Annotated in this window: 53 protein-coding genes (1 of these 53 running past the window's edge); 18 read left to right on the top strand and 35 right to left on the bottom strand. The window is 45.0% G+C overall.

Going from position 1 to position 57671, the window contains the following annotated elements; genetic code table 11:
- Positions 1-120, top strand: the 3' portion of a protein-coding gene (locus RIC07_RS03605) for a hypothetical protein (protein WP_446393309.1). The gene continues 30 nt to the left of window position 1, outside the view; only the last 120 of its 150 coding nucleotides appear in the window; the start codon falls outside the window, past its left edge; the stop codon is at positions 118-120.
- A 51-nt stretch (positions 121-171) separates the two neighbouring features.
- On the opposite strand, the gene RIC07_RS03600 is transcribed toward RIC07_RS03605, so the two are convergent.
- Together RIC07_RS03600 and rimO are read right to left on the bottom strand one after the other, a co-directional pair.
- Entirely contained in the window at positions 172-1566 is a 1395-nt protein-coding gene (locus RIC07_RS03600; protein ID WP_446374853.1) for a DEAD/DEAH box helicase, read from the bottom strand.
- Between the two features lie 115 nt (positions 1567-1681).
- Entirely contained in the window at positions 1682-3019 is a 1338-nt protein-coding gene (rimO, locus tag RIC07_RS03595) for a 30S ribosomal protein S12 methylthiotransferase RimO (protein WP_446393356.1), read from the bottom strand.
- A gap of 537 nt (positions 3020-3556) precedes the next feature.
- Between rimO and btpA the strand changes: the two genes are divergently transcribed.
- Positions 3557-4408: a photosystem I biogenesis protein BtpA gene (gene btpA / locus RIC07_RS03590; RefSeq protein ID WP_006101966.1), complete on the top strand. Its 852-nt coding sequence runs from the start codon at positions 3557-3559 to the stop codon at positions 4406-4408.
- Positions 4409-4465: 57 nt separating this feature from the next.
- Positions 4466-5440 carry a vitamin K epoxide reductase family protein gene (locus RIC07_RS03585; protein WP_446393308.1) on the top strand — a complete coding sequence of 325 codons (975 nt, stop codon included), beginning with the start codon at positions 4466-4468 and terminating at the stop codon, positions 5438-5440.
- A gap of 37 nt (positions 5441-5477) precedes the next feature.
- Here RIC07_RS03585 and RIC07_RS03580 read toward each other — a convergent pair whose 3' ends face one another.
- The gene (locus RIC07_RS03580; RefSeq protein ID WP_446393307.1) at positions 5478-5903 is read right to left on the bottom strand and encodes a DUF1824 family protein; all 426 of its coding nucleotides are present in this window, start codon (positions 5901-5903) and stop codon (positions 5478-5480) included.
- A gap of 261 nt (positions 5904-6164) precedes the next feature.
- Here RIC07_RS03580 and RIC07_RS03575 point away from each other — a divergent pair, with 261 nt between their 5' ends.
- The 5 genes from RIC07_RS03575 to RIC07_RS03555 all read left to right on the top strand — a co-directional run bounded on the left by RIC07_RS03575 (position 6165) and on the right by RIC07_RS03555 (position 10171).
- Positions 6165-6359 (top strand): hypothetical protein, encoded by a 195-nt coding sequence (locus tag RIC07_RS03575; RefSeq protein WP_446393306.1) that lies wholly within the window; start codon positions 6165-6167, stop codon positions 6357-6359.
- Positions 6360-6466: 107 nt separating this feature from the next.
- Positions 6467-7354 (top strand): inositol monophosphatase family protein, encoded by an 888-nt coding sequence (locus RIC07_RS03570; protein ID WP_446393305.1) that lies wholly within the window; start codon positions 6467-6469, stop codon positions 7352-7354.
- A 207-nt stretch (positions 7355-7561) separates the two neighbouring features.
- Positions 7562-8923 (top strand): D-alanyl-D-alanine carboxypeptidase, encoded by a 1362-nt coding sequence (locus tag RIC07_RS03565; RefSeq protein WP_446393304.1) that lies wholly within the window; start codon positions 7562-7564, stop codon positions 8921-8923.
- 591 nt (positions 8924-9514) lie between these two features.
- Positions 9515-9727, top strand: coding sequence for a hypothetical protein (locus tag RIC07_RS03560; protein ID WP_446393303.1), 213 nt, complete (start codon positions 9515-9517; stop codon positions 9725-9727).
- A gap of 18 nt (positions 9728-9745) precedes the next feature.
- On the top strand, positions 9746-10171 hold the full coding sequence (locus RIC07_RS03555; protein WP_446393302.1) for a type II toxin-antitoxin system VapC family toxin: 426 nt from the start codon (positions 9746-9748) through the stop codon (positions 10169-10171).
- Positions 10172-10203: 32 nt separating this feature from the next.
- Here the strand turns inward: RIC07_RS03555 and RIC07_RS03550 are convergent, their stop codons facing one another.
- The 20 genes from RIC07_RS03550 to RIC07_RS03455 all read right to left on the bottom strand — a co-directional run bounded on the left by RIC07_RS03550 (position 10204) and on the right by RIC07_RS03455 (position 31203).
- Positions 10204-12519 (bottom strand): pentapeptide repeat-containing protein, encoded by a 2316-nt coding sequence (locus tag RIC07_RS03550; protein WP_446393301.1) that lies wholly within the window; start codon positions 12517-12519, stop codon positions 10204-10206.
- A 300-nt stretch (positions 12520-12819) separates the two neighbouring features.
- Positions 12820-14955 carry a pentapeptide repeat-containing protein gene (locus RIC07_RS03545; protein ID WP_446393300.1) on the bottom strand — a complete coding sequence of 712 codons (2136 nt, stop codon included), beginning with the start codon at positions 14953-14955 and terminating at the stop codon, positions 12820-12822.
- 356 nt (positions 14956-15311) lie between these two features.
- A complete protein-coding gene (locus RIC07_RS03540; RefSeq protein WP_006102094.1) occupies positions 15312-15959 on the bottom strand; it encodes a GTP-binding protein in 648 nt (215 codons plus the stop codon).
- Positions 15960-16116: 157 nt separating this feature from the next.
- Positions 16117-16671: a protoglobin domain-containing protein gene (locus RIC07_RS03535; RefSeq protein ID WP_446393299.1), complete on the bottom strand. Its 555-nt coding sequence runs from the start codon at positions 16669-16671 to the stop codon at positions 16117-16119.
- 454 nt (positions 16672-17125) lie between these two features.
- Positions 17126-19135: a tetratricopeptide repeat protein gene (locus RIC07_RS03530; protein WP_446393298.1), complete on the bottom strand. Its 2010-nt coding sequence runs from the start codon at positions 19133-19135 to the stop codon at positions 17126-17128.
- Positions 19136-19387: 252 nt separating this feature from the next.
- Positions 19388-19930, bottom strand: coding sequence for a GTP-binding protein (locus RIC07_RS03525; protein ID WP_446393297.1), 543 nt, complete (start codon positions 19928-19930; stop codon positions 19388-19390).
- Between the two features lie 283 nt (positions 19931-20213).
- Positions 20214-20879 (bottom strand): MIP family channel protein, encoded by a 666-nt coding sequence (locus RIC07_RS03520; RefSeq protein WP_446393296.1) that lies wholly within the window; start codon positions 20877-20879, stop codon positions 20214-20216.
- A gap of 354 nt (positions 20880-21233) precedes the next feature.
- Positions 21234-21605 (bottom strand): roadblock/LC7 domain-containing protein, encoded by a 372-nt coding sequence (locus tag RIC07_RS03515; protein WP_446393295.1) that lies wholly within the window; start codon positions 21603-21605, stop codon positions 21234-21236.
- A 1060-nt stretch (positions 21606-22665) separates the two neighbouring features.
- Complete coding sequence (locus tag RIC07_RS03510) at positions 22666-23049, bottom strand: hypothetical protein (RefSeq protein ID WP_446393294.1); 384 nt, start codon at positions 23047-23049, stop codon at positions 22666-22668.
- A 518-nt stretch (positions 23050-23567) separates the two neighbouring features.
- Positions 23568-23939, bottom strand: coding sequence for a roadblock/LC7 domain-containing protein (locus RIC07_RS03505; protein ID WP_446393293.1), 372 nt, complete (start codon positions 23937-23939; stop codon positions 23568-23570).
- An 84-nt stretch (positions 23940-24023) separates the two neighbouring features.
- Positions 24024-24545: a hypothetical protein gene (locus RIC07_RS03500; RefSeq protein ID WP_446393292.1), complete on the bottom strand. Its 522-nt coding sequence runs from the start codon at positions 24543-24545 to the stop codon at positions 24024-24026.
- Between the two features lie 685 nt (positions 24546-25230).
- A complete protein-coding gene (locus tag RIC07_RS03495) occupies positions 25231-25602 on the bottom strand; it encodes a roadblock/LC7 domain-containing protein (protein ID WP_446393291.1) in 372 nt (123 codons plus the stop codon).
- A 69-nt stretch (positions 25603-25671) separates the two neighbouring features.
- A complete protein-coding gene (locus RIC07_RS03490; RefSeq protein WP_446393290.1) occupies positions 25672-26169 on the bottom strand; it encodes a hypothetical protein in 498 nt (165 codons plus the stop codon).
- A 272-nt stretch (positions 26170-26441) separates the two neighbouring features.
- A complete protein-coding gene (locus RIC07_RS03485) occupies positions 26442-26813 on the bottom strand; it encodes a roadblock/LC7 domain-containing protein (protein ID WP_446393289.1) in 372 nt (123 codons plus the stop codon).
- Between the two features lie 167 nt (positions 26814-26980).
- Positions 26981-27478 (bottom strand): hypothetical protein, encoded by a 498-nt coding sequence (locus RIC07_RS03480; RefSeq protein WP_446393288.1) that lies wholly within the window; start codon positions 27476-27478, stop codon positions 26981-26983.
- A gap of 180 nt (positions 27479-27658) precedes the next feature.
- Positions 27659-28189: a GTP-binding protein gene (locus RIC07_RS03475; protein WP_446393287.1), complete on the bottom strand. Its 531-nt coding sequence runs from the start codon at positions 28187-28189 to the stop codon at positions 27659-27661.
- 274 nt (positions 28190-28463) lie between these two features.
- Positions 28464-28835 carry a roadblock/LC7 domain-containing protein gene (locus RIC07_RS03470; RefSeq protein WP_446374889.1) on the bottom strand — a complete coding sequence of 124 codons (372 nt, stop codon included), beginning with the start codon at positions 28833-28835 and terminating at the stop codon, positions 28464-28466.
- Positions 28836-28892: 57 nt separating this feature from the next.
- Complete coding sequence (locus RIC07_RS03465; RefSeq protein WP_446393286.1) at positions 28893-29447, bottom strand: protoglobin domain-containing protein; 555 nt, start codon at positions 29445-29447, stop codon at positions 28893-28895.
- A 696-nt stretch (positions 29448-30143) separates the two neighbouring features.
- Positions 30144-30515: a roadblock/LC7 domain-containing protein gene (locus RIC07_RS03460; RefSeq protein ID WP_446393285.1), complete on the bottom strand. Its 372-nt coding sequence runs from the start codon at positions 30513-30515 to the stop codon at positions 30144-30146.
- Between the two features lie 217 nt (positions 30516-30732).
- The gene (locus tag RIC07_RS03455) at positions 30733-31203 is read right to left on the bottom strand and encodes a hydrocarbon-binding protein (protein WP_446393284.1); all 471 of its coding nucleotides are present in this window, start codon (positions 31201-31203) and stop codon (positions 30733-30735) included.
- 1125 nt (positions 31204-32328) lie between these two features.
- Here RIC07_RS03455 and RIC07_RS03450 point away from each other — a divergent pair.
- The gene (locus RIC07_RS03450; RefSeq protein ID WP_446371683.1) at positions 32329-32607 is read left to right on the top strand and encodes a GNAT family N-acetyltransferase; all 279 of its coding nucleotides are present in this window, start codon (positions 32329-32331) and stop codon (positions 32605-32607) included.
- A gap of 362 nt (positions 32608-32969) precedes the next feature.
- Here the strand turns inward: RIC07_RS03450 and RIC07_RS03445 are convergent, their stop codons facing one another.
- Both RIC07_RS03445 and RIC07_RS03440 read right to left on the bottom strand, forming a co-directional pair.
- Entirely contained in the window at positions 32970-33440 is a 471-nt protein-coding gene (locus tag RIC07_RS03445; protein ID WP_446393283.1) for a hydrocarbon-binding protein, read from the bottom strand.
- Between the two features lie 341 nt (positions 33441-33781).
- Positions 33782-34894 (bottom strand): saccharopine dehydrogenase family protein, encoded by a 1113-nt coding sequence (locus RIC07_RS03440; protein WP_446393282.1) that lies wholly within the window; start codon positions 34892-34894, stop codon positions 33782-33784.
- 618 nt (positions 34895-35512) lie between these two features.
- Here RIC07_RS03440 and RIC07_RS03435 point away from each other — a divergent pair.
- Positions 35513-35839 carry an STAS domain-containing protein gene (locus RIC07_RS03435; RefSeq protein WP_006101943.1) on the top strand — a complete coding sequence of 109 codons (327 nt, stop codon included), beginning with the start codon at positions 35513-35515 and terminating at the stop codon, positions 35837-35839.
- A gap of 409 nt (positions 35840-36248) precedes the next feature.
- Here the strand turns inward: RIC07_RS03435 and RIC07_RS03430 are convergent, their stop codons facing one another.
- Positions 36249-37388: a PP2C family protein-serine/threonine phosphatase gene (locus tag RIC07_RS03430; RefSeq protein ID WP_446393355.1), complete on the bottom strand. Its 1140-nt coding sequence runs from the start codon at positions 37386-37388 to the stop codon at positions 36249-36251.
- 216 nt (positions 37389-37604) lie between these two features.
- Here RIC07_RS03430 and RIC07_RS03425 point away from each other — a divergent pair, with 216 nt between their 5' ends.
- The 4 genes from RIC07_RS03425 to RIC07_RS03410 all read left to right on the top strand — a co-directional run bounded on the left by RIC07_RS03425 (position 37605) and on the right by RIC07_RS03410 (position 47112).
- A complete protein-coding gene (locus RIC07_RS03425) occupies positions 37605-38048 on the top strand; it encodes an ATP-binding protein (protein ID WP_446393281.1) in 444 nt (147 codons plus the stop codon).
- A 667-nt stretch (positions 38049-38715) separates the two neighbouring features.
- Entirely contained in the window at positions 38716-41370 is a 2655-nt protein-coding gene (locus tag RIC07_RS03420; RefSeq protein WP_446393280.1) for a DEAD/DEAH box helicase, read from the top strand.
- 84 nt (positions 41371-41454) lie between these two features.
- Positions 41455-44109 carry a family 10 glycosylhydrolase gene (locus tag RIC07_RS03415; RefSeq protein ID WP_446393279.1) on the top strand — a complete coding sequence of 885 codons (2655 nt, stop codon included), beginning with the start codon at positions 41455-41457 and terminating at the stop codon, positions 44107-44109.
- 312 nt (positions 44110-44421) lie between these two features.
- Complete coding sequence (locus RIC07_RS03410) at positions 44422-47112, top strand: ShlB/FhaC/HecB family hemolysin secretion/activation protein (protein WP_446393278.1); 2691 nt, start codon at positions 44422-44424, stop codon at positions 47110-47112.
- Between the two features lie 91 nt (positions 47113-47203).
- On the opposite strand, the gene RIC07_RS03405 is transcribed toward RIC07_RS03410, so the two are convergent.
- The 3 genes from RIC07_RS03405 to RIC07_RS03395 all read right to left on the bottom strand — a co-directional run bounded on the left by RIC07_RS03405 (position 47204) and on the right by RIC07_RS03395 (position 49489).
- Positions 47204-47650, bottom strand: a complete 447-nt coding sequence (locus RIC07_RS03405) for a DUF29 domain-containing protein (protein ID WP_446393277.1) — start codon at positions 47648-47650, stop codon at positions 47204-47206.
- Positions 47651-47674: 24 nt separating this feature from the next.
- Entirely contained in the window at positions 47675-47827 is a 153-nt protein-coding gene (locus RIC07_RS03400; RefSeq protein WP_446393276.1) for a hypothetical protein, read from the bottom strand.
- Positions 47828-47917: 90 nt separating this feature from the next.
- Positions 47918-49489 (bottom strand): NAD(P)H-quinone oxidoreductase subunit N, encoded by a 1572-nt coding sequence (locus RIC07_RS03395; protein WP_446393275.1) that lies wholly within the window; start codon positions 49487-49489, stop codon positions 47918-47920.
- A gap of 224 nt (positions 49490-49713) precedes the next feature.
- Between RIC07_RS03395 and RIC07_RS03390 the strand changes: the two genes are divergently transcribed.
- Both RIC07_RS03390 and RIC07_RS03385 read left to right on the top strand, forming a co-directional pair.
- Positions 49714-50553, top strand: a complete 840-nt coding sequence (locus RIC07_RS03390) for a hypothetical protein (RefSeq protein ID WP_446393274.1) — start codon at positions 49714-49716, stop codon at positions 50551-50553.
- Positions 50546-51007 carry a hypothetical protein gene (locus RIC07_RS03385; RefSeq protein ID WP_446393273.1) on the top strand — a complete coding sequence of 154 codons (462 nt, stop codon included), beginning with the start codon at positions 50546-50548 and terminating at the stop codon, positions 51005-51007. Before RIC07_RS03390 ends, RIC07_RS03385 begins: the two co-directional genes overlap by 8 nt.
- 103 nt (positions 51008-51110) lie before the next feature.
- Here the strand turns inward: RIC07_RS03385 and RIC07_RS03380 are convergent, their stop codons facing one another.
- The 6 genes from RIC07_RS03380 to RIC07_RS03355 all read right to left on the bottom strand — a co-directional run bounded on the left by RIC07_RS03380 (position 51111) and on the right by RIC07_RS03355 (position 56190).
- Positions 51111-51950, bottom strand: coding sequence for a carbohydrate ABC transporter permease (locus RIC07_RS03380; protein ID WP_446393272.1), 840 nt, complete (start codon positions 51948-51950; stop codon positions 51111-51113).
- 61 nt (positions 51951-52011) lie between these two features.
- The gene (locus tag RIC07_RS03375) at positions 52012-52575 is read right to left on the bottom strand and encodes a 5-formyltetrahydrofolate cyclo-ligase (RefSeq protein WP_446393354.1); all 564 of its coding nucleotides are present in this window, start codon (positions 52573-52575) and stop codon (positions 52012-52014) included.
- 24 nt (positions 52576-52599) lie between these two features.
- Positions 52600-53973: an AtzE family amidohydrolase gene (locus RIC07_RS03370; RefSeq protein WP_446393271.1), complete on the bottom strand. Its 1374-nt coding sequence runs from the start codon at positions 53971-53973 to the stop codon at positions 52600-52602.
- Positions 53970-54158, bottom strand: a complete 189-nt coding sequence (locus RIC07_RS03365; RefSeq protein WP_446374925.1) for a DUF4089 domain-containing protein — start codon at positions 54156-54158, stop codon at positions 53970-53972. Before RIC07_RS03365 ends, RIC07_RS03370 begins: the two co-directional genes overlap by 4 nt.
- Before the next feature lie 99 nt (positions 54159-54257).
- Complete coding sequence (locus RIC07_RS03360; RefSeq protein ID WP_446393270.1) at positions 54258-55832, bottom strand: metallophosphoesterase; 1575 nt, start codon at positions 55830-55832, stop codon at positions 54258-54260.
- 94 nt (positions 55833-55926) lie between these two features.
- Entirely contained in the window at positions 55927-56190 is a 264-nt protein-coding gene (locus tag RIC07_RS03355; protein WP_006101951.1) for a hypothetical protein, read from the bottom strand.
- A 236-nt stretch (positions 56191-56426) separates the two neighbouring features.
- Between RIC07_RS03355 and RIC07_RS03350 the strand changes: the two genes are divergently transcribed.
- Positions 56427-57191 (top strand): PEP-CTERM sorting domain-containing protein, encoded by a 765-nt coding sequence (locus tag RIC07_RS03350; protein ID WP_446393269.1) that lies wholly within the window; start codon positions 56427-56429, stop codon positions 57189-57191.
- A 391-nt stretch (positions 57192-57582) separates the two neighbouring features.
- Positions 57583-57671 (top strand): helix-turn-helix domain-containing protein (locus RIC07_RS03345; RefSeq protein WP_446393353.1); only part of this gene is annotated, 89 nt, incomplete at its 3' end.

Raw genomic sequence — 57671 nt, 5'->3', positions numbered from 1 at the left:
GACCAGACATGCCACAGCACATCTGTAGGGGCGGGTTTAACTATTATCGCGGCTTGCCACCCAGATGTCACTAAACCCGCCCTAACTAAGTGCAAGAACTCTTGGACAAATGACGAATAACATAAGACAAATTCATCCCACGCTGATTAAACATGGGATGAACTCAATCAATTACCGAGAACGGTTATGAGTGACCGATTCTTTTGATTTGTTATTACGACGCTTCACCAGTTTCGGACGTTCTACTTTGTTATCCACCTCGATGGCGGCTAACTCCGGTTGCGTGTGATCATAGACCATTTGCAAGGCGGCGGCAGCGATCGCGTGGGGATCGTATTCTTCACTCAACTCCCGTACAATCGGCAGGAATGATGCCATCCGTTCGCCAGCCAGTGCCTCGCGTAACTCGTCTTGCAATTTCTCCAAGCGCCGCGCTTCAATTTGCGATCGCGTGGGAATCCGAGACACCTGTAAGTTCTGCCGGACTTTCCGTTCAATCTGGTGCAGTTTGCGCCGTTCAAAGGGTTGAATCAAGGAAATCGCGGTTCCGGTTTTCCCGGCACGACCAGTACGACCAATTCGGTGAATATAACTTTCCACCTGATCCGGCAGGTCGTAATTAATCACATGGGTGAGATGATCCACATCCAGACCCCGTGCAGCAATATCCGTTGCCACCACCCAACGCACCTGACTCTGGCGGAATCGGGACAACAAGCGCTCCCGTTGGCTTTGGCTGAGGTCGCCATGATACTCATCCACACTATGACCAGCCGCTTGTAACTGACTGGTGAGTTCCGCTGCTGACCGCCGCGTCCGCACAAAAATTAGGGCGGCTTCGGGGTCTTCCAGTGCCAAAATTGGCTGTAGGGCTTTGGACTTTGAACACCCACGGGGGATCATATAAACCCGTTGCTCAATCCGTGCTGGGGTAGCTTTGGGTAGTTCCACGGTTACCGTCACCGGGGATTTGAGGAACTGATTGACTAAATCCCGAATTGCCTTCGGCATTGTTGCCGAAAAACAGGCAGTCTGGCGTTCTTTCGGGGCTTGCTTGAGGATTTTCTTGACATCATCGATAAAGCCCATGCTCAACATTTCATCGGCTTCATCTAAGACCACCCATTTGACTTGATCTAATTTGAGATCTCCTCGATCCAGCAAATCGATCACTCGTCCTGGCGTCCCGACAACCATTTGAGCATTACGTTGTAACAGACGAATTTGGCGATCAATGGATTGTCCTCCGTAGACGGTGACTATACCGACACGGCGATTGCTGGTCAAGTCCCGAATGGCATCTGCCACTTGTCGGGCTAATTCCCGTGTTGGGGCAAGAATTAAGGCTTGTACGCCTCGGGCATTAGTATCTATCTGTTCCAACATCGGCAAAGAAAAGGCAGCGGTTTTCCCTGTACCGGTTTGAGATTGAGCGACCACATCTCGCCCTGCCAACAGTTCTGGAATGGCTTGAGATTGAATTTCCGTTGGTGTATCAAAACCTAATTTTTCCAGTTGATGGAGGCACTCTTCAGATAAGCCCAGATTATTGAATGAAAGGGTCATAATTTAACGGTTGTTGTGAGTGTTTCGTAATGGTTAAGGTCAGTCGTCAGTGATCAAGAGTCTGGGTTAAGGAGTTGGCAATCGCCAATACTCCCTTACCCTGAATCGACTCGAGTTAACCGACAACTAACAGTGGACTAGGGACTACAGAACCATAGAGGTCATAGATGCCAGCATCGGTGATTTCTACTTCCACGATGGTCCCCAAGGGGGCTTCGCCTTGGACGTAGACTAATCCATCGACCTCGGGGGCAAATCGAGCTGAGCGACCGATCCGTTTTCCGGTTGAGGGGTTCTCTTGCTCAATCAGAACGTCAACGATCTTGCCCACTTCACCTTGGTTTTTCTTCAACGTAATCGGCTGTTGAATTGCCATCAGCGTCTGGCGACGCTCCTCCATGACGGCTTGGGGCACTGGATTGGGCAAGTTGTAGGCTGGTGTACCCTCTTCGGGAGAAAAAGTAAAGACACCAACGTGGTCAAACTCGTGATGCTGGACAAATTGCAGCAAATGGTTAAAGTGCTGCTCTGTCTCGCCAGGAAACCCGGCGATAAAGGTAGTCCTCAGCACCGCATTCGGCAAGGCGGCTTTAATCTGATCAATAATCTGATCATTCACTCGCCCTTGCCAAGGACGGTTCATTGCACGCAGGACTTCTGGATGGGAATGCTGTAGGGGTAAATCCAAGTAAGGCAGAACATTAGGCGTTTCCTGAATTGCTGCCATCACTGGCTCGGTTAAACCGGTGGGATAGGCATAGTGCATCCGAATCCAGGGGATATCCACCTTACCTAATGCCCGCAACAGTTCAGCTAACTTGGGTTCTCCATACAGATCGACGCCATAGTTGGTTGTGATTTGAGAAATGAGGATTAATTCCTGCACGCCTTGGGACGCCAATTGTTCAGCTTCCGCCACAATTGATTCAATCGTTCGCGATCGCTGGTTTCCCCTCAGATACGGAATAATGCAGAAGGCGCACCGATAGTTACATCCTTCTGCTACTCGCAGGTAAGCGACTCCTTCTGAGGTTGTGCGATAGCGCGGCGTTGTTTCATCCGCAATATAGGTGGGTTCGGCTGAAACGGCTTTGACCCGTTCTCCTGCTTCTACCCGTTCTATCACTTCGACGATATTTTGATAATCGCCCGTTCCGACTACAGCTACAGCTTCTGGCAATTCTGCCAACAATTTCTCTTGGAAATGTTGTGCCATGCAGCCAGCAATAACAATTTTCTTATTGGCTTCTGCTAGCTCAACTAACGTGCGAACCGATTCTGTCCGCGCTGCCTCTATGAAGCTACAGGTATTTACAATAACATACTCGGCTAAATCTTCGTTGCTATCGACTGGGTAGCCCGCTTGAACCAGCAGACCCAGGATATGCTCCGTATCAATACGATTTTTTTCACAGCCTAAATGAGAAATGGCAATGGTTGGCTTGTTGCCCATGCGGTTATCTACTACAATCGGCACTAGAGTGGAGTAGCGCTTGATTTCCAGCGCTCCTAATCAGTAAGCATGAGTCGTGAGCAGTTCCCTGTAACCGTTCTGGAGAGAATGCCTCCAGAGTTCAGGCTGATTCAATCCTGATCACTTAATTTTTTCCCAGCTTTACTCGATTCATAGGGGCATAGTCTTAGAGTTTACCCACGCTCCACCAGTCCGGATGTTCTTTGGTTGCTCTAGTTTAACCCCGTTACTTATTTATATAAAATTTTATTAATATATGCAATACACTCGGTAACTTAATCTAACTTGACGCTTGACTGGGGGAAGGGCGACTATTAGCGAGCGTCGGCTGACGTTACCCTACTTAGCGGTTGGTGCTTAAGAATTAGGCGATGGTTAGGATTCTGAGAGATTTATGCTGTCATTTACCATGGTATATCCAATTTGTCAATCCATCGAATTCGTTAGATAGAGAGTCTCTGTGGTTGTCAAACCTGAGTATATTCAAATTCTTGTGAACGGTTTTCAGGTAGATACGTGAACTTACAACAAATTTTCAAAACACCCAATCCCATCATTGGCGTTGTGCATCTGTTACCCCTGCCAACGTCTCCCCGTTGGGGAGGGAGTTTAAAAGCGGTGATTGATCGAGCCGAACAAGAGGCGACAGCACTGGCATCAGGGGGAGTTGATGGGGTAATCGTGGAGAATTTTTTTGATGCTCCCTTCACCAAAAACCAAGTCGATCCCGCTGTCGTCAGTGCGATGACCTTAATTGTGGGACGGTTGATGAATTTGGTCACATTACCCGTGGGGATCAACGTGTTACGCAATGATGCCCAAAGCGCGATCGCGATCGCCAGTTGTGTCCGTGCCCAGTTTATCCGGGTGAATGTTCTCACCGGGGTTATGGCAACGGATCAAGGATTGATCGAAGGACAAGCTTACGAACTGTTGCGGTATCGCCGAGAACTCGGTAGTGATGTGCAAATTTTAGCCGATGTCTTGGTTAAGCATGGACGCCCCTTGGGATCACCGAATTTGACTACGGCGGTACAGGAAACCATCGAACGAGGGTTAGCTGATGGCGTCATCCTCTCTGGATGGGCAACAGGTAGTCCTCCCAGTCTCGAAGACTTAGAACTCGCCTCAGCCGCCGCCAATGGAACGCCTGTATTTATCGGTAGCGGTGCCAACTGGGAAAATATTCCCACCTTGATGCAAGCCGCCGACGGGGTGATTGTGTCCAGTTCCCTGAAACGACGGGGGCGAATTGAGCAACCCATTGACCCGATTCGCGTTAGTCAATTTGTGGAAGCGGTACGACGTGGTGTTAACACGACAGCGTCGCCGAAACCCATGTCTTCGGTCAAGTTACATTCTAAGTAGGAGTGAGCCATAAATTTCTCGCTTATTCCTGAAATTGTTAGTGCTGATAGACAAATTATGAGACGCCGACGTTCTGCTCCCTGGATTCATCGCCACTCCCGCCCAATCATTGGTGCGATCGCGATTCTTGGTGCGTTAGATACGGCTTACCTTACCTTGGTGGAAACTGGGGTATTTAAAGAAGCCGTATGTCCGACAGGCGAGTTCATCAACTGTCAAGCTGTCTTAAGTAGTAGTTATGCTTGGCTTTTTGGTGTACCCCTAAGCTTGTTTGGCTTTTTAGCCTATACTGCGATCGCCGTATTTGCCTTTGCCCCTCAACTGGTCAAATCCTCAGATAACAAAGACTTTCGCCGACAAGTAGACGATGGCAGTTGGCTGCTGATGTTTGCTGGCTCAACCGCCATGGTTATCTTCAGTGGCTACCTTGTCTATCTCATGTCCGTTGTTATTGGGGCATTTTGTATCTATTGCCTGGTATCCGCCTTCTGCTCCATCGCCCTATTCGTGCTGACGATTATTGGGCGTGAGTGGGAAGATGTGGGACAACTGTTTTTCACGGGCATTGTTGTCGGTATGGTAGCGCTGATTGGCACCTTGGGTGTCTATGGCATGAGTGGTGAACAGACAACGGCTGGCGGAGCAGACGGCGGCGTGATTCCTCAGGTATCTACTGCGCCTAAAGCCCCCTACGGCTGGAAAATAACCACCACCTCTGGCGAAGCGGAAATGGAACTCGCTCGTCATCTTACCGCTGTTGGTGCTAAAAAATATGGTGCGTTTACTTGCCCCCATTGCCACGATCAAAAGGAGTTATTTGGCAAAGAAGCCTTTAGCGAAATCGATTATATCGAGTGTAATCCGGCTGGGAAAAATCCGCAGCCTAAACTGTGCCAAGCAGCCGGAATACAAGGGTATCCGACTTGGGAAATCAATGGTCAGTTGTATCCTGGGGTTCAGAGTTTGGAAAAATTGGCAGATTTAACCAACTACCAAGGAAAACGCGACTTTAAGTATCGATTGCCTCGTTGAGAACTGTAGAGACGTTGCATGCAACGTCTCTACACGGTTAATCCGACAACGCAAATAAATCGAGGGGGAGATGACCATACATTTCATTAATACCCCCTTCAAAGGAAGATTGGCAGGATACTAAAACACCACGATGCTCACCCGTATAGGAATCGATATAACACAATCCTGAATTGCCGTTATATTTGATATACACCGCTCCCTCAATCGGAGTCAGGTCAAGATTCGGTTGATACCCTAAAGCTTGAGCATAAGTTTTGAGCGCTGATAAACCTTGAGCGGCTGTATCCGCGCAAATACCAAAAATTTGATAATCTGAATGTTCGGCAAGTAACGCTAAGGCTTGCCGCAGTTTCTCTTTTTCGGAGTCTGAAACCACAGGTTGACTCTCAATACAGTTGAAGGGTTCGAGAAGCGCTTGAGCGTCTGAGATACTGAGAGGGGTAGAGTTTTGGGTAGACATAACTGGCGATGACACTAACGTGATCGATGATATAGCAAAAGGCTCCAAGGCAGAGGGTTCCAAGGTAGAAGGAGTGACAAAAGCGGATTTGGTATCACTTCAACATGATATTGATCACTCAATTTATGTAAAACTAATCACATTTTTTTTGGTTTATTATCACAAATTATCAGAGATATCGATCAAGATTTAGTAAACCTTTTTACGTAAAAATAATATTTATACATAAAAAAACATCAAAAGAAAAGATCTGCAAGATTTATGAATACTTGTCCCTGCTGCTCCCATCCCTTACTCCGGCACATTAGCCACCATCGCCTCTACTGGTTCTGTTCACACTGCTGGCAGGAAATGCCCAGCGTTGATACCACTCATCGTCAACCTGTCCAAGAACTAGAGCGGCTATTTAATCTGCCGACTGTCTCCAGTAAGACTAAATTAGTCAGTCGCCTGTAGTACATATATACTAAATTTATGCCCATCAGTCCCGGTAATATTTACCGTTCATGGCGTATTACCGGAAAGATTAAGGGTATAGATCTCCGCAGAGGAGTTCTTTAATTATGGATTACTTAACCATCTGTTCATCAATTGCCGCAAATCTAGCCACTTTTTTAGACAATCTCCCTTACCAACATCAGTCAATCATCAATGGAAAAGCGAAACATGAAATTGATTGTCAGGCGAGTGAAATTGTCCGCTCTTGTTTAGCTGACTATCCCATTAACCTTTATCTCGAAGGAGAACATCCAAAGCTCAATCCTCACGCGAACTATTCTATATTTGTCGATCCAATCGACGGGACATCCAACTGGTTACGTCAAGTGGGTGACCCGTCTTTTGTTATGGCGATCGCGGCAAAATCATCCGACGTCACCTTAGGGGATCTCGATTTTGCTTATGTGCAAGGATTACGATCCGGAGATTGCTACTATGGGACTCAGACTGCTGCTTATTTTCAAAACGCTCACAGTCAAGACTACACTCAGATTTACTGTCACTCTCAAGTCTCCCTAGAGGACGCGATCGCCTACTTACGTCCAGGCTATCATCGGGCAAAAGAAGCCTTGAGCGGCAGTTTCCCCTTATGGTTATGCTGTCAAGATATTCGCTCAGTTGATAACTCAGCCATGGAATTTTGTGAAATCGCCCGAGGCGCTGCTGATTTCATGGTCGAATGTCGTCATGTTTCGGATAATTATAATTTGCTCGCCTATCCAATTTTAAAAGCAGCCGGCGGTTATCTGGTTGATTTTCGCGGCAATTCTCTGGAGTCTCTCAGTCTGGAATCGGAATATATTGTCGATTATGTTGCCTGTGGTTCTGGCTATCTATTACGAGAGATTCTCCATATTATTCAACGTTGGGAGCAAAACCACGAAAAAAGTTTCCGTAGTTTTTTAGGGGAAATTGAGCGGGAAAACCAAGCTTGCGGAAGTCAAATTGCTTGATTAGTCATTTGTCATTTGTCATTTGTCATTTGTCATTTGTCATTTGTCATTTGTCATTTGTCATTTGTCATTCGTTGTTCGTTGTTCGTTGTTCGACAACAGTCGGGTGGATGAGTGCTGATAGTTGCAGGGATAAATCTTGTACAGGAGTGTAGTACAAGTTAAATTAGGAAGCTATAATCGAGAACTCCTAATTTTTTATATAAAATGCTCAAACCCCTGTCCTTGACGACTGCACTATCCCTAACTCTCCTAACCGTTACAGCCGGATGTTCCCCTCAATCTAATCCCTCCCAACCTTCCGCCAACGAAAACGAGATCGATAGTGTCTCAGTCGCCGAAAGTCCAGCAGAAGCGGAATTGGCGCAAAAACCAGCGATTCCTTCACTCGCTTCCCCGGATAATCCCAATCCGGCGATTCAAGCGCAAATTGAGCAGTACATGAATGGTTTAGCCGCCAAAGGATTTGCTCAGGAAAATCATGGGATCTGGATTCAAGCGGGGGATACTCTGCTAGCGAATTATCAAGGTACTGTTCCCTTACCGGCGGCTTCTATCACCAAAGTCGCCACCTCCCTAGCTGCATTACAAACCTTTGGTCCCGATCACCAATTCATCACCCTCATCGGCGCAACGGGTGCTGTGGAAAACGGGGTTCTCCAAGGAGACTTAGTGATTGAAGGGGGAGACGATCCATTCTTTGTCTGGGAAGAAGCGATCGCTCTCGGTAATCTCCTGAATCAGATGGGTATTCAGCAGGTAGCGGGGAATTTAATCATCACAGGCAAATTTTACATGAACTTTGAGTTTGATCCACTCAAATCAGGGACTCTTCTCAGACAAGGATTAAATAGTCAACTTTGGACTCCCGCCGCCCAAACCCAATATCAAACTTTACCCCCAGACACCCCCAAACCACAAGTTGCGATCGCGGGTTCGGTACAAGTTTCCCCCACCCCTCCTAGCAACGTCCAACCCCTGATCCGCCACTATTCCTTCCCCCTGGCTGAACTGATCAAAAAAATGAATCAATATAGTAATAATAAAATGGCGGACATGCTCGCCAACTCCGTCGGGGGAGCGAATGTTGTCGCCCAACAAGCCGCCGCCGCCGCAGGCGTTCCTCAAGCTGAAATTACGTTAGTTAATGGTTCTGGATTAAGCGATCAAAACAAAATTTCTCCCCGTGCGGCTTCCGGTTTATTTCTCGCCATTGCCCGATATCTTCAACCTTATAATATGAGCCTTGGCGATGTCTTGGCGGTTGTTGGACAAGATGAAGGTATTTTAAACGAACGTCCACTTCCCCCATTCGCTATTGTTAAATCCGGAAGTTTAAATAATGTCAGCGCTTTAGGCGGAGCTTTACCCACGCAGCAGCAGGGAATTATCTGGTTTTCTACGATGAATAGGGGTTACAACCTGGAAGGATTTCGCGCCCAACAAGAAACACTGCTGCAAAGTTTTATGAGCCAGTGGGGAGCCGTTCAATCATTACCCGAACCCTTACAACCCAATCCCGAACGAGCTAGTAAAACCTCTAGTAATGAAGTCCTCAATCCGGGTTAAGCTGTTTGGCATTTAAACCTTAATGTCAATAATGACGAAATCCTTGCCGTAGTGCGAGCATCTTGCTCGCTACATTAGTCGAAAATATAAACGCGATCGCGTTGCGTGGCTTTAAGCTGATTCCAGAAGGGTTCTGACTTAAACGGGTTCACAATTCCTTTATTTAATCTCCTGATTAATGAGAAAATTCACTCAATTTAGTCGGGTTGTCCTCCACTCAATGTGGTGGGTTACGGCGGATAGTTCATTGAACGGCTATGTGCCATCATTTAGTTCCCGCCTAACCCACCCTACAAATACTGGTACTTTATTTTTACGCAGCTCCCTAACAAAGGACAAATGACGAATGACAAATGACAAATGACAAATGACTAATGACAAATGACTAATGACAAATGACTAATGACAAATGACTAATGACAAATGACTAATTTTCAGATTGGTTAGGCAGTAAGGGATATGGAGGAACAGGATTTCGCCAGACATTGCGATCGCAGCCCATTTTTGGTGGCAAGGCTAATTTCGCCGTGATTCAGAGAAAGCGGGCTTGCTATAATACGGCAATAATTCCGAACTACCACCTCTTTAACTATGACATCCCAGCAACTTGACAACCGCTCTCAAGGTCTCGAAGCGCGAGTTGCAGCCTTAGAGTCAGAGCTAGTCCAGTTGAAGCAACTACTTGCTGGTTTGCTTCAGCAGGAAACTCCTTGGTGGATGAAAGTGGCAGGCAGCTTTGAAAATGATTCCACATTTGATGAAGCAGTTCGTCTGGGTCAAGAATGGCGGCAATCTGTTGAGTAGCTTTCCTAGCGCTTTACGATGTACATTCTCGACACCGATCATCTCAGTTTTATCCAGCGTAATGGGCAAGAGGGCAGACGCATTCTAGCAAAGTTGGCAACCGTTGAAGCAGCAGAGGTTGCCGTCACCATCATTACCTACGAAGAACAAGTTAGAGGTCGTCTCAGTGTAATATCTAGGGCAAAAACGTTAGACGAGCAGCTACTGGCATATCAAGGGCTACAACAGCTTTCAGATAATTATCGCTCGATTGTGGTCATTCCATTTAATCGTGATGCTGGTCTAGAACACCAACGCTTGAGAAAAACATATCCACGTCTGGGCAATATGGATCTAAAAATTGCCGCTATTTCTCTTGTGAACAATGCAATATTACTTACTCGCAATACATCAGATTTTGGACAAATTAAAGAATTGCAAATAGAGGATTGGTCAAGAGTATAAGTGATATACTTTACAACTAAATGGGAGATTCACTAATTGTCCGATTGGTTAGGCAATTTAGGCAATAAGGGATATGGAGGAACAGGATTTCGCCAGACATTGCGATCGCGCGATTTTAGCTGACTAAACTCAACCGTAGCTCCTCGCTGTTCTAATTCTCGCCCCTGAGCAGCAGATAAGCCCGCATTTTGCTTAAATATCGCTCCCTCAACTTTCACACCACTCAGATTAGCATTGAAAAGATTCGCGCCTGTGAGATTTGCCTGTCTCAAATCCGCATTCGTCAAGTTTACATGACGCAGAAACGTATGACTCAAATCGGCTCCCCTGAGATTTAAATGATTTAAATCAGCACGACTCAAATCAGCGCGACTCAGATTTGCCCCTTCTAAATTAGCATGACTGAGGATAGCACGACGCAATCGCACCTCCTTTAAATTGGCTCCCCTTAACATCGCCTGATTCAGTTGAGCATTGCTGAGATTCGCTTGGCTCAAATCGGCTCTGAATAGACTGGCTTCGCTCAGATTCACCTGTTCTAAAATCGCCCCGGCTAAAGTCGCTTGATCCAATTGGCTGCGCTGTAAGTCTGCACCTGTTAAGTTCGCCTGACTCAGGTTCGCCTCACTCAAATCCACCTCACTTAAATCCCCGTACTGGAGGCTAGTTTGTCGTAAATTGGCATTCTTGAGATTGGCACCCGTGAGAATTGCCTGATTCAAATTCCCATGACTGAGATCCGCCTGTTGAAGGTTGGTATGTCGCAGTTTCGCCCCAATCAAACTGGCGCGACGCAGATTAATGTTTTGCAAGTTTGAACGACTCAGATTGGCGTTATTTAGGTTAGCGCCATTGAGATTGGCAGAATTCAAGTCAGTAACCGTTAAATCAGCCCCCATGAGTATGGCACTACTTAAATTAGCACCCCCCAATTTAGCCAGACTCAAATTTGCCTCACTCAGATCAGCACTGCTGAGATTGGCTTCCCGCAAATCGGCAGCACTCAAATCACTATTGCGAATGTCAGCCCCCTTGAGATCACTCCCGCGTAGATTAGCGCCTTTCAATTGGCAGAAAATGCGGTATGCCTCCAACTCAGAAACCGCTGATTCGCCCTTCTTAATTTTGACGACATCAAATTGCACGTTTTCGGTATAAATGGCAAAGACAACATTGAAAATGTCCAAAAAATGAATAAAAAATCGACATTCTGTTTCCGGATATTTTTCGTAATAGCGAATTAGATTGGCAATACAATTATCTAAATGAGTGCGAACATAATTACACAATAAAATAATTTTGAGCAGGAGAATTACAATTGTCAGAGGACTACCTTGGCTGGTGAGAGTGATAAAGAGCGGGGAGGGCTCCTGCCCATTTTCTGTGGTTAAAAATTCCAAGGTGCGCCGACACGTCCGCAGTAATAACTCCATGGTCGTCGTTTCGTCATTGTATGACTCATAGAGCATCTCTAGTTTTTCGGTCAGAGTCCTTTTGAAAAAATCAATCGACTGATGAGGACTCGTTGAAAAGAGTAAATAGTCGAGTAATTTCTGCTTAAAGTCTCGATAAGTCAGCGTTTTGCTCTGCTGAACAAACACATCAGCCGTATGGGAATAACTGTGCAGAAACTTACGCGATATCAGTTGTTTGAGCAGACGAATGATTCCATTACCCAGTCGAGTGGGATTCGGGGGCGGTTCTTTTTTAAAGGTTGGCGAATTACAATGCACGGTGTACATTGCTAGCTCAAATTTAAACTTCTCTTTTAACCGTTTTGCCGTTTTCTTAGCTAATTCTCGCTGCTCAACTGGATTTTGAGAATCTAAATATTGCGGTAACAATAAATAATAAGCATAGCGATGACTCCACCCTCGACGTTCGGTACGGCTTGAGGTAAAGACTTTAAGTTCTTGATAATCCTGGCTTTCAATAAAATTAGCAATCCACGTTCTCAAACGATTCAGGGTCTGAGATACAGTAGATTTAACTGAGTCTACCTTAGCCAGCGTTTGAATCAACTCCTCTATCGAGTCTGATCGCCGACTTGCCAACCAATTGTTAATTAAAATATAGCAAGACCGCTTCAGAGTATTTCTGAATTCTTGCTCATTCTTTTGCTCAAGCAGCTCATACATTGAGCGAGCGACATCTGGATTTTGTGTACACTCACTGGAAAAAAATAACTGCTTAAAGTCCTGCAAAACAGTTTCAGGAGGGTCATTTTCCACTCGATCGAGTAGGAATTGAAAAATAACCTCCTGAGCTTGCTGAATCCGTTGCTGCTTTGATTCTCCATCAGCCGAAGAATCGATTTGCTGATTGTCTGGTATGATGCGCCCCTCCATAAAATAGGCAAAATCTGAGTTGGCTAATCCTGGTGGTTATCTGTCTCTACTGCTCCATAGCGGCGACAGTCTCTGCCTCTAGTTTAACCTTTTCCCAAAATATTCTTTATCGGAAACATTTATTGTAACCAAAATCCGTAGCATCTTGGGGAGCAGGAGTACAGGGGAGATAAAAGAGATGGGGGAGATGGGGAAGATGAGGGAGATGGGAGAGAGAATTTACAAAGGATGAATGACAAATGACCAATGACCAATGACCAATGACGATCCTCACCGTTAACTTTAAATTTTCCCATCTACTTATCCAAAAATTGCACCCTGTTGTTTGAGTTCTCGCTTCATTGGCTCAGAGAGTCCAGAATTATTTCCAAATCGAGTTCCCTTAACCTTCACATCCGTGAGATTTGCATTAAACAGGTTGGCACCAAGAAGATTAGCGTGATTGAGATTTGCACCCGTCAAATTGACGTGACGTAGCAAAGCTTTACTCATATCGCTTCTACTGAGGTTACTATTACTCAAATCTGTGCGAGTTAAGTTCGTTTTCTGAAGATTGGCATGACACAAACTGGCATAACTGAGATCCGCCCGATCCAAGTTAGCACTACTTAAATTGGCGTGGTTTAGCTGAGTCCAATTGAGTTGAGCGCATCTAAGATTAGCATCCCTGAGATCTACATCCTTAAGATTGGCTTTACTGAGATCAGCATTGCTCAGATCAGCATAGCGCAGGTTGGCATTCACTAGATTCGCAGAATTCAAGCTAGCCTTACTTAAGTCAGCACTACTCAGATCGGCTTGCTGGAGATTAGCACGACGCAGTTTAGCGCTCTTTAAAATTGCACAGCATAGATTAGCTTGTCGCAGGTCAGCACAACGTAGATTTGCTTCACTGAGACTCGCACCGCTCAAATTAGCATCTTGAAGTATCGCACCGCTTAACTCCGTGTGATCAAGCATGGCACCGCTTAAGTTTGTCTGACTAAGTTTGGCAAGACTCAAGTCGGCTTTGCTCAAATCAGCCCCCGCCAAATCAGCCTCCCGTAAATCTGCTGCTCTCAGATCCATATAACGGATATCTGTTCCTCTTAAATCAGCGTTCCGCAGATCCGTTCCTTTCAATTGGGAAAAGACGCGATAGTTATCAAGATCCATAACATAAGCATCTGGCTCATCGTCATTATCACTAAGTTTAACGATGTTATATTGAGTGTCTTCGGTACAAATAGCAAAAATAATCTTGAAAACTTCCAAGAAATTAATCAGCCACTGACAGTCTTTTTCAGTAGAATTTTCGTAATATCGAATTAATTGGGCAATACACACATCAAGATGCGTTTGAGCATATTTACAAATTAAAATAATTTTCAAGAGAATCACGACTAAGGTTAAAGGGTTGCCACGATTCGTTAACAAAATAAATAGAGTCGAAGGTTCTCGACCATCTTCAGTTGTTAGCACCTCAATCATTCGCCGACATGTTCGTAGTAGTAAGTCACCACTAATCGGTTTGAGATGATGATTTTCATAAAGACTATCTAATCGAGCAAATAAATACTGATCGAGTATTTCCGAATAAACGGGAGTGTTAATTAAAAACAACAAATACTTTTTTAAATCCTGTTTAAAGTCTTGGTAGTCTTTATTTGTAACATATTGGTTTAAATGATCAGCATAACTTCGGCAATTAACCAATAGTTGCCGAGAGCTTATTTTTTTAATCAGTTGGATGACGTGAGGACCTAGACGAGTTGGATTACTAATTTTTTTCTCGGAGTTAAAATTAGGAGAATCATATCGAGCCGTATACATGGCTAGATCGAACTTAAATTTTTTCCTCAGCCGTCTAGATAGATTTTTGGCAGTTTCTCGCTGTTCAATTGGATTGCGAGAGTCCAGATATTGGGGAACTAATAAATAAGATGTATACCGATGACTCCAGTGCTGTTGTTCGGCTTCAGATTCAGCCGTATAGGGAGCCGAAAATAATTTCAGTTCTTGATAATCGTGGCTATCAACAAAATTAGCAACATACCCTTTTAGCCGAGTCATGGAAGGGGATAGAGTTGTCGGCTTCAGCGGAGGATCACCAACTAAGTGAATCAGGTTTTGAATAAAATCATAACTGCGTTTTGAAGACCAGTTATTAATTAAGATATAACAAGATCGTTTTAAAGTATTTCTGAATTCTTTGTCATTTTTGCTGGCAATAATTGTATCAAGTGCCGTTTTTACATGAGGCTCACTCGGCTCTTTACCAGATATAAATAATTGGCGAAACTCTTGTAATACAGTTTCTGGGGGATTGTGATGAACAAGTTTGATCAAAAATTGATAAATAACCTCTTGAGCCTGCTGAATATTGAAGTCAGACCCAGAAATGTCCTCACCTGATAAATTCAATTGTTCGCCTTCTGGCAAGATGCGCCCCGTCATGATCCAAAAAAATGTTGATTTGAACTCTCTTCTTAGCCGAGCAGTATAGGGGTGTGCAGTGGGGCGGTCAGTACTGACCGCCCCACTGCACTAGCCAAATTTTGCCGACGGGAGAAGGAGCAACTGCGATCGCATAACTAAGTCAGCTAACCCTTGCTAAGACAAGTCTATTCTTCATCATACCTTAGTCTAGCTTTCTGGGACGTCACCCAAAAACGGCTATCCCTCCCAGCGTCTTGGCTGGGGTAGTAAGGATAGCCATTTTCTACTGTCTTCACCATTGATGGTTCAGGTTCAGACCAGATTCTTCGCTTCGCTCTCATCAGACAGGTTAGAACGCAACTTGGGATCAAATCCTATAGCCCTGATGAAAACTGTTGCTTGGGCCACTGATACTTCGTTCTTGACTTCAGGGGTTCAGCTTGACGACTACCTCCCACATTTCCCAAGGCTGCATTTCCTTTGCTCTTACTACTTTGTAACAACTGGTGAGCCATTAACACCATCAATGATTCAAAAACTGACGTTTTTTCATTAGGATTTAGTGTAACAATGGGCGGTCGGTTTTTGTCATTCATAAAGCCGAGGGCAAAGGCAACATGCTCTTGTCCCAAAGCGCCAGGTAAATCCATACAAGTTAGACCGATTATCATCGGAATTTGGACTCGGCTGTTCATAAACGAGATAATTTCGCGAGCATCATTGAAAGAGCTAGAACGATTGGCTGCCACCAGTAAAATATAGGCATGAGCGCGACGAATCAATAAATCCCACATAAAATCAAAGCGCGATTGACCGGGAGTCCCATAAACTTGTAACTCCATATCCCGACCTAAAATGCGTGTCCCGAAATCGAAAGCAACCGTTGTGCGTTTCTTCATTAGCGATGTGTTATCTGTCGCTTTGCGTTCTGTGTCAATTACTGTCGTTTGACTAAAGGTTCGTACAAACGTCGATTTACCAGCACCCACTGTTCCGGTTACGACAAGACGCATTGTTTCCATTATACTTTTCTCCGCAGTATTTCACCTAAGTTTATGAATGTCAGATCCGTTAAGCGAGTAACTTACTTACAGCACACCGCTGTAAAAAAATATAAAATTACCCGGAATTACACTACACCCGAAATTAATTAGCTAACCTTTAGTGTTGTCTAACCATTTAGACGGAACTGGCTCCGGCGGCAATGAGTCGCTTAAATAGACGTTCAGTCCAGCCTGTTTCTTGAAGTACGGCGGCTGAACTGACTTCAATGTAGGCTTGCTCAATGAAGGCTAAATCGATCATACAAATTCGACTGAGTGCTTCTTGCAGTTCAGCAGGTTTGTCATTGGCTTTGAGTCGTTTGTCTATATCTCGTATCACCGTTGCCATCGCCGGAACAACATGTTGAGGTCCGATGCCAATTCGCACATGTACTAAGCCAATCCGCCAACGACGTTCAGCATAAGCATTACCCCAGTCATCCATACCCGTAAACATTTCGTAGAACCACTGAATAAAGGTTTCCCGGAGCCGATGGATGCGATCAGGTGTGTGATTTAAAATGGCATTCATTTCTGGATCGCTGCCTAAGTAGGCGTAGAACTGTTCGGCTACCTCTGGTGCAATTTCTTTTCCCCAATCAGCCTGGGATTTCAAGAGGGATTTATCGGTTTCAGTGAAATGAATCCGATATTCCATCTTTTGCAAAAAATCATAAGCGTTCAGGGTCATATTTTTCTCTGATCTGGATTTTAGGGTAAGTGTCAAAATAGAGTCTTCTCTAGTTTTAGCAATTTTTCTAGAGTATTGTCTGCTTGTTTTATGATAAAAGTATGAATATTTGCAATTAGACGAAGACGTAAGCCAAAGGGCAGACGGTTTATGATTGGCACATAAGTATCTGGACAGAATTTCTGTCCGCTGTACTAAGAAATGTTAAATAGTCGGACAAAAGAAAACAGCACGCCCACGCTTGTTTTGTAAACAAGCCTCAAACCCTTACTGTTCCCTGTTCCCTGTGACACACCGAGCGTGTTACCGAGCGCAGTTCGACTAGGCTCACTGACCGTCGAGGTAAGCGTTCGACTGAACTTCGACAGGCTCAGGGGTCCGCGCTCACGCCGAAGTCCGAGGTGTTCACTAATCTCAACCATTAACGTCCATTGTGCTTCCCGACTTCGATGGTTCACCCCCTTAGCATAACGATAGACACAATCAAACTAATCACGAGAATAAATGCGCTCCCCCAATACAGAATCAGACGCTGAGACTGAGGCGTTTGAGCGGGAGAATAGGTTTCAACGCTTTGTCCTTGAATCGACTTTAACCATTCAGCGACTCGTTGAAACTTGGGTAAGTTTGGGTCAAGTTTGGTCAACGAATCTCGCCATAATCGAATAGCTGGTATTGGTTGATTATCGCGAGCATAGTAAATGCCCATATTGGCTAATGTCTGACCTTCTCGGTTGCGATCGCCTAATTCCTTGAAAATGGACAGACTCTGCTGATAGCAATCGATCGCGTTTTGGTTCTGCTGTTGCTGAAAGTACACATTCCCCAGATTATTCAACGTCTTCGCCATTCCGGGGCGATCGCTCAACTCCTTAAAAATACCCAGACTCTGCTGATAGCATTGATTTGCCTTCTCCCATTGACCCGCTAAGGAATACACATTCCCCAAGTTAATCAGCGTCTGCGCCTCTTTGTCGCGATCGCCTAATTCTCGGCTGGCTGCCAACGCCAATCCATGAGTGCGTTCCCAGTCTTTCCAATACCCATGAGTATTAAAGAAGTTGACCAAATTCTGAGCGAGGGACACCACCACATCCCATACCTCCGCTTGATGCGCCCACTCCACCGACGCCAGTATATTAGGTCGCTCAATTTCAAACCAGTATAGAGCCATCAACAGCGAATGACGCTCGGTAGACCATTGATCTTTATCCTTATCCTTCTTATCCTTAACCAAGGATTGGACAAACTGGCGACGAGTTTCTGGATTAATTGCTAAATCCACAATGAGAGCCTTTTCCAAATACCAGCGACTCAGCCGCAATCGAGCCGCTTGTCGGACATCAGCAGCTTCCTCCTGTGCTAGCTGTCCTCGGACAAACAGGCGCACCACATCATGGAAGCGGTAGCGCCCTGGTGTCACTGGCGTGACAAGCTGCCATGCCACCAAGGTATCAAAGGATTGCTGGGCAATGATCGGCTCAACCTCTAACAACTGGGGTACAACATCAGCCGTAAAATTGACACCGACTAAAAGTCCCAGTAAGCGGAACAAACGCGCCGAGGGTTCATCCAGTGACTGATAACTCAGCACCAGGCTGGGGCGCACCGACAAATCACTCAGCTGCATTTTTGTCAGTCGCTGTTTTTCATGCTTCAGCTTGCTCACATAATCCGCCAGTTTCCAGTCGGGGAATTGGCGCAGAAACCCGCCTGTAATTCTTAGCGCCAACGGCAGATAATTGCACTGAGCCATAATCTGTTGAGTAGCGTCTGGTTCAGCCGCGATCGCATCTGCACCAATAAAATTTTCCAACAGCGATCGCGCCTCGGGTTCGCTCATCACTGGTAACTTAACAATCGTCGCTTCCTCCAACCCCTTAATCTGGCGGCGAGTCGTCATTAGCACCGCACAAGTGGAACATTGGGGTAGCAAAGGACGAATCTGAAACTCATCGCGGGCGTTGTCCAGGATAATTAAGACTCGTTTCCCGGCAATCACCGAATGATACAGTTGAGAACGTTCACTCAAACTTTGAGGCATTGACCGATCCTCCACACCCCAAATCCGCAGAAACCCCGCGAGTACATCTAAGGGGTCGAGAGGTTGCCCTTCACTGCCACGCAGGTTGATATAAAGTTGAGCATCGGGAAACTCAGATTGTAACTGATAAGCCGCTTGCACCGCTAAAACCGATTTGCCCACACCCGCGACACCCGTGACAATTGCGATCGGCGTCTGGTATTCTTGACCGGAGGTTGCCCGTCTTAGCACACTGGTGATACATTCGAGTTCCTCCTGACGACCCGTAAAATCAGCCAGTTGCAGCGGTAACTGATAGATCGAAATAGGCTGAATCAAACTTTCTTGATAAATCTGCTTGGCGTGACTGGGTTTAACTGTCACTGCATCTTGCACTAGACCATGAAAGTGTAGTTCATACCTTGATTTATTTCCACTCATGAATTGCTCCAATGGTTTATCGCTAAACATCATGACTACTCTGGCTTAGTTACCCTGAATATAAGCGGCGTATAAATTTAATCTTACGGGGAATACAGACGGATAGCGGTCTATTTAAATGAACCGTATTTTACGCTAATAAAAACATAGGCGATCCTTTAAATATATCCTGACTCAATTTTTTGTAAACCGCCATATCTAAGCATTAGATTACTCAAAATTTTTCTTAAATTATATCTCCAATAAATAAATTTATTTTCCGTCAATCTCCCCCAAGATAATAGATTTAAGCTTCATTACCACTTTAAGTACAGAGGTTTTATTCATTGGATCAACCGTCATCACGATTGGGGATTTTTCTTTATCCAGATAATCTAAAGCATCGATAATTTCTGCTACAGACCTGGCATTTGGACAATCGGTATGAGTTATACCAACGATCATGGGGATTTGTACGCGCTGATGCATATAGACAAGAATCTCGCGAGCCGATGGAAGATCGTCCGGACGGTGGGCTGCCACTAACAGAATATAACCCTCAGCTCTCTTAATTAATAAATCCCACATGAAATCAAAGCGAGATTGACCAGGAGTGCCGTAGATATGCATTTCCATTTCCGGACTGAGGATCAGACGGCTAAAGTCAAAGGCAACAGTCGTTTGTGGTTTCAATAAGGATGTGGAATCAGTTGATAAACATTCGGTTTCTATCAAATTCTTCTCACTAGCGGTTTTCACAAAAGTAGATTTGCCCGAACTAACAGGTCCAGCGACAACGGCTCGTAAAGTTTTCATAGATTTTTTATACACCACATTAGCGTAAGTTATTGAATCAATCAATTAGTTGTAGCGACATTTTCTAGTTAAGTATATAATTTTACAAGTCGCTAAAAAGCCCGAGTAAAATTTATTAAACTAACTAAAAAATATCTAATCTACACAGTCAAATAAATCAGGCTTTAATTAAGCCAAATTTAGTTTAACGATTTGGCGGCTGTAGGAGCGATCCGCTGAGATTAATAAACACCTGAAGTTCACTCCATTTACTCGGATCGCCCGCTGCTGAGGTAGACAAGTTTTAAGATTTTGCCAAAGTGAGTTCGTACAGTAAAGCCGCTGCAGCTCCCCCTAATAAAGGACCCACCCAATACACCCAAATATTACTAAGTCCTCCGCCTAATAAAGCTGGTCCTAAATGTCGTGCTGGGTTCATCGCCCCCCCACTTATGGGACCTCCTGCGAGAATATCTAAGGCTACGGTTAAGCCAATAAATAAGCCCCCAACTTGGGGAGCGCGAGGATCAATGGCGGTACCGAAGATAACAAACACTAAAAAAAACGTCAGAAAAAACTCCATCGCCACTCCAGCAATTGGACTAATTCCTGATCCCAGTGCTGGCGTCCCCATACTGACGGCACTGAGAACCTGAATGGGAATACTCAGTTTGATCAGACTAGCGGCAAAAATCGCACCTAAACACTGGAAAAGAACATATCCACCCGCATTTTTGGGATCAATTTTACCGGTTAGCAATGCTCCAAATGTCACGGCGGGATTGAGATGTCCACCACTGACGGCGGCTGTGGCGCTAACCATAACCGCAATGGTTAATCCATGAGCTAGAGCGATACCCGTTAGTCCGGCGCTTCCTTCGGTGATATGGTTTGCCGCGATCGCGCCGACTCCAATAAAGATTAAGGCAAACGTACCAATAAATTCGGCAATGAACGCTTTCCATTTCATCGCTGTAACTTCTCCTACAGTACATCGTTTGAGTTGACTGATTGATAAACGTTGGGTTAATTTGATGCTGCCAACGAGTCCAGTCCTAGATGTTTTTTGATTGATGTCCCTGTACTGGAGATGCAATACCTTGATTTACACTGAGTCAGTCAACCCATGTTTAACTCAGGTTAAAACCCATCGTTTCTGAAAATAGTTGTGCTGACTTACTTGAAAAATCATTGTAATTTTCATTTATATCCACTTATTAATTGAGTTAAAAAACTAACCCAGGCTACATCTTAGCTTCAGATTTGGATGATGAAAATTACAATTTTTTCACTAGATTAGTCTATTTATCAATGGACTAAATGACTACCTCATCGCCACTTTCAAGTCATCAACGACACGCTGAATCTCTAACTGTAAGACACCCTGTTTGGCATCTTTTCCGGCGAGGACGATTAAAACAGCATCGTTACTACAACTGGTCAAAATGCTAAACCCTTCGCCACTGGCAACGCTGATTTGATCCATGCCACCCTTCGCAAGTTCAGCTCCAACTTTCTCGCCCAGAGACAGCATCGTAGCTGACATGGCAGATACCCGCACATCATCAATACCACCGGGTAAACTGGATGCAAGTGGCAAACCATCTGGAGTTACCACGGCAGCTCCCTCAACATCAGAGATTTTCGAGACAAAATTGTGCAAAATACGGGTCATTTTGTCAGAATCAATCGGCATGTTTTTGCTCCTAATACATTTTAAGGATTCAGATTTAGTCACGGGGTAGTCTAAGACTTATGAAACAAACGTTGTTTGTTCCTTCCAATTCATCTTTCTGTCTAAGTAAGATAATATCCGGTTTCTTTATATAAATTTTTATTGAAGATGTCCAGATTTTATGGAAAATTATTGAATTCATGACCGTCCTGTATTTGGTAACTTTAATTACCAAATATACGTAGTCAATCTTTGCTATGCTGTCATGGATTTAAATTGAGTATAGGTAGTGAGCAAGATGCTCTCACTACAACAATAATTTCGCAGTTCTTGACATTAAGGTTTAAATGCTGAACAGCTTAAAACACTATATATTTTTGAAGCCCAGACTCCTTATTTGCAAAGATTGCAGGTCAAAAAATAAATGCATAACCCATTAAGTGACCTAGAAGAGATCAACTCTTTGGTCAATGAGGGGGTCGCTTATATTTACCAATTTGCACTAGCTAGAAAATTTTATTACTTGAGAAATTGAGACTTATAGGAAGTACCTGGACATAAAGTTGGTCGCTGTACTCAGAAATATTAACACCCCTCAAATCCTTACTGTGGGAGCATCCCAAGTTGGTACGTTGGCTCTTCAAAGGGGGGATAAAATCCTTGCAATTGCGTTACTTTAGGTAATGCCTTGTCTACAACAGGATACTCCCCTTACTGCTCCCTGTTCCATCCTCATCTCAACCGTTAACTTGAATAAAAGTCCGACTACTTATATGCCTCTAACAAGCTGTATCGTATCTAAAGCCTAAGGCGATAACTGGATAATTGCCAACCCAGTTAAGTATTTGTTTTTTAGTTAAAACCAGAAAAAGTTTTTATTTATCATTGATATAGCACTACGCACACACGTTAGGACATCCCCATCTCCCCCATCTCCCCCTCACCTCACCACTTATTCAGCAGCCCCTACTTACCAACCCATGAAAAAACCCGGTTAAAACCGGGCCACACTACCTTTTGATGAAAAACTTACTCCGTATATTCAGCTATGTTGACAAATTTTTGAACATTCAGTTGAGTACTACTTTGTAGTTTCATAATCACAGGTGAGTGGGCAAGCTGCAAAAATTGACTTATGAAGAATATTCTGCTCACCATGTAACCAGCTTAACCAACGGACTTCCTTCGGATTGACGCCCTTAAAGGTTAATACGGCAGCGCCGAACAAAATGCCAAAAACATTCGCGCCAATCAAACCAACGGCGACGAGCAAAACGGCACTAATCGGCAAAAGTGATTGTAAGGAAATCGCCATAATTGCTCCAAGCGCCACCATTAAGACAATCAGCGGAAACCCTGCCACTAAGAGACTTACGGTTAGGGTAAATGTCCAAATTAAGAAGCCTGTGACCTTTTGGTTGAATGAATACGTCTTTGTGAAGTTTTCACGGGTTGTCATTTCCATGGACGTTCCTCCTATCGGGGGTAAAAAATGGTCTTTATGTAACAAACCTTTAATCAATTTCTGTAATGTAAGAAATTACGAAGGTAAAAACCAGTATAGTGAACTTCTCCGGAGAAATGAGCTTTTTTTTAAAAAAATTTACAATCAGGGTAGACTATTTATGGATCGCTCAGAGGATTAGACCAACAATTAAGGTCAAGCCTCGATCCTAGTTTGTCTCTTCCTATCGATAGATATGACTGCACTGCGTAACCTCTAAATCCTTAAACGGTAAGCCTTTGACGCCTTCATCTTTTGACGATGACCCATCCCCTAGATCAACATTGTTAACATTTCTTATACTTTTATGCCATGCTTCTCATAAACGCTCGGCTAACTTCAAAATAAGTATCTGGACATCTGTTCACTTTACTAAGAAATGTTAATCAGCGTCCACTTCCCCTCAATCCAAATAAGCAAGATCCCCGACTTCTCCAAGAAGTCGGGGATCTGTATAACTACCTAGATAGGCGAATCCATTAAGACAGAACCATCCGCAATTCACCCAGAGTGCGCTTGATGTCCAGCATCAACAGCCCTTGCTTCGCCGTTTTCGTCGCCAGAACCAGAAACACGGTATCTTCACCACAACTGGTGAGGATACTTAAACCCAGATCACCTTCGACATAGATACGGTCAATGGTACCGCGAACTAATTCTTTACCAATCCGTTCCCCTAAGGAAAGCATCGCCGCCGACATTGCAGAGACTCGTTCGTCATCCATTCCACTGGGTAACGTCGTCGCCAGAGGTAAACCATCGGGAGTGACTATCGCAGCGCCTTCCACATCAGAGGCGGCTGAAGCAAAGTCTTTGATGATCATTCCTAGTTTTTCGGCGTTAATCGCCATTATGATTCTCCTTGTTTAATTTCCAGCAGTCTTTGCAGTAATAGATACTCAAAGCTGAGATTTTTCCTGTTCCCCCCAACGCTGTTACTCTTTGAGTTCAGGACGAACATTCCTGTTGATGTCACCCATAATGGCGTACTCGAACAGATCGCAGCTACCACCTTGTAAGAGTGATTCAGTTTGAGTTCCCTGTAAGCGCTGATCCAAAAAGGCTTCGAGAAATCCTTGAATCGCCCCCATAGTGAACGTAGATTGCCGATCTGAACCTTGGGATTCACCAACAGAATCAAAGGTTTCGCGAGTATAGACTTTGTAGACATCGCCATCTTGAATAATCTTGTCAATGACGCACAAACGAGTTCCGTCTTTGCCCAAGGCTACCCGGGCTTTTTCGGTAATTTCTTCCAGGGAAACGGAGGCATCCTTGTCTACCAAATTGAGTTTTGTTGCTAGCTCTTTACCCCGTTGGCGACCTGCAGAAAGCATTGCGATCGCGGCGGCTTTTTCGCCCAGCGCTTCTTCGACACCGCTGACGATTGCCTTCATTTCTCCAACGCCGCTAAAGTTTCCCAATTCTTGACGTGAATCTTTCGCTGGATCTGCCATAGTAATGTCCTCATTTAATCAAATTTTGTTGGCATTAAGAGTTTAGCTGTTCAGATACGAATAGGTTTCAACAGCCAAATCCTGGGAGGGGTCTTAGTAAATAATTTCTGTTCTTGTTTTAGCAGTTCATTGCCAATATGTCTGCACACTAAACATTTTTTAAATTAATTAACTATAGAAATTATGAGTAAATTAACTCTCGCTCTGATCCCCAAATAGTTAAGTTGTTTATTTTATTAGAAATAACGATAAGAATATTTTCGTTTAATTTAACTACTCTCATAATAGAGTCATTATAAATTAATTTTAGCGATAGTTTGTTTAATTTATAATCTCAACAGTGGAATAGCTGATCGGTTGGGTTAACGCCTGTTAATTCGTCAGACAAAAGAAAACAGCACACCCACTAAGTTTTGTAAACAAGCGGCAACCCCTTACATAAACGTAGCTTGCTTCTCAAGGATAGCTAGTTCTTCACCGTTCACATTAATTATGTCCACCTACTTATAGGGGTAAGGTGGGCAATGCCCACCCTACTGGCTTGGCAAGCTTAAAACGGTGGTCAAGTATTTTCAAGGAACCCTTATGAGAGTAGCGATTCAGAAAAATTTTACCCACAACTTTAAGCTTGCCAGCCTAATAGGGCTTGCTTCACAAGTGAAGAAACCCTTACCCATCAAGGTGATTACGACAGAACCATCCGCAATTCACCCAGGGTGCGTTTGATGTCTAACATTAATAGTCCTTGCTTCGCCGTTTTCGTCGCCAGAACCAGAAACACGGTATCTTCACCACAACTGGTAAGAATACTCAAACCCTGATCACCCTCGACATAAATGCGATCGATGGTGCCGCGCACTAATTCTTTACCAATCCGTTCCCCTAAGGAAAGCATCGCCGCCGACATTGCAGAGACTCGTTCGTCATCCATACCACTGGGTAACGTTGTCGCCAGTGGTAAACCATCTGGAGTGACAATTGCAGCCCCTTCCACATCAGAGGCGGATGCTGCAAACTCTTTGATGATCATTCCCAGTTTTTCGGCATTAATAGCCATTGTCATACTCCTTGTCCAATTTCAAATAGTCTTTATCGCGATAGATACTGAACGACAACCCGAACCCTTTTAATGATTCACTACAGGAAGATCCGCGTACTCTAACACATCAAAATTGCCACCCCGTAAGACGGATTCAGTTTGAGTTCCCCGTAGGCGCTTACCCAAAAATGCTTCGAGAAATCCTTGAATTGCCCCCATGGTGAATGTACATTGCCGGGATGAGCCTTGAGATTCGCCGGCTGAACAAACGGTTTCGCTAGTATAAACTTTGTAGATATCACCCTCTTGGGTAACTTTATCAATGACGCACAAACGAGTTCCATCTTTGCCCAAGGCTTCCTGAACTTTTACGGTCACATCTTCCAGGGACATGGAGGAACCCTTGCCCGCCAAATCCAGATCTTCGGCTAGCTTTTTACCCCGTTGGCGACCCGCAGAAATCATCGCGATCGCGGCGGCTTTTTCGCCCAGTGCTTCTTCAACTCCGACAACGATTGCTTTCAAGCAAACAATGCTGCTAAAGTCTCCAAGTTCTTGACGTAGTTCATTCTGTGCAATTGCCATAATACTTTCCTCATTTGAGGCTAAAAATGCTGACATTGATAGTTTGTTTAGCTGTATAAAAATAATATTCTTATACAGCTAATTTTCAGGGTTAGTTTTAGGTAATAATCCCTACTTCTGTTCTAGCAATTAATTAGAAAAATGTCTGTAGTTTTCTATGATGTTTTCATAAAGCATATATAAAGTCTATAGCTGAGTATATTTTTAAGAAAAATAAAATTCATTGGCGCAATCAATGCCTGCACCAATGCAATATTGTCAATTGATAATTTTTACGGCAAAAATAAATTAAATTGAGTAATCGTTCGTTTGATTTCTAATTTTAACAATCCCGGTTTAGCTGTTTTACTGGCTAAAACCAGAAAAACAGCATCTTCCCCGCAACTGGTTAAAATACTTAAACCATGGTTACCTTCCACAGAAATACGATCAATAGTTCCCCGAGCCAGTTCGTTACCAATCCGCTCACCCAGAGATAACATCGCTGCTGATATTGCCGATACTCGTTCATCATCCATATCAACTGGCAAACTAGCAGCTAGGGTTAAACCATCGGGAGTAATCATTGCTGCACCTTGCACATCAGGGGTATTGCTTACAAAGGTTTGTAAAATACGCCCTAATTTGTAAGGATTAATTGCCATAGCCGTTGTTTTGCTTAAATTGATTAAATAATCTCCTTTGTGCAAACGTCATGTAGAGACGTTCTCAGAGAACGCCTTTACTCAAATCATGACGATGTTCAGCTTTTTTGCGTATTTATTTTATTGACGCTATTCTGTACTCGTACAATCCAATTGCAAAAACCAGATTATTTTTGGACAGCGCCTAAAATCTTGTACTCGAAAACGTCGTGAGTTCCTTCCCGTAATGTTGATTCAGTCTGAGTTCCCCGTAAACGCTTACCTAAAAAGGCTTCAAGAAACCCTTGAATTGCCCCCATCGTAAATGTGCATTGCCGAGACGAGCCTTGAGGTTCACCTGCTGAACAAACAGTTTCGTGAGTATAGACTTTATATCCTTCGTCTTCCTGGATGATCTTGTCAATCACGCACAAACGAGTTCCCTCTTTCCCTAGAGCATATTGGACTTTTTCCGTCACATCTACTAAGGAAATTTCTTTGCCCTTGTCCACTAAGGCAAGCTTTTCCGCTAACATTTTGCCCCGTTGACGACCCGCAGAAATGAGTGCAATTGCTGTAGCTTTATCGCCTAAAGCTTCTTCAACACCCGTAATAATGGCTTTGAGGCAAATAATACTGCTAAAGTCTCCAAGTTCTTGACGTAGTTCATTTTGTGCAATTGCCATATCCATCTCCTGAATTGTGTTGATTTGACTGTAATTAGTTAACTTTCTGTTTACTATTTCTCAATTAAAAACATCATTCAGATATTTCCCTATAAAAGTATTTTTAAGTTTTACTAAGGACAAATAAAATACCTTTATAACCAAAAGTATTGCATTATTGAAATTTAGCTGTAATTTCATCTAAATAACTTGATTCGTTAAAACCTTTAGTGCTGCCACAACCGAAGATTTCAGTTGAGGATTAACATTGAAAATAGCTGGACAATGTTTATCATTTAAAATGCCTAAATGTTGGACTATTTCTTCTGTCGGTATAGCCCCCGAACAATCAGTATGAGTTAAACCAATAACCATCGGTACTTGAACGCGATTATTCATAAAAGCTAAAATATCTTTGGCGTAGGAAAAACTATCTGCTTGATTAGCCTTCACCAGTAGAATATAAGCATCAGCCCCTTTAATTAAAATATCCCACATAAAATCAAAGCGGGTTTGACCTGGAGTCCCATATAGATGCAAATGCTTCTTGGCATCTAACACCAATTTGCCAAAGTCGAATGCAACAGTAGTTTTATCCTTAAATGAGTATTCTTTTTCGGAATTACTAACCTGACGTTCTATTTCTACAACATCAATTTCACTAGCTGTACGTACAAAAGTAGACTTGCCGGCTCCGACAGTTCCGGTTATAACTATACGTATATTTTTCATGAAATTTATTTGACCATTTTTTGTTTTTAGTTTTATTAGATGGCATAACAATAGCATAAATACTTAATACATAAAGTTGTTTTAGTGACCTCCATAAATCCAAAAACTAAATTACAACTATCTTGAACTAAAAGAATACTTTCGTTGTTTGATGTGGAAGGAAAAACAGAAAATGCTGTCAAGGGTATAGTTGAGCAATGTCAGGATATTTATGGCTATTATTTTGCCATTAATTACAGCCTTTTAAATATTGCCTGACAATTGTTTTCTTGCTTTACAGTAAGATAGACTTAAGGTCACCAAGCGCCCGTTTTATTTCCAACATCAAAAGTCCTTGTTTGGCTTGTTGAGTAGCTAAAACGAGAAAGACAGCATCTTCACCACAACTGGTCAAAATACTCAACCCTTGATTACCTTCAACATAGATGCGATCAATTGCACCTCGAACCAGTTCTTTACCAATTCGTTCCCCTAAAGATAGCATCGCCGCAGACATGGCTGATACCCGTTCATCATCCATATTACTAGGCAAAGTAGTTGCCAGAGGTAAACCATCTGGAGTGACAATAGCAGCACCTTCAACGTCATTCGTTGCCGAGACAAAATCCTTGAGAATATGTCCTAATTTTTCAGAATTGATCGCCATTGATTGTTTGTACTCCTGCTGAAATTTGAGAGATTGCTAATACAGTTAAGCCTTGAGTTACATCGAAGCTGCACCTGTGGAAATGAGGCGTTTGAATAAACCTTCTGTCCAGCCAGTTTCTTGAAGTACGGCGGCTGACGTGACTTCAATGTAGGCTTGTTCAATAAATGCCAGATCAATCATGCAAATTAGACTGAGGGCATTCCGTAATTCTTCATTTTTGTCTGCCTCTTTTAGCTTTTGACCTACAGCATTAACCACAATTGCCATGGCTGGAACCACATGTTGGGGTCCAATGCCAATCTGCACATGCACTAGACCAATTCGCCAGCGGCGATCGGCATAAGCATTACCCCAATCATCCATACCTGTAAACATTTCGTAAAACCATTGCGTAAAGGTTTCACGCAGACGATGCATCCGTCCTTCTTTGGCATTTAAAATTTCGCTCATTTCCGGATCTCGTCCCAAATAAGCATAGAAATGATTTGCCATTTCTGGAGCGATATCTTTGCCCCAAGTCGCGTTGGCTTTGAGGATGGCTTTGTCTTCATCAGTAAAGCCAATACGCTTTGCCATTGTCTCCATAAATGCATGAGCATTTAAGGTCATAGTTTTCTCCTACCAGCATGAATTTTCAATCTTCTTTATTGATAACAAATAATATTTGTAATTGTCCATATATTTTTGTGTTGTTTTTATAAAGAATAGTTGAGCAATAAAATCAAGCAGCAAAAAATGTTTAAATACCAAATTAAAAGCAAGTTTTGGTATTTAAATAAATTGAATTTAACGCATTTTTAAAATACTGATTGAATTCAGAATCATCCAACCATTAAAAATTCGATGACCACTAGAATGGATATCCTTGTATCCAGCTAGGCTAATGCCGAACTTTGTCAGCCTGCACTAAGTAGTCGCACACAATTAAACTTGAGCATGAGGACAAGGGAACAGGGAACAGTAAAAATTTGACGCTTGTTAACCTGGCTTAGGACAGTGGATAGAATCTATGTTTAGGTAAATAAGGCTGTGTTAACCTGCTCCTCGACTATTCCAACTAAGTCTGCATCCAACCTTTGCCAATGACAAAGGACAAAATACATAACGTTCCTGACATTACCTTTTTTCATGCGTTAGCAGATAAGTCCGGAGCGTTAGCTTAAATCAGTATTGTGGTTATCTCTATGCTTGTGTCCAGATATATGGTGTCGCTTATGTATAGTTTTATTATTTGTGATCATAATTTATTGAACGCGAACCCCGACTCCTAGAAGAAGCCGGGGTGCGGATAAGAGACTGACCGAACTAGCCCAAACTGACTTTAATCTGGGTAACGGTTCGACCTATATCCAAGTTGAGAGCGCCTTGTTTGGCATCTTTCCCAGCCAGAACGATGAACACAGCTTCTGGACCACAGTCGGTCATAATGCTGTAGCCGTCATCACCTTCAACTAAAATACGACTGGTTTGACCTCCCAAGAGTTCTTTGGAAATCCGTTCACCCAGAGACAGCATGGTGGCGGACATTGCTGAGATACGCTCTTCAGCCACTGATCCGGGCAAGCTAGACGCCAGGGGTAAACCATCCGGCGTAACAATCGCAGCACCTAGCACGTCAGATGTCGTCGAGACAAAATTCTGAACCAGATGACTCAGTTTTTGAGTATTGATTCCCATTCTTGTGTTTCTCCTTAACGTTAATAGAGGACAATGAAGTTAAGTTGTGTAACGAAAACAAGCATGGCTGACTGGTTGGATGTTATATTTACCTACTTCTGGGTTTTAGCCCAAACTGTAAGGCTACCCAGTCAGCTCACGATGAGCATAAGGCGGCTAAGAGAAGATTTGCCGAGTGTGATAGCAGGGCAATCCTCATTAGCTGCTTTTTGTCGAATTACTCAACAGTAATAAACTCGAACAGGTCGTAAGAGTCACCTCGAAGGATTGATTTCGTTTGTGAACCCTTTATTTTTTGCTGAAGCAGTTCGGTTAAAACGCCCCAAACTAAACCGAGGGTAAAAGTACATTTAGGAGGTTCTCCCTCAGTTCCGCCGATCGCGCAGAGGGTTTCTGTGGTGTAAACCTTGACAGTGTCGCCCTCTTGGGTGATCTTGTCAATGATGCACAAACGAGCGCCCTCTTCACCCAAAACTTCGGCGATTTGCTTAGTCGCATCTTCCAAGTTTTGGGTAGTCCCTTTGAACCCCAACTTTTCTGCGAGTTCTTGCCCATGCTTACGACCAGCAGCAGTCAGAGCAACGGCTGTCGCTTTTTCACCTAAGGCATCGGTCATCCCTTCAACCAAAGCCCGGAAGGATTCAATACTGCTGAATTGTCCTAATTTATCTCGTTTGAGTTCTAACACGTTGACTCCTTATTTTTGACAACATAGAGTTGGAACACTTCATCAACCAAGAAGGTGTTTAGCAAGGTAATTCTAGTCAGATAAATTACTATTAATTTAAGAATTTCTTTGATAAAACTAAATTCTCAACCATAGATATTTAGCTGGTTCTAGACATATTACCCTGCCGTTTCTATGAATAATATACCGATTCAAGTGATGCAATCCGGAAACTTATATGTTTTTTTTGCCGATCTAGACATTGAGGGTTCTGTTATTTATAATTACTATAGTCCCGTGTTTTTTTGAAAAATTCCTTTTAAAAAGAGTTTTACTTCAAAATATAAAATAAATATAAAAATCTAGATAATCATATTGGTGTAAAAATAGATGGAGTCTCCGTTAAGAAAGCTGTATCAACAATCCAGTGAAACTTAGTGAATACATTATTAACCTGCAAGTCCCTAAGAAAAAGTGGTCAAGATGCTTGCACTAAGAATGATGAACTGGCAACTTGAGTATACAGCCCCTGCTAGCCATACGCCATAGCACAATGACAGGTCTGGAACATGGCTTTCATTAACTTGACACCAGTGTTCTTGAGTCCGTCCCTCTGCACTTCTTATCTAAAACGTTTCGCTCTACTGAAATTCTCTCTCTGTTCAATTGTATTACATGCAATAAATTTGGCAAGTCTTGACACAGACTCTACCTATAGAAGATAATAAATATGGTATGATATAACTATGTGTTAACAAGGAAACACATCTCTCTATTTTTCTCTGAATCATGAAATTTAGCCTCGAAAACTTAACGCCATGTTTCAGATTCGCTAAGGAGAATTTACTCAAAAAAGAATAGTGATGGGAATCATTAAAATCTGCTGATCAGAGTGAATCAACCATCAGGGCAAAAACTGAGACAATCGTAAGGATTTTGAGAGTCTTCAGAAATACAGCCCAGGATCTTTAGAAAAACTAGCTAGTGCAGCGCACTTGAATTTAGCCAATATCCCTGAGTTCAGCGTCGCTACAGGTGTTCATTTTTCGGAAAACCCTGTAACCTGTATCCCACCTCATTACGTTATCAGCCTTTTGCATCGAACTCGGGTTAATAAAACGCCGCGATTCAGCGGTAAGGTGAATTATGTTTGAACTAATCGTGCAAAACGAGATTGTCGGGGAAATCGTCTTTAGTATCGCACCTGATGGATTTGGTGTGATTAATCTCATCGAAGTTAAACCCACCTGTCGAGGTAAAGGATTCGGAAATCAGCTTTTAAACGAAGCCATCGCTCAACTTAAATGCCAAGGCGTTAAGGGGATACGTCTGACTCCGATAAAAACTAAGAATCCTTTTATCGTAGATTGGTACAAAAAGAAAGGATTTGTCTTAAACAGAGACAGAATGCTTTTAACGTTTTAACCGTTGCATTCGGGTCATACTGAGATCTTACGCCAGTAGCAAGAGGGTTTTCTCTCGTGGCGTGTAAAATTGGGCAATAGATTTTGCGGGTTTTAGGGGCGCACGTCTGTCATTAGTGTCAACTTAAGCTCAACCCCTCACCCCCAGCCCCTCTCCCACGCCGGGGAGAGGGGAGCAAGAGGGGAGCAAGAGAATCAGGTTCCCCTTCTCCCGTGCAAAAAAAGCGAAGCATCCTCTGTCCTCCCCCCTTATGCTTACCAATAAATAAAGTAGAGACGTAGCATACTACGTCTCTACTAACGGCGGCTTTTTTACCTTTGGTATTATCCTTAAAGACAATAAAAAGCCGCTCTTTGTACACATTAGGTGAGTACAGTAAACTCAAACAAATCGTAACTGTCACCTCGGAGTACCGATTCCGTTTGACTTGCTTTCAGTTTCGATTGGAGTAGTTCACCTAAGACTCCCCAAACTAAACCGAGTGTAAAGGTACACTTGGGAGGAGTTTCCTCAGTTCCACCGATCGCACAGAGGGTTTCTAAGGCATAGACTTTGATCGAATCACCGTCTCGAACAATGCGATCAATGATACAAAGACGAGAGCCTTTTTCTCCCAAAAGTTCTGTGATTTGTTTGGCGGCATCGTTTAAGTCTTGGGTTGAACCTTTGAATCCCAACTTTTCCGCAACTTCCTTACCGTGCTTTCGACCCGCAGATGTCAGTGCTACGGCTGTAGCCTTGTCTCCTAAAGCATCTGTCATGCCTTCCACAATAGCCCGGAAGGATTCAATGCTACTAAGTTGTCCCAGTTTATCGCGTTTTAGTTCTAACACATTTGCTCCTTATTTTCAGAATAGATTAATGAGATGTGTTCTACATTTATCTAGGTGTTTAGTTATACAGAAGTAATTCGATAAGTTTATTAAGACTTTAGGGTATAACCGACAAAAGCTTAAAGAAACTCCGAGGAATTTATACTTATTTTCTACATCTGTAATACTTGTATACCATACATAAGCTTAGCTGGTACTTCCGGAAACCGTCCACTTTTTTGTGATCTATCAATCAAAAAAAATAAAACGAAATATTATTAACTAAAAAATAATAAAAATTACCTCATTAGCTTCAATTGATTACTCAAACTATATCAACTTTACTTAAGAAGGCTAACGCTTTAGGTCAGGGGGTTAGTTTGCAAATGAATTTGGATGTTTCGATGTTGCATCGCTGGTTCAAATAATTCCGTTGTCAGCGCTTGTTCAACTGACCAAATACCCGGTTTACTGAGTTGACCTGCTAGTATAAACTGAGCAATGCTGCCTGTACCTGCACCAGCCGCCGCCGCTGTATTTTCATGCACCAAGGTTGAGACAACTGTGACCGGTTGGTTTTCTTTGTACCCTGTGACTTGGGCGCGAATGGCAATTCCAATCCCACTGATGCGATCGCTAAATTGGGTCATGCGGTAGCTGAGTTGGGACAAATACTCGATATTTTCGGGTTTCCTTAACCAATCGGCGGGAAACAGATGGGCGGTGATCCAGGTGAGGTGGTTATAAATATCGGGAATTGAGCCAAACTTGGTGATCACCGTTTTCACGGGGAAGGAGTTGACAAGGGTAACGGTTTCGGGTACATCGAACCAGTAGACGCCGACTTTGCCATAAGGTTGGGAGAAATGAACCGTTTCGCGATCGCTATAGGGTTTTACCTGATGCCACTGGTGATCAATCCACGCCTCAAAGGGTTCTGTTAACCCCAGAAACGTGGTTCGCATCACGGTGACGCCAGCCCCACCGGAACCAGCTACACCATAACTCAGGTGAATGGTTTCCGGCTGATCCAATTGTTCAATTGCCTGACGCACCATGCTATTGGAGATGCCCGGAAAAACCCCAGTATTGATAATCGCCGTGACACCCGCCGCCGCTGCTGCTTCGTGATAGGGGAAGGCTTTTTGGATAAAGGCGCGATTATCACTCACATCCAGATAATTTACGCCCATCTCAATGCAAGTTTTGAGAACCGAGGCGTCTCGATAGAGAAAAGGACCCGCACAATGGATAACCAGATTATGAGACGCGATCGCATCCCTCAACCCATCGCGATCGGCTAAATCTAGGGTGAGAAACTGCACCTGCGGTTGAACCTGTGGCGAAAATTCTGTCTCTGATGCCCTGTGACGCCCTGTAATCGTAATTTGTGCTTGGGTATGGGCAATGAGATCTTGCATAACATTGCTGCCGATACGTCCTCGTCCTCCCAGAATCAAAACTCGGTCTGTCATTGCCCAATTTAGTAATATCCTTACTGAAGCTTACCAAGTCCTTTACCCCTGAGATCAAGGTAGCGGCAACCTTGGACGTCAAAAGTCCTCCATTCAAACCTCAACAGTCTCCCGATTTTATCTAATCCGGCAAGACGTCCTTCACGTTTAGTGACGGGATGAATTGCCAGAAAAGATGGTAGTATCTGTACATACCGTCGGGCGGACGGAAATGCACGCTTGAGGAGTACGGAGCATACCGTAGACATGAGTGTATAAGACCACAGTAAGGGAAACCTGAACGGCAATATTCAGCCCAAGAATCCCTCGCTTTTAGCGAAGGGAGTGTCAAAGTAAATGTGCTTACCGAAAAAATCCGGATGGATACGGCTGGACTCGGTAAGGAGTGACGTATCTCCGCCCATGTTGAGATACATCCCATCCCTGACCAATGCAGATAGCTGATCCAAGGAAAACAGAATGAAGTTACTCCAGAGAGATATCTCTATAATCTCTCCAGAGGATAAAAACTGCCTAAAAACGACACCTCTTCTCAGTCCAAAAGTTTGGCTGATTTGAATTGTCGCGGCTATACTGGCAAGGTCTGGATATTTCTGTAACGGCAGTCATAAGTAGTATATGAGTCCTGTGGTTAAAGTTGTTCAACCCTCTGGCATCTTAGATGGCACAAAAGCTGGTCAATTTCGTCAAGAGATTAGCGACCTTGTGCAATCAAATGCCGACATCGTATTGATTGATTTTCAAGACGTTACCTTTATGGATAGTTCGGGCTTAGGGGCGCTAGTTCTTGCCCTTAAGACCGTTCGTGCTGCTGGGGGAAAGCTCTTTGTTTGCTCAGTCAACGAACAGATCAAAATGTTATTTGAACTGACAAGCATGGATCGGGTGTTTGAAATCTTTCCCACACGAGAAGCGTTTGAGGAGGCTGTCTCTTCTAGTGCATAATTCTCTGGGTTAGCCCAATTTGGCGAAACCCAGTAAGAATCCCCGTGCGGAAGGGGGAGTATTAAGCTCCTAAGTAACTGATCACCTTGTAGTAACAACCCGCCAGGAATGCAAATCCTTGGCGGGCAACTCTTCTATCCCAAAATAGGGTTCTATGGCTAATACCAAATCCGTTTTGGGAATTTTGACATCCCGTTTTATAAAATTCGCCGGGAAAACCCCATCCCCTTGTGGGTGGGGTTGTTGACACTGTTCCGTTTATGTAAGGGTTTGAGGGCTATTTACAAAACTTAATACAGTACCCTCTGCCCTCTGACCTGTTTTTAAAGGGGAGAGTAAACCCAGATTGAGGGAGGGAAACCCCGACGTCAGCCGTTCCTTCGCCAGCTTAGGAAGTCGGGGAGCCTATCTAATCAAAGTTAATTTCTAGCAAAGACAAATCGTCATCGAAAAAGTCTCTGGGATTTAAGGCATCAACGCCCTCTAGGATGGAGTTAAGGTTACACGAACTATCTATCCGACACTCACCCAGAAGTTTGACGAATGAGTCAAGTCCCCAGATATCACCATCGGGTTGGTGAATCTCGTAAATCCCATCGCTGAAAATGTAAAGGGAACTGGATTCGCTGACGTCGCAGCTATCATCAACATACTCAGCCTCAAGCAGCATACCCACAGGCAGTCCCGTTGTCTTCAAGAGATTGACCTCCCGACTAGACGATGGCTTACCCGAAAATAAGACAGCCGGTGGATGTCCAGCACTGGCATAAACAAGTTGACGCTTCGTCCGATTATAGACTCCATACCAGATAGTAAAGTATTTATCGTTGCGTTCTGTCATCTGAAAGGTCTGGTTTAACCCTCGTAGAACGTCGCTGGGTTGGTAATAGTCAATATTCGGCAGGGTGCGTGATCTCAATAGATTTAACACCGAAAGCGTTGGTAAAGCTGCTCTCAAGCCATGCCCAGCCGTATCTAACAAATAAATTGCCAGGTGTTCTGAATCCAACCAGTAGTAATCGAAGCCATCACCTCCTAATTGCCGAGACGGAATGAATCGAGAGTCAATAGTCACAGGCGGTTCAGTCATCTGGTCTGGCAGAATAGAACGGACGTACTCCGCCGCTTCTGCGAGTTCCATTTCCAGCAACTGTTTTTGGTGCTGCAAATCGCGGCTTAGTTCATGCAATCTCAAGCCGGAACGTACTCGCGCCTGCAACTCAGCGATTTCGATTGGCTTACAGATAAAGTCATCTGCCCCAGCATCCAGTCCCTTGACGCGATCGCCAACGGAACCGAGAGATGTCAGCAAAATGAACATAGTGGTTGATAGTGCTGGGGTTGCCTTAATTTGACGACAGACTTCTAGTCCGTTCATCCTTGGCATAATCCAATCACAAATGACCAACGCCGGACGCAACTGCCGCGCAAGTTCAAGACCCTCTTCGCCGTTGCTAGCGATGGTGACGTCATAACCTTGGTTATGAAGCGTCCGTTTCAGCAGTATTTGAATGGCAGGGTCGTCATCAATAATTAGAATTTGGGTCATGGCATCGAGATAATACAAGTCACTCAAGGAGATTGCAGATGCACGCGCTTACAACAAGAAGGAAGACTCGATGAAGCTATGGGTACTTTCATGAGAAAGTGATAAAGATCGCAAGGTCAGTGAATAAATGGTAGAGCAAGGGATAAATCTAGGGTAGACTGGATTTTTTCACAGGGAGTATCTGTTCATTTTAATTCTGGCTTTGATGTCGTTGATGTGAAAGGCTTTGAGCAGTTGAGAGAGCTTCAAAAATTTAGCAAGCAATTTCCTTCCGACCTGAATGCGTTAGACCAGGTTTTATCCTGGTTTGGGGAGCTTCACCCCTCCTCAATCGAAACAAAAGTCTGGTTACAGTGCAAACTAGCGCTTGCGGAAGGATACACTAACGCGGTGAAATATGCCCACAAAGACCTGCCGCCCAGTGTTTCCATTGAGGTTGAGGTAATTCTGGGGCAATCGCCCCAACGCCTAGAGATACGGGTCTGGGACAGTGGAGCGCCTTTTGATTTTGAACGGCGGCTCCGAACTCCGTCGTCTTTGCCCGCTGATCAGGCGGAAGGAGGACGAGGATTGGCTATTATGCAAAAAATTGCCGATAAGCTCAGTTATACACGCATGGATGATAACCGCAACTGTTTGACGATTGTTAAATTTTATTAAAAATCCCAGCCGCCCGGTGTCGGGAAGCAGGGGAACGGGGGCTGAGATGCAGGGGTGCATATTTCAATTGATCGGCTTTCCGATAAGCGAAAACCCAGCTTCTCAAGCTGGGTTACTGTTTAGGCTTTACCTTCAATTGCTCTATCTGGTCCGAATAACTTAATCAAACTGGGTTAAATCTAGCTTGATGCTCACTAGAATTCAGCGGCTTACCTGGTGAATCACCATTTAGCGACCGCTGCCGCGATTGTCATCGTTGCCCTTAGCATCAAACGTAAGACGCTTGGCTGATTGATTGGACAAAATGACTACGCTTTCACGTTCTCCCCTAAAATAGGATGCTGGTGAAAACTTCCTCATGTTGTTGCACATCGCTTGTAGATCTCCGTGTCCAAGTTGCTACAGCCTTTTTTCCAATCGACAGCGTGCAAATCAGGACAAACAGCTTCTAACCCTAAAATTGGGAGTAGGATGGGCGGGGAGCTGGGGAAGCTGGGGAAGTTGGAGGAGAAAAATTGCAATGAGAACTTATTAGAGCCGTATTGGTATGCCGATATGGGGAATCCATTCAGGAGGATGTCAAAATAGAACTACTGCACACTGAACCCTGTGGGGTAAAGTGTTTTTCGTCCCGTCCCTCTGTCGTCACCTATTGGAAAGAGCGAGTGTGAACGTTTCGACCCCGAAGATAGAACTTGACCCCAAAAATCTATTTCCGTTTCCTCTGGATCAATTTCAGCTCCAAGCGATCGCGGCGCTGAATGCGAATCGCTCGGTTGTTGTCTGCGCCCCCACAGGTTCTGGGAAGACGTTGATTGGGGAGTATGCTATTTACCGCGCTTTGTCAAGAGGAGGGCGAGTTTTTTATACCACTCCCTTGAAAGCCCTCTCCAACCAGAAGCTGCGAGATTTTCGCGCTACGTTTGGTGCGGACAATGTGGGTCTGGTTACGGGGGATGTTTCCATTAATCGGGACGCGCCAATCTTGGTGATGACCACGGAAATCTTCCGCAATATGCTTTACGGCACACGGATTGGGGAAATTGGTACGTCCCTAGAAGGGGTGGAAGCGGTGGTCTTGGATGAGTGCCATTATATGAATGACCGACAACGGGGTACGGTTTGGGAGGAGTCGATTATTTATTGTCCTCCAGAAGTTCAGCTTGTTGCCCTATCCGCTACGGTGGCGAATTCCGATCAACTAACGGACTGGTTGAACTTAGTTCATGGCGCAACCGAGCGAATTTATTCCGACTTTCGACCGGTTCCCTTACAATTCAGCTTTGCCAACCCGAAGGGCATTTTTCCCCTGCTGGACTCTAACCAAACAAAGTTAAATCCTCGCCTCAAACCGAAACGCAACAAAGGGAGAGGACGGGGGGGACGCCCAGAAAGCCCCAGTAATGCCTTTGTGCTGGCGCAACTCCAGCAACGGGATATGTTACCCGCGATTTATTTTATTTTCTCTCGTCGCGGTTGCGATCGCTCGGTGGAGGAGTTGGGAGAGTTGTCTCTGGTTAATGCTAAAGAAGCGGCTGAATTGAAAAAGCGCATTGACGAATTTTTACGTCGGAATCCAGAAGCGGGTCGGGCGGGACAAGTCGCCCCCCTGTATCGCGGCATTGCTGCCCATCATGCGGGGATTTTACCGGCTTGGAAGGGGTTTGTAGAAGAACTGTTTCAATTAGGGTTGGTTAAGGTGGTGTTTGCCACTGAAACTCTAGCGGCGGGAATTAATATGCCCGCTCGCACCACCGTAATTTCTACCCTCTCAAAACGAACCGATCGCGGACACCGACTGTTGACAGCATCGGAATTTCTGCAAATGGCAGGTCGAGCCGGACGCCGGGGGATGGATGCCACGGGTTATGTGGTCACAGTACAGACGCCGTTTGAAGGAGCAAAGGAAGCGGCGTACCTTGCCACCAGTCAGGCTGACCCCTTAGTCAGCCAGTTTACCCCCAACTACGGGATGGTGCTGAACTTACTCCAAACCCACACCCTTCCGGAAGCCAAGGAGTTGGTGGAACGCAGTTTTGCCCAATACCTGGCGACACTGTACCTCCAACCCCAGCAACAAGCGATTACGGAGTTAACCACAGAACTGGCAAAATTAGATATTCAACTAGCACCCGTTGACTTAAACGCCCTGGGGCGATACGAAAAACTCAAGGAACGGCTCAAAGAAGAACGGCGATTACTCAAAACCCTACAACGGCAAGCCCAAGCCGCACAAGTGGCGGAAATTGCCCAAATTATCCCCGAAGCGCCCTTGGGGACGCTACTTTCACTCAAAGGCAAGTATATTCCAGTTCCGGAACCGATTCTGGCGATATTAGTCGCGAAGGAAAAAGGGCGGGGACAATCCCCCTATTTAGTCTGCTTAAGTGCCGATAATCGCTGGTATATCGCCACAACCACCGATTTGGTTGGGGTGCATGGGTGGTTAGAGATGATTGATTTAACGGTGCTGAACCCACCCCCTGAACTCACACTCAAGCCCGGTCAAACCAGACGGGGTACACCAGACACGGAAGCGATCGCGGCTCAAATTCCCACTGATATAGAACCCATGGTCGCACCTGAAGTTGAAGCACAACAGCATCGAATGGATGCGGTAAAAGCCCAACTCGAAGATCATCTGGTGCGACAATGGGGGAATCCGTCTCAACTGATTAAACGTCATAAACGCCGTTTAGCCCTACAAGAGGAAATCAATGAGCGTCAAACCCTTTACCGGGAAAACCAAGCGATGCACTGGCAAGAATTTCTCAACCTGATCGAAATTTTAAGGACATTTGGTTGTCTGGAAGATGTCAAGCCGACATCATTGGGGCAAGCAGCCGCAGCGATTCGCGGAGATAACGAACTGTGGTTGGGGTTAGCGTTGATGTCTAGTGCGTTTGATCAGTTAGATCCGCACCACTTAGCCGCCTGCGCCTGCGCTTTGGTGACGGAAACCCCGCGTCCCGATAGCTGGACAAATTATCCCCCCTCAGAACCTGTGCTGGAAGCATTAGATAGTTTAAGACAAACTCGCCGTCAGTTGTTTCAAGTCCAACGTCGCTATCAGGTGGCTTTGCCGATTTGGTTAGAACGGGATTTAATTGGGTTAGTTGAGCAATGGGCATTGGGTGTGGAATGGACAGAGCTTTGTGCGGATACCAGTTTAGATGAAGGGGATATTGTGCGATTGTTACGCCGCAGTGTCGATTTTCTATCTCAAATTCCCCATGTGCCATTCTTATCGGATGCCTTAAAACGGAATGCTATTCGAGCCATTCAGTTATTGGATCGCTTCCCCGTTAATGAATTGGGTTAGTAGGGGTTTGGTAACCAAACCCCTTCAAGGTTCTTCAAGGTTCCCAAACCCCTTCAAAGTTTCCAAATCCTTCCAAGATAGCTTATGAAAAAATGGGTGATTGGCATTGCGATCGCGACAACAATCAATACCCTGCTAGGATTACCCAGGGCGTTAGCTCAAACGGTCAACTTAGGGGTGGTAAAAAGTCCGGATAATCAAGCTGATTGGTCAGATATTACCGATCGCTTGCAGTCAACGGGTGTGGATTACTGCGTGGTTGAGTTGAGCCAGGTTGCTCAACGTTCTAATCTGGGAAATACCCAACTCCTATTTTTACCGAATATTGAACGCCTGGAACCCGAACACCTGGCGACTCTACAAGAGTGGATGCGTCAAGGGGGACGGGTCATTGTTAGTGGTTCTGTGGGTATTGCATCCCAACCTGAGGTGCGGAATCGTTTGCGATCGCTCTTAGGTGCCTACTGGGGATTTGGTTTGAGTCAGCCGTCTCGATTAGAACGATTATCGATTTCTGCCCCAAGCTGGATACCCAATGCGGGATTAGTGGGAGAGGTGCAAGGGGGTGTGGTGATTCCCGCCAGCTTGGATGCTGAAACGGTGGCTGTGTGGAATCAGTCGGAAAGTCCCCCGGCTGTGGTGACGACGGATCAATCGATTTTTTTGGGCTGGCGCTGGGGAGTGGATGGGGAAGACGCCGCCCAGATGGATGTGGTTTGGCTGCAAGCCGCGCTGAGTCATTATGATATTACGCCGACGCCTGGAAAGATAGCGACTTCATCCCCACCCAATTGTGCGGCGACTTCTGTACCCGCAATCAAACCGGAGCAAAAACGCCAAGATACCCGCAGCGCAACTAATCCGACTCCTGTTCCCAGCGAAGGCGATCGCTTGGTGCTTCCCGCCCAAACTCCAGCGAACAATTGGGGAACCCTTACCGCCAATGAAGTGACGGCGATGAGTCGGGAGTTGGAAAACTTAATTGGTCGGGTGGAAAGTACATTATTAAGGGCTAATGCTCATAATAGTGAGGTTGGTTTGCTCACTCAGGAGAGTGTTGAGTCCTTAGCGGGGATGAGTGCCAAGGAATCGGAACATGGAAATCAACGGCATTCCCATCCAAATCGAACCACGGTTTCGGCGTTGGCGCAAGCGAGAATCGGCTTAGAAAATTTTCTGGGTGCGGTTGAGCAACAGGACTATACGGCAGCGCGACAACAGTGGATTAATGCCCGACGGCTACTCTGGGATAATTATCCGATGGAACGTCAACTTGCCCAACCTGAAATTCGGGCAATTTGGTTGGATCGGGGGACAATTGTCAAGGCAAAGCGTAAACAGGACTTAGTTAAACTCTTCGATAACCTGGCAAAGGCGGGATTTAATACGGTTTTCTTTGAAACTGTTAACGCCAGTTATCCAATTTATCCGAGTCAGGTGGCTCCCGAACAAAACCCTCTGGTGCGCGGCTGGGACCCTCTAGAAGCCGCCGTGGAGTTGGCGCATGAACGGGGGATGGAGTTACACGCTTGGGTGTGGATTTTTGCGGCGGCGAATCAGCGTCACAATGCGCTGTTGAATCAGCCGTTGGATTATCCGGGTCCGGTTTTAGCGGCGCATCCAGATTGGGCGATTTTTGATAAGCAAGGACGCTTGTTTGCGCCGAATACGAGAAAGGCATTTTTTGATCCGGCGAATCCAGAGGTGCGGGAGTATTTAATGGCGCTGCTGGAGGAAATTGCTACCCGCTATGACGTGGATGGGATTCAACTGGATTATATTCGCTATCCGTTTCAAGATCCGCGAGTGAATCAGACGTATGGGTATGGGGTGGCGGCGCGTCAGCAATTTAAGGAACGAACCGGGGTTGATCCGATTGAGGTGTATCCTCGCGATCGCACATTATGGCAGCAATGGACAGAGTTTCGTATCCGCCAAGTAGACAGCTTTGTCGCATCAGTATCAGCGCGTCTGTTGTCGCAACGTCCTGATTTGATTCTATCGGCTGCTGTATTTCCCCTCCCCCCGGCGGAACGTCAGCAACGGTTGCAGCAAAACTGGGAAGAATGGGCAAAGCAGGGATATATTGATCTGGTTGTACCGATGACTTATGCCTTGGATACCGAAGGGTTGCACAGTCTCACCCAACCGTTACTCACCGAATCGACACTCAACCAAGCGTTGCTGATTCCAGGGATTCGGTTGTTGAATTTACCCGATGTTGTGGCAGTTGACCAAATCCAACTGCTGCGGGATTTACCTGCCAACGGGTATGCTGTGTTTGCGGTGGAGAATCTTAACGAGAATTTACATCGTATTTTCCAACAGACTCAAGGTCAACCGGAGTCTACCTCAACCGAGCCAATTCCTTACCGTAAGCCATTCCAAGTCGCCATGGATCGATTTGTGGCGCTGCAACGGGAATGGAACTTTTTGGTCACGAATGAGCAACTCGCCATTCATCAAGACGCCTTTACTGAATGGGTGGCTCAAACAGAAAAGCTAAATCAGGCGCTCAAGCAACTGGCTAGGGAACCCTCACCGCAGCTTATTCAAACCGCCCAAGCCGCCCTCGCCACGTTCCGATCTCAATTCCCCCAATGGATGCAGCAGCAAGGGATGCGCCACCCTTATCAAGTTCAGGTGTGGGATAATCGGCTGGCAACAATTGAACGGCTATTGAACTATGGTGAACGAACCACTTTACCGGAACATTCGTCAGATGCGATTAAACGTTAATAACTGAAACTAATTGCCGACATTTGGCTTAAGAGCATGGTAGTTTGTGTAAGGTAAACTATTTTGGGCAGTTAAGGCGTTCCCCATGGGTCTAGCAAGAATTAGCATTCAGAATAGTTGTCTACCCTATCAGTCTCAACTGGGGACACAGATTGATTGTTCCCCGACATCAGATCTGGGTAAGATTCCCGATCAAGTCGTTTGCCCAAAGGACATATTATTGAGATAACGGTAAGGGGTTAGGGGATACTCCCAACAATAGGTTGATGGTTCACGCAGTACTTGCTCGTTTACAGTCGAGTTTTTACCTTGATGAAGTGGTATTTACAGCTTAATGTTTTTGTGGGTTTGCTTTCAGTTCTGACGGGAATTGGTATGGCAACCATTGCTTTTGGTGAAACACCGTCGAAGTTGACTGACCCAACCTCAAAGGGGGTGATGGATGGTCAAATCCTGAGTCGAGAAACGTCCGAGATGGGCAGGGTGAAGGGTAAATCGGTCAAGTCGTCTCCCGCTTCACGCCTGAAACCGACTCCGTCTGCGGTGACTAAGCCTCAGTCGTTGAAGGTTAAACCAACACCGTCTACATCAACATCCCAAAAGCCCACGAATCTCAAACCCCAAGCGGTCAAACCGCAACCGCCCAAACCTACCCGTTTGCCGATCGCAACGCTTCATGATTCCGGTGTACACAGGTTTCCCCGTTTAGAACGCTCAAGTATTGTTTTAAATCATATAAATAGGCTAGATAGACTACGGGCGATTCTCTTTGATCCCATTGTTGTACCCGGAGATATCCTCAATCCTACCCAGCCTGATCCCACCGTCTTTCCAACGGTTAATATTTCTCCATTCCGTCACCAGTTGGCTGATTTTCAGGGTGGAATGGTAGATGTAACTTACCATAGCCATCCCCAAAGACTGGTGATTAAACCTGTCCCCAGTAATCGGGACAACCATCAAGTATCTAGTCTTTTGGATAATTCTCTCAATGCCAATTCCCCAGAGGTAGAGTCAAAACCTGGGGATGGAGAGAAAGCAAGGATACAGGTTCTGGATACGAGTAACTTAGAGAGTCACTCTTCACGTCATTCTGAATCAACCACAGATGACCGCCCTGTTCGGGTAACTCAAATTCATCCCACTCGCTTAACAGCGGAAAATCGACAGGCGGCAAGTTTAGCACCGTCTCAGATTCACCCTGCCCGTCTCCAACCGGAAAATCGGCAAGCCGGGAGTCTGCTGGGTTCCCCAGTTCAGTCTGTAATCGGGAAGGTGGAACAATTGCCAGCAACTCCACCGGAAACGGTTAACCCTCGGCAACGCCCACAACACTCATCCATTAAAGTAGAGGAACCTAACTCCACTTCCAGGATTAACGTCGTTGAGCAACCTTTATCCTCCCCGAACCAGAATCAGTCGCCAATCGTTGCCAGTAGCCATGACATTCGTTTGATTGCGGCGAACACCAAACAGAATGATGACACCTCGCCGGAAGAGAGGCAGATTCAAGTCCAAGAGATTAATGTCACCGGGAGTACGATTTTTGGCGAGGCTGAATTTAACCCGATTATTGAACCCATTGAAGGCAATACTGTCACTCTGGAAGAACTCAGAAGTGTAGCGGATACGATTTCTCAACTGTATCTGGAACAAGGCTACATTACCTCTAGGGCGGTTTTGGTCGAAGAAACCCTGGATACCGATGTGGTGGAAATTCGGGTGATTGAAGGGAGTCTGGAAGCCATCCAGGTGGAAGGGACACGACGGCTGAACCCGAGTTACGTGCGATCGCGTATTCGATTGGGAGCGGATACACCCCTGAATACAGGTGCGTTAGAAGATCAATTGCGCTTGTTACGAGTGAATCCGTTATTTGAAAATGTGGAAGCCTCTTTGAGGGCGGGTACTGGATTAGGACAAAGTATTCTCGTGGTGCGGATATCGGAAGCCGATCCCTTTGAAGGAAGTGTCGGTATTGATAACTATTCCCCTCCCAGTGTGGGGGCTGAACGTTTCACGACGAATGCCCGTTATCTCAATCTAACCGGGATTGGGGATGAAATTGCGGCACAATATAACCGAACAACGGCTGGTGGTGCCTATACCTGGGATTTTAATTATCGTGCGCCAATCAATGCGATGAATGGTACGGTGCAACTGCGAGCATCGTTTAATGAAAATGAAGTCATTCAAGAAGATTTGCAGGAACTCGATATCCAAGGAGAATCCGAGCTTTATGAAATCAACTATCGCCAACCCTTAATTCGCACACCGCGTCGAGAATTGGCTTTATCCTTAGGGTTTACTCATCAGGATGGTCAAACGTTTACCTTTGCTGGACCAACACCGTTTGGGTTTGGACCTGATGAAGATGGGGTCAGTCGCACCAGTGTGTTTAAGTTTGGGCAAGAATACACCTTACGTCAAACCTCTGGGGCGTGGGCATTCCGTTCCCTATTTAGTTTTGGCACAGGTTTATTTGATGCGACAGAAAACTCGGATGTTGATGAGGATTTTCCCGATGGTCAGTTTGTTAGTTTGTTGGCTCAAATCCAGCGGGTACAAATTATCAATCCGGATAACTTTTTAATTATTCAAGCGGATCTCCAGTTAGCCTTTGATAGTTTATTACCCGCCCAACAATTTGTTATTGGTGGCGGTCAATCGGTACGAGGATATCGACAAAATGTCCGGGCGGGAGACAATGGATTTCGCATTTCTGTAGAAGATCGGATTACCTTAGAACGGGATGAATCGGGTATTGCGACCTTTGTCTTAGCGCCGTTTTTCGATGTCGGTTATGTTTGGAATCGAGGGACGAATCCGAATGAATTACTAGACCAGACATTTATTGCTGGCTTGGGTTTAGGGATATTGTGGGAACCCTTACCCAATTTAAACCTGCGGCTGGATTATGGCTTGCCCTTGGTTGATTTAGATGATCGCGGGGAAAATGCTCAGGATGATGGCTTTTATTTTAGTGTAAATTACAATTTCTAATGTTCCAGACGCGCCATGGCGCGTCTGGAACAACAGCGGAACATCTCTACCAAATGATGTGTCCTAACCGCTATGGCGGTTGCTATATTCTTCAAGATTCTCCAGCTTCATCAACAACAAACCAATCTTCATCTAGGGCTTGTTCTAGAGAAATGTGAGCATCCTTGGGCAGCGAAAACAGCTTAGAAACCGACTTAATCGCCACAGGATATGCTTTAGCATACATCGCGTCTAGTTCCGGTTTTAAGCTGGGACTGTCTTCTAAACGCTGTTGGATTTGAGCGCGAAAATTGACAATTTCAGCAGCCATAAGATTTCTAGAATACTCTTTCTCGGCTTCCCAATACGATAATTTAAGCAGATGTTCTAATAAACGGGTTAAAAGACTTAATAAAGCTCGTCTCTCACTTTTACCCATACTTTCTAATTCTTCTATCAAATTATTCCAATCAACCTGATTAAAATTACGTTCTCGTAATTGGTTAATCGTTTCTTGAATCCATTGATAGTAGTCTGTTTTATATCGCGTTTTTGACATGGTATTCTTCTCCTATCAGTTTATCTAGTGCAAGAAGGCAGAAATAACTGAACAGCTAATATCTCCCCCCGCTTCCCCTGCTCCCTCTGCTCCCCCTGCTTCATCGTATCTACGAAGCTGCTCAAGTATTTTTATGCCCGCTGCACTAGGGTCTGCTGAATATAGCAGTAGACACATCGATTAGGACTTTCCGAACTGTTGTAGAGACGTTCCGCCGGAACTTATGCCGGAGAGATCCCCGACTTCTTCAAGAAGTCGGGGATCTGATTAATCTCGCGATAAATTGGCATCAATGGATGCAATTGGTTGGGTGTGAGATTGAGCTTGGATCACCGAAGAGTGCAACATGGACGTATTCGTCACTGAATTATTGGCGAGAGTAAATAGGGGATTAGATAAAATTCCCGCCAGAGAGGTGACAATCACCGAAAGAACTAAACCCACTTGTAAAGGACGCATTCCGGGTAAATTCCAGCGGATTTCCGGATAATTTTTCACCGCGTCGGACATTTCTTGGGGTTCTTTAACCACCATCATTTTGATGACACGGATGTAGTAGTAAATGGAAACCACCGTGGTGATTAGACCGAGCAAAACTAAGCCATACAATCCGGCTTGCCAACCTGCCCAAAACAGGTAAATTTTACCGAAGAATCCCGCTAAAGGTGGAATTCCGCCTAACGACAGTAAACAAATACTGAGTCCCAATGTCAGCAGGGGATCTTTCTGATACAATCCCGCATATTCGCTGATTTGATCCGTACCGGTTCGCAGGGTAAACAGAATCACACAAGCAAAACCACCTAGGTTCATGAATAAATAAACCAGCAGATAGAAAATCATACTGGCGTAGCCTGCATCCGTTCCCGCAATTAAACCAATCATGACAAAGCCAGCTTGGGCAATGGATGAATAGGCAAGTAGGCGTTTCATGCTGGTTTGGGTAAGGGCGACTACATTCCCTAATACCAGACTTAAGATAGCCAGGGCGGTGAAGACAAAGTGCCATTGTTCGCTAACCAGGGGAAATGCGGTTACCAGTAAGCGGATGGCGAGGGCGAAGCCGGCGGCTTTAGAACCGACAGACAAGAAGGCGACAACGGGAGTTGGAGAACCTTCGTATACGTCAGGAGTCCACTGGTGGAAAGGAACCGCAGAAATTTTAAAGGCAATTCCCGCGATCGCAAACACCAAAGCAATTAAAATACCCAAGGATGGGGTAGATTCTAAACTAGCGATACCTGTCGCGATCGCGTTTAAGTTAGTTTCGCCGCCAGACAAGCCGTACAGCAACGACACGCCATACAGAAACACCCCAGAACTCGACGCCCCAATCAGCAGGTATTTCAGCGCCGCTTCATTGGAACGAGGATCACGCTTCATGTATCCCGTCAATAGGTACGACGAGATACTCAGCGTTTCTAGGGAAATAAAGATGGTAACCAGTTCATTCGCACCACTGAGGCACATCGCCCCCAAGGTAGCGGTGAGTAAAATGGCAATAAACTCAGCTAACGAGGTGCCAGACTGCTGCACATAGCGAATCGACAGCAAAATGGTTACCGCCGTCGATAGGGCGATGATACCGCGAAAGGCGATACTCATGGCATCGCCATTAAACCCGCCAAAGAAAGCTAGAGGTTGGGCAACATCCCATCGATAGTATAGGGCGACTATGGAAACCAGTAGTCCGCCAATGGCGACGTAAGGCAGGGTATTAGCAGAACGTTTACCCGCAATCAGATCAATGCCTAAAACCAGTAACAGGGTAATCACGACGATTCCCTCTGGCAGAATCAGCCCAGCGTTAAGCTGGGCAGCAATAGTAGCAAAATCCATTATGGTCTATGGTTAGGGTCGTATCCAGAGAGTAACGTTCTGATCATATCGGTGATTGGCACAGATTGTAGAGACGTTCCGCCAAAACACCTCTATATACAATAGCAAAAGGCTCCAGGGCAGAAAGGGTATGGGGTTAGGGATCGCTCTTTGTGATAAATGCGGGGTATAACTTTGTCTAATTCAGAACACCAATGTTTAGGCTTGAGATTTTATAACTGTGTATGACTACATTTTTATTTTGGAACATTAGAAAAAAGCCTTTGCTGGATGAACTTGTATGTCTTTGCCAGGAAAATGACGTTGACATTTTGATTGTAGCGGAGAAACCAGATATACCAGATACAGAAGTGCAACTAGCCTTGAATAAGGGAATAGATAATCAATATCTGGCACTCTATAATTCTACCTCCCGCTTATCATTCTTCTTTCGATATCCGGCTGAATCAATTGAATCGGTATCTGACGAAGGTAGTATCGCAATCAGGAGGATATCCCCACCCATTGGATCTGATATACTTTTAGTGGCGCTCCACCTTTCCAGCAAGCTTTATAGGTCAGAGAACGGTCAAACGTTCCAAGCCATAAGAGTTTCTCAGCTCATTCAAGAGGCTGAGAGAAAGGTAGGACATACTAGAACGTTAGTCATTGGCGATCTCAATATGAATCCCTTTGAAGTTGGTGTTGTTGGTGCAGATGCTTTTCATGCTGTAATGACTCAAACTATTGCCCGGAAGGGTAGTCGAAAAGTACAGGGGAAAAACAAACCATTTTTTTATAATCCAATGTGGGGACGAATGGGTGATACGTCTGTCGGCGCACCTGGAACATATTACTATCGTAGTTCTGATTATGTCACTTACTTCTGGAATACATTTGATCAAGTACTTCTGCGACCAGAACTCCTGGATTATTTTTCAGCGGATGAGAATAATTTAAAAGTGATTTCCAAAATTGGGGATAAAAATTTACTTACAAATAAGGGCATTCCCAATTCTAAGTTTTCTGATCATTTACCCATACTTGTTACACTAAAACTCGAAAGGATAAATCAAAATGACTAAGACCAAAGACCTATGGGGTGACTTGCCAAGTGCTGAAACGATACGGACTCCCTATACCATCTTAAAAGAGCAAGCTTCTATCCTGACTGAAAAAACGAATAGCTTGCTTATTGGTGAGGTAAAATCAAGTCCACAAATTGAGTATCCAGACAGAAGAGAGTATCCAGGCAGAAGAGAAGTATTGGTTGATCCAGATAGCCAACAAACTCAATTTTTTGTTTCCTATCTGCGAATTAAAATCCCTTCACTGAATAACTACACTTACTCAGTTCTCCAGATACAGTACCCACTTCCTGATCTTTATCCTGTATGGGTGACAAGTTTTGCTGCTGCTGAAGATAGAGCGTGTAAGTGTAAAAGCGAAGCAGAATATGAAAATGCTCTAGGCAAAATATTGTCTTCTTCAGACGTTAAACGGGTTATTTCTAGTCTACTCGCCCAAGTTCATGCATGAATTAACTCGATGAGTTGGTCACAGATTTACGGAGTCATTTTTTCCTGATCATTGAAGGTTTTTTCAGCTTTTTCAACTTCTCTTAATCGAAAAGTATTGGAATCTACCCTTTAACACCACTCCCACTATCATTAGGTACGATATACCGCTGCATGAGGATAAAAAATAGCAGAACCGGAGCAATAGAAATAACGGAACCGGCGGCAATTAAACGCCAATCCAGGGAAAAGGTTCCGGCTAACCTAGCCACGCCTAATGGTAAGGTATAATATTCGGGTCGATCCAGAACGATTAGGGGCCACAGAAAGTCACTCCATGAGCCAATAAAGACAAAAATAGCCAACGTGACTAACGCCGGACGAACTGCTGGAATCATCACATGCCACCACAATCCTAACTCCGAACAGCCATCCATCCTAGCCGCTTCTTCAAGTTCTTTGGGAACGCCTTGAAAGGCTTGGCGTAATAAGAAAATGCCAAAGGCTGAGGCTAAACTGGGGAAAATAATACCTAAATAACTATTCCGTAAGCCAAGCTGCACCATCAAAATGTAGAGGGGAATCATCACGATTTGGAAGGGAATCATAATCGTGGAAACAATAATCGCGAAAATGATATCGCGTCCCCGAAAATTGAGTCTGGCTAAGGGATAAGCCGCGAGGGAACAAAAGAGAAGATTGAAGGTAACAGTGAGAATGGCAACAATACAGCTATTCCAAATATATTGACCAAAGGGATTGGTTTGCCAGACTTCGATATAGTTCTCAATCGTCGGTTGACTCGGAAATAGTTGAGGTGGAAATGCAAAGATATTCTCTGTGGAAGACTTCAACGATGTGCTAATTAACCAGAAGAGAGGAAACAGCATCACCAACGCGATCGCACTCAAGAGAATATACGTCCACAACCTTTGCCAAATCTGTTTTCCCGGCGTTTTACTCATCGCATTTTTTGCTGTAGGGGGACAACACTGAATCTTCAAGGCGGTGCGTTACGCTTTGCTGCTAACGCACCCTACCAAAAATCGTTATCCCCGTTTCCGTACAAACCCCATTTAACGGTTGATCCCACCCATCGATAGGGAGTTGAGGCAAGAACGCAAAATCAAAGATAATTCCTATGGTAGGCTTAGATATCCATTCTGCCGAACTCAACAGGCGATCGTAAAATCCGCCCCCATAGCCTAAACGGTAGCCTTGGCGATCGCACGCCACCGCCGGAACTAAGATTAAATCCACGTCATCAGGTTCTAAGGTGGGGGAATTGGCATGGGGTTCAAAAATGCCATAAGCCCCCGTTTGCAGGGCTTCTCCACACTTCCAGCGATGCCAGAGCAGGGATTTGCCGACACATCGAGGGAATCCCCAACAGTGTTGGGTATCGGTAAACAGGGGATGCAGATCCGGTTCTTGGCGAAAACTAAAATAAGCCAGGATCGTTTTTGCCTGAGTGAATAGGGGTGAAGACTGAAGCTGGGTACAGACGCGATCGCTCTTTTCTCGCCAGTCTTCTTTTGTCATGGCTTGTCTCTCTTTCAGCAGTCGCCGCCGTAATTCTTTTTTAGTCATTTCTGAGAGATTGTCAGTAGCCAATTATAATTCCTTCCCCTCCAATACAGCAGCGACGCGCAATATCATGGCTTCATGATCAGGAGCGGCAATAATTTGCACACCTAAGGGTAGAGAACTAGACGACTTGACAGGAACCGATAAAACAGGTAATCCAATAAAAGATAACGGTTGGGTAAACAGTCCCAAATTCGGGCGCACTAATATCTCTTCTCCCCCAATTACCATTGTTTCTTGATCGATGCGGGGGGCGACACAAGGCGTCGTTGGTGCGAGAATAATATCTACCGTCCGAAAAAGTTCCTGCACCCTTTGGCGATACCATTGGCGAAACCGTTGCGCCTGAATGTACCACGAGGCGGGAATTAAAGCCCCGGCTAAAAACCGATCGCGCGTGGCTCTGTCAAAATCTTGGGGGCGCGATCGCAAGTTGGCAAAATGTAAGTTAGCGCCTTCTGTCGCTGTAATAATATAAGCCGCCGCTCTTGCCCGATGTGCTTCCGGTATCCTAACCGTAGCTGTAACATTCAGCGCCTGGGCAACTTTAGCAACAGCATCCAACGCTTCTGGAGTAGCACCTTGAGCAAAATACTCCCCCGCTACCGCAATCCGTAATCCCTCGATTCCCTGTTCTAGTTGCGGTAAACAAGGTTCTGGAGGACGTTGCGTACAGACTGGATCACGTTCGTCATGTCCCTGAAGAATATCAAACGCGGTAGCTATATCCCGGATTGACCGGGCAAAAGGACCAATATGGTCTAGACTACTGGAAAATAAAATCGCCCCCGCCCTGGATAAACGCCCGTAAGTGGGTTTTAAGCCAAAAACCCCGCACAATGAAGCCGGAACCCGGATTGAACCATTAGTATCGGAACCCAAGGTAAGGGGAACTAATCCGGCGGCGACTGAAGCGGCGGAACCCCCCGATGATCCACCAGAAACGCGAGTCGGATCATTTGGGTTTGGTGTTGCCCCATAATGGCTATTTACCGTCACAAACCCATAAGCATATTCATCCATATTTAACGCCCCCACCAGCACCGCCCCCGCTTGCTTAAGTCGGGCAACGGCGGTAGCATCGTGGTTCGCTGGGGGATTTTCGGCATTAATTTTTGATCCGGCTAGGGTGGTTAATCCCGCGATATCAAATAAATTCTTCACCGCAAACGGAACCCCCGCCAACACACCCGGAAATTCCCCTCGGCTAATCGCCTGATCCACCCGTTCCGCCTCGGCTATTGCTGTATCAGCGGTAACGGCGGTAAAACAATTTAAGCTAGGATTACGGGCATCAACCTGCGCCAAACAATCCCGCGCGATCGCACTGGCGGTTATTTCACCCTGATAAACCGCCGTAGCTATTCCCACAGCGTCGGCTTGTCTCCAATTAAAAGTCATGGTTCAAAGACTGGTGCGGCTTCTATATTATCCGGTAACGGAAACTCATTCACCAATTGTGCGATCGCGGCAATGCGAGTAATGTTATCAACGACACCAGGACGGTATTCTGGGTCAATCGGCAAGTCAATCAATTCTGCCATGCGATCGACATATTCACCAAAATCAACGGTTTCTTTAGTCATAGCTTCATCAGTGTTGATTTTCTCTTCCCTCTTCCCTCTTCCCTAACCAATGACAAATGACCAATGACAAATGACAAATGACAAATGACAAATGACAATTCAAATAACAAACGCTTCCTTAGAATAATTATTCCACGTTTGGTGACATCGTTCAGCAATAAACGGTTGAATTCGGAACTTCGGCGGATTCCCCTCCAGAACATCAATTCGTAAAAATGAATAGAGTCGCTGCTTTTTAGAACCATGACCATGGCGTCCCGCATAAAAGTGCGATCGCGCCACCAAACGGGAGGGATTCCCATCAATAAACCCAACCGATTCCATTATCTCTGACCCTTCTTTCCGTTGACGGCGTAAACTATGACCACTCCCACCGCAGATAATCCAGGGAATATGAGAATCGGCATGTCCAGTATCAACGGTTTCTAGATATTCTAAACAATGGGCATGACCCGTTAACACCAAATCCACCAAAGGACGCCCCTGGGCTAAATCCCCCACCTCCGTCGCCACAGCATCCAAAACTTGGCGCAGGCGGCGACGAACTGCCGAGGTTTGTGCCTGTTGCCATTTCGTGGCTTCAGTCACATAAGGGGGATGATGTAGATAAATCACTCGTCCTCTTACCTCGTCGGTATGCCAAGACTGGATTAGCCGTTGTCGCAGCCAGTCTAATTGTTCAAAGTCAATCGTGTTTTCTTCATTTGATGCTAACTGCTTATTAATATCCAGGCTTAGTTCATCAATTTGCTCTAATTTCACATTCAAATCATCAAGCTGTTCCGCCTCTTCCGGGTTATCCGCATCCAAAGTATTTGAGGTTTCCATAAGTTGCTGCTTTTCGGCTTCTAATTCATCCCGTCGCTGTTCTAAAAGATGGCGAAAGGCTTTCCCTTCTGGGGTGTCGGGAATCGGTGCGGGGGCATTAAAGGTATTGGAATCGAGGGCAAAAAAGTCAATCCCACCACTACGAAACGTATAATAACGGTTAGGTAAGCGGGTAAATTCTCCGGGTTGATAGCGCAAGCAACGTCCTGTATCCGTCTTCGCGGTATAGTGGTGATCTAAATGATTTTCTAACTGTCCCCATTGCTTCAATGGCTTCAGATAGTCTAAGAATGCTTTAGTATAAGCTTTGCCCTTATGCGATCCGTGCCAACCGACATTCAAATCCAGTTTAGTCTTCAACAGGTGGCGTAGGGGCCAAGTTACCTGTGCCATAAAGCCATAGACTAAGGGCAAATCGTAGTAATCGTGATTTCCAGGGATGGTGAGGAAGGGAAGATTAAACACCATTTGGTCATAAGCAATTTTATGGTGAGAGTCGCCATCGACGAGAAACTCGCGGTAGGGTTTGATAAAGTTTTGGGGATAATATTCACTCGAACCTACCTGATATACCACGTCACCGGTATGCAATACAAAGCGGCAGTCATCGCGGTGATTTAGCATCATTTCCACAATTTTGCGTTGCGGATCATGTTGTTTGTGAGACCCAAAGCCTGTATCACCGACGACTAAAAAGGAGAACTCTGGATGATCGGGTTTGTCATCGTCTAATACCAGCCGAGTTTGATCGATATCCCGTTCAACGATTAACGGATCTTGCCAGCGAACTCGTTGTTTCATCTGCTGGATTTTTTCGGCAATAGGAGGATCGGACACAAATTGCATAATGGTTCACTGCCAAAGGTTTGCGTTTTGAGATTATCGTCCGATATTGAGAATTATCATCTATCCTAATGTGGGGATCTGAACAAACGAGACTCTAGCGAGGAAAACACTTGCGTAGCATGATTTGACCGACCAAACCATTTTCCTTTGGGGACGCGAAATGGACAACCTCAATCACAGTGAAACAGGGTCCAACATCGTGCAGCATCCCTTCAGCAAACGAAATCAACTCGCCGCAGCAAGGTAGACGAGATAATTCCACCCGTTCCCCGTTTAAGTCTTCCAACTCCGGTGAATAGTCTTTATGGGATGTTCGCGGGGCGTTCTCGAACATCATTTGTACTTTAACCAATTCCATGGGTAACACACTCCTGATTCAACGCCTATATAGAGTACTGGAGTTTCGACTAAATCCCAAACCCAACCCCACCCCCTCTCAATTTTCCCAGGAATTATCCTCAATGGGAGGGATTCAGCCATCAAATTAGGCAGGTTATATGGAAATATAGTCTATACCTGATATTTTTATCGGCTTAAAGAATTAAACTGGTCACTATAACAAAAAATATTGTCTCGTCTATTTTGGAGATCGTGATGAACATGATACACAACAAGCTAGTCGCCACAACGTTAGCGGCTGGAGCCTCTGTCCTGAGTTTTGGTCTGTTATCTCAACCTGCTGCGGCGATTGATTTAACATTTGTAGGGGAGGGTGATGCTGTCCCCGAAGGCTGGACTAACTTGAACTGGACGGTGGAAGGGAGAGCAGGAGCCAAAGGCAATGCTGACTGGGAGTTTTCTACCAAAGAAGATGATATCCATAAAACGGTTGAGCAATTAAACTGGAATTGGCAGAATGGTCAAGAGGTGCCATGGCTTTTAAATTGGGATGGGAATACCGTTTCCTTTACCCTAGGTGGGCAAACCATTGCGTTCTACCAAGATAATCCACCCGCGAAGTCGTTAGATGGGTTTTACCTCTGGACACGAGCGACAACGACTTCAGGGAAAGTTGATCCCGGTACGGAAATTTTGCTGAGCGTCAACGAGGTGAATGGAATCGAGGTTGATCCAGTGTCTAGTTTGGCTACTGCACCTGTAGGTGAGGGGAACACCGATATCACGAAGAACTATTTTGGCAGTGATACCTCAATTACATCGCTTTCAGGTATTGCCAATATGAGTTGGCTAGAGGGTTCTCCGAATCCTAACCTAGAGAATGCTCGTTCGCGAGTTGGCTTAAAAATTGAAGGGTTTTCTTATACTTCTACTTCAGTACCGGAACCCGGTACAGTTGCAGGACTCGTCGCCATTGGCATGTTCGGTGTCAGTTCGGTGCTACGGCGTAAAAAAGCTTAGGGTCAATGGCACTGAAAAGCGTGCATTTTGGGATCACCGAAACCTTAATATACCGTAGGGTGGGTTGAGCGAAGTCGAAACCCACCAGCCTTAACAAGCGTGCCATTAAGTAGGGGCTTGGCAACCAAGCCCCTAGTTGAAACCATTGCCCATGACACACCGAGCGTGTTACCGAGCGTGTTACTGAGCGAAGCCGAAATAAGCCGAGGTAAGCCGAGGTGTTGCCTATTCCCTATTGCCTCTCCCCACCACCAGACTTATTCAGCAGCCCTATGTAACGGTTTCATCTTTCGCAAGCGGCTTTCCGACCCTCGCTTTTAGCGACGGGAGGAAAGCCGAGCCTCCGGTTACCGTTTACAGTTTTTACAGGGAATGTGATAGAATGTGAGGCATGACTCAACGCGCCTACCAATACCGCTTTTACCCAACGCCGGAACAAGAACAACTCTTGCGCCGCACGTTGGGTTGTGTTCGGTTGGT

The organism is Coleofasciculus sp. E1-EBD-02 (genome assembly GCF_040218245.1).
GTDB lineage: Bacteria > Cyanobacteriota > Cyanobacteriia > Cyanobacteriales > Coleofasciculaceae > Coleofasciculus.
Note: the sequence above shows the minus strand (reverse complement) of the source record. Positions and strands in the feature narration are given on the sequence as shown.

Excerpts from the sequence above, each read along its gene's own strand:
- RIC07_RS03600 (WP_446374853.1), bottom strand. The coding sequence starts at position 1,566 with ATGACCCTTTCATTCAATAATCTGGGCTTATCTGAAGAGTGCCTCCAT.
- rimO (WP_446393356.1), bottom strand. The coding sequence starts at position 3,019 with ATGGGCAACAAGCCAACCATTGCCATTTCTCATTTAGGCTGTGAAAAA.
- RIC07_RS03585 (WP_446393308.1), top strand. The coding sequence starts at position 4,466 with ATGAGACGCCGACGTTCTGCTCCCTGGATTCATCGCCACTCCCGCCCA.
- RIC07_RS03580 (WP_446393307.1), bottom strand. The coding sequence starts at position 5,903 with ATGTCTACCCAAAACTCTACCCCTCTCAGTATCTCAGACGCTCAAGCG.
- RIC07_RS03575 (WP_446393306.1), top strand. The coding sequence starts at position 6,165 with ATGAATACTTGTCCCTGCTGCTCCCATCCCTTACTCCGGCACATTAGC.
- RIC07_RS03570 (WP_446393305.1), top strand. The coding sequence starts at position 6,467 with ATGGATTACTTAACCATCTGTTCATCAATTGCCGCAAATCTAGCCACT.
- RIC07_RS03565 (WP_446393304.1), top strand. The coding sequence starts at position 7,562 with ATGCTCAAACCCCTGTCCTTGACGACTGCACTATCCCTAACTCTCCTA.
- RIC07_RS03560 (WP_446393303.1), top strand. The coding sequence starts at position 9,515 with ATGACATCCCAGCAACTTGACAACCGCTCTCAAGGTCTCGAAGCGCGA.
- RIC07_RS03555 (WP_446393302.1), top strand. The coding sequence starts at position 9,746 with ATGTACATTCTCGACACCGATCATCTCAGTTTTATCCAGCGTAATGGG.
- RIC07_RS03550 (WP_446393301.1), bottom strand. The coding sequence starts at position 12,519 with ATGGAGGGGCGCATCATACCAGACAATCAGCAAATCGATTCTTCGGCT.
- RIC07_RS03545 (WP_446393300.1), bottom strand. The coding sequence starts at position 14,955 with ATGACGGGGCGCATCTTGCCAGAAGGCGAACAATTGAATTTATCAGGT.
- RIC07_RS03540 (WP_006102094.1), bottom strand. The coding sequence starts at position 15,959 with ATGGAAACAATGCGTCTTGTCGTAACCGGAACAGTGGGTGCTGGTAAA.
- RIC07_RS03535 (WP_446393299.1), bottom strand. The coding sequence starts at position 16,671 with ATGACCCTGAACGCTTATGATTTTTTGCAAAAGATGGAATATCGGATT.
- RIC07_RS03530 (WP_446393298.1), bottom strand. The coding sequence starts at position 19,135 with ATGAGTGGAAATAAATCAAGGTATGAACTACACTTTCATGGTCTAGTG.
- RIC07_RS03525 (WP_446393297.1), bottom strand. The coding sequence starts at position 19,930 with ATGAAAACTTTACGAGCCGTTGTCGCTGGACCTGTTAGTTCGGGCAAA.
- RIC07_RS03520 (WP_446393296.1), bottom strand. The coding sequence starts at position 20,879 with ATGAAATGGAAAGCGTTCATTGCCGAATTTATTGGTACGTTTGCCTTA.
- RIC07_RS03515 (WP_446393295.1), bottom strand. The coding sequence starts at position 21,605 with ATGCCGATTGATTCTGACAAAATGACCCGTATTTTGCACAATTTTGTC.
- RIC07_RS03510 (WP_446393294.1), bottom strand. The coding sequence starts at position 23,049 with ATGGAAATGACAACCCGTGAAAACTTCACAAAGACGTATTCATTCAAC.
- RIC07_RS03505 (WP_446393293.1), bottom strand. The coding sequence starts at position 23,939 with ATGGCGATTAACGCCGAAAAACTAGGAATGATCATCAAAGACTTTGCT.
- RIC07_RS03500 (WP_446393292.1), bottom strand. The coding sequence starts at position 24,545 with ATGGCAGATCCAGCGAAAGATTCACGTCAAGAATTGGGAAACTTTAGC.
- RIC07_RS03495 (WP_446393291.1), bottom strand. The coding sequence starts at position 25,602 with ATGGCTATTAATGCCGAAAAACTGGGAATGATCATCAAAGAGTTTGCA.
- RIC07_RS03490 (WP_446393290.1), bottom strand. The coding sequence starts at position 26,169 with ATGGCAATTGCACAGAATGAACTACGTCAAGAACTTGGAGACTTTAGC.
- RIC07_RS03485 (WP_446393289.1), bottom strand. The coding sequence starts at position 26,813 with ATGGCAATTAATCCTTACAAATTAGGGCGTATTTTACAAACCTTTGTA.
- RIC07_RS03480 (WP_446393288.1), bottom strand. The coding sequence starts at position 27,478 with ATGGCAATTGCACAAAATGAACTACGTCAAGAACTTGGAGACTTTAGC.
- RIC07_RS03475 (WP_446393287.1), bottom strand. The coding sequence starts at position 28,189 with ATGAAAAATATACGTATAGTTATAACCGGAACTGTCGGAGCCGGCAAG.
- RIC07_RS03470 (WP_446374889.1), bottom strand. The coding sequence starts at position 28,835 with ATGGCGATCAATTCTGAAAAATTAGGACATATTCTCAAGGATTTTGTC.
- RIC07_RS03465 (WP_446393286.1), bottom strand. The coding sequence starts at position 29,447 with ATGACCTTAAATGCTCATGCATTTATGGAGACAATGGCAAAGCGTATT.
- RIC07_RS03460 (WP_446393285.1), bottom strand. The coding sequence starts at position 30,515 with ATGGGAATCAATACTCAAAAACTGAGTCATCTGGTTCAGAATTTTGTC.
- RIC07_RS03450 (WP_446371683.1), top strand. The coding sequence starts at position 32,329 with ATGTTTGAACTAATCGTGCAAAACGAGATTGTCGGGGAAATCGTCTTT.
- RIC07_RS03440 (WP_446393282.1), bottom strand. The coding sequence starts at position 34,894 with ATGACAGACCGAGTTTTGATTCTGGGAGGACGAGGACGTATCGGCAGC.
- RIC07_RS03435 (WP_006101943.1), top strand. The coding sequence starts at position 35,513 with ATGAGTCCTGTGGTTAAAGTTGTTCAACCCTCTGGCATCTTAGATGGC.
- RIC07_RS03430 (WP_446393355.1), bottom strand. The coding sequence starts at position 37,388 with ATGACCCAAATTCTAATTATTGATGACGACCCTGCCATTCAAATACTG.
- RIC07_RS03415 (WP_446393279.1), top strand. The coding sequence starts at position 41,455 with ATGAAAAAATGGGTGATTGGCATTGCGATCGCGACAACAATCAATACC.
- RIC07_RS03410 (WP_446393278.1), top strand. The coding sequence starts at position 44,422 with ATGAAGTGGTATTTACAGCTTAATGTTTTTGTGGGTTTGCTTTCAGTT.
- RIC07_RS03405 (WP_446393277.1), bottom strand. The coding sequence starts at position 47,650 with ATGTCAAAAACGCGATATAAAACAGACTACTATCAATGGATTCAAGAA.
- RIC07_RS03400 (WP_446393276.1), bottom strand. The coding sequence starts at position 47,827 with ATGTGTCTACTGCTATATTCAGCAGACCCTAGTGCAGCGGGCATAAAA.
- RIC07_RS03395 (WP_446393275.1), bottom strand. The coding sequence starts at position 49,489 with ATGGATTTTGCTACTATTGCTGCCCAGCTTAACGCTGGGCTGATTCTG.
- RIC07_RS03390 (WP_446393274.1), top strand. The coding sequence starts at position 49,714 with ATGACTACATTTTTATTTTGGAACATTAGAAAAAAGCCTTTGCTGGAT.
- RIC07_RS03385 (WP_446393273.1), top strand. The coding sequence starts at position 50,546 with ATGACTAAGACCAAAGACCTATGGGGTGACTTGCCAAGTGCTGAAACG.
- RIC07_RS03380 (WP_446393272.1), bottom strand. The coding sequence starts at position 51,950 with ATGAGTAAAACGCCGGGAAAACAGATTTGGCAAAGGTTGTGGACGTAT.
- RIC07_RS03375 (WP_446393354.1), bottom strand. The coding sequence starts at position 52,575 with ATGACTAAAAAAGAATTACGGCGGCGACTGCTGAAAGAGAGACAAGCC.
- RIC07_RS03370 (WP_446393271.1), bottom strand. The coding sequence starts at position 53,973 with ATGACTTTTAATTGGAGACAAGCCGACGCTGTGGGAATAGCTACGGCG.
- RIC07_RS03365 (WP_446374925.1), bottom strand. The coding sequence starts at position 54,158 with ATGACTAAAGAAACCGTTGATTTTGGTGAATATGTCGATCGCATGGCA.
- RIC07_RS03360 (WP_446393270.1), bottom strand. The coding sequence starts at position 55,832 with ATGCAATTTGTGTCCGATCCTCCTATTGCCGAAAAAATCCAGCAGATG.
- RIC07_RS03355 (WP_006101951.1), bottom strand. The coding sequence starts at position 56,190 with ATGGAATTGGTTAAAGTACAAATGATGTTCGAGAACGCCCCGCGAACA.
- RIC07_RS03350 (WP_446393269.1), top strand. The coding sequence starts at position 56,427 with ATGAACATGATACACAACAAGCTAGTCGCCACAACGTTAGCGGCTGGA.